Genomic DNA, 50283 nt, shown 5'->3' on the forward strand with positions numbered 1-50283 from the left:
CGCCAGACCCCGAAGGATCCGAGTGCGCGATACTGGGATTGAACCAGTGACCCCCACCGTGTCAAGGTGGTGCTCTCCCGCTGAGCTAATCGCGCCCGGTAAGGCGATGTTACGCCAGGCCCTGAAAAGGGAAACCGAAGGTGCGCGATACTGGGATTGAACCAGTGACCCCCACCGTGTCAAGGTGGTGCTCTCCCGCTGAGCTAATCGCGCGGGGAGGTCCCCCGGCGAACCAGGGGTACCTCTTGGAGGTGGAGACGGGATTTGAACCCGTGTACACGGCTTTGCAGGCCGTTGCCTCGCCTCTCGGCCACTCCACCAGGCAACTGAGGAGAACGATCCTACCTGTTCTCCATCGAGCGGACGACGAGATTCGAACTCGCGACCCTCACCTTGGCAAGGTGATGCTCTACCAACTGAGCCACGTCCGCCTGTCTCCCGGGCCCTTCACCGCTTTCCTGCGGCTCCGTGTCCCGGCGACGTGTTGAACTTTAGCGGAAACCTCGGCCAGCTCAAATTCCGTGTCCGGAAGCGCGCCGTCGGGGCGGAGGCAGATGGTGTCCCGTCAGCCCGGCGAGGCCCCGCCGGGGCGGAGCGTGCCGCGCTCGCCGGCCACCTCCCGGATGACCTGCGGCGGAACGGAGGCCGGCGGTCGGCCGCGCCTCCCGCGGACCGCGCCGACCGCCCCCGCGGACCTACACTTCAGCCACCGACCCCAAACCCGCCCCCGCGCCCGCACCCGGGCAGCACAGCATCCGATCCGCGCAGGAGAACCGTGTCCGGCCGCACCAGCTCCCTCGATCCAGCCGCCCCGATGGCCCGCTTCGGCGGCCGCCTGGCGACGGGACTGCGCGATGTCACCTCGGACCCGGCCGCGCTCGACTCCAGCGGGTTCTGGGCCGTCGCGTACGACTTCGAGGGCCGACTGACCTGCGCCCGCTTCGACGACGTCCGCCCCGATCCGGCACCACCGCGCACCGAGGGCTGGGTCGGCCCGGGGGCCGACGGCTGGCACAGCTCCCTCGACCGGGACGCCTACACGGCCGGGGTGCGCCGCATCCGCGAACACATCGCGGCGGGCGAGGTGTACCAGGCCAACCTCTGCCGTGTGCTGTCCGCGCCGTTGCCCGACCCGGCCCGCAGCGACATCGACGCCCTCACCGGCCTGCTCGCCCGCGGCAACCCCGCCCCGTACGCGGGGACGATCCGGCTCCCCGAACACGGCGTCGAGATCGCCACCGCCTCGCCGGAGCTCTATCTGCGCCGCACCGGCCGCACGGTCTCCTCCGGGCCGATCAAGGGCACCGGCCGCACCGAGCACGACCTGCTGGACAAGGACCACGCCGAGAACGTGATGATCGTGGACCTGGTCCGCAACGACCTCGGCCGGGTCTGCGCCACCGGCACGGTCACCGTCCCCGACCTCTGCGTGGTGGAGAAGCACCCGGGCCTGGTGCATCTGGTCTCCACCGTGGAAGGCACCCTCCGCGAGGACGCCGGCTGGCCCGAGCTGTTCGCCGCCACCTTCCCGCCCGGCTCGGTCACCGGCGCACCCAAGTCCAGCGCACTGCGGATCATCGACGCCCTGGAGACCGCCCCCCGCGGCCCGTACTGCGGTGCGGTCGGCTGGGTCGACGCGGACCGGGGCGAAGCCGAACTCGCCGTCGGAATCCGGACGTTCTGGCTCGACCGGAGCAGCGGCCACCCCGTCCTCAAGTTCGGGACCGGCGCCGGGATCACCTGGGGCTCCGACCCCGAGCGTGAATGGGACGAGACCGAACTCAAGGCCGCCCGCCTGGTCGCGATAGCGTCGGGCACCGGTACCTGCTGACCCCGCCCGCCGGCCCCGAGGAGCTGCCGTCATGCCGAGTCCGACCAGAATCTGGGTGAACGGCTCCCTGACCGAGGGCGGCGACGCCGTGATCTCCGTCCTGGACCACGGATTCACCGTCGGCGACGGCGTGTTCGAGACCGTCAAGGCGGTGGACGGCAGCCCCGTCGCACTCACCCGCCACCTGGAACGGCTCACCCGTTCCGCCCGCGGCCTCGGCCTGCCCGACCCCGATCATGACCAGGTCCGCGAGGCCGTGGCACAGGTGCTGCACGCCGACCCCGTGCCGTTCGCCCGGATCCGGATCACCTACACCGGCGGGATCTCCCCGCTCGGCTCCGAACGCGGCACCGGCCCCACCAGCCTGGTCGTCGTCCTCGGTGGCGCCACCCGGCGGCCCGACACCACGGCGGTCCGGACCGTGCCGTGGCGCCGGAACGAACACAGCGCCGTAGCAGGCCTGAAGACCACCTCCTACGCCGAGAACGTGGTCGCCCTCGCCGCCGCCCACCGGGACGACGCCTCCGAGGCCGTCTTCGCCAACACCGCCGGAAACCTCTGCGAGGGCACCGGCTCCAACGTCTTCGTCGTCCTGGACGGCCGGCTGCTCACCCCCGCGCTGAGCTCCGGCTGTCTCGCGGGGATCACCCGCCGACTGGTCATCGACTGGACCGGCGCGGAAGAGGCCGAGCTCCCCTTCGACGTCCTTCGGCGGGCCGAGGAGGTCTTCCTCACCTCGACCACCCGTGACGTCCAGGCCGTCACCCGCGTCGATGACCGCCACCTCGCCCCCACCCCGGGCCCGATCACCCTCAAGGCCATGAAGCAGTTCGCCGAACGCAGTGCCGACGACCTCGACCCGTGACCGGGCAACGCCCCCGGTCAACGGCGACACGGCAGGACCGCCGGCACCGCACAACCCGGCGAACGACTATGCACTCCACATCGAGCCCGCCGCGCGGCTCCACTCGACCCTCGGCGATTTCACCGCACACCCGGGGCAGGCCGGGCCGGCGGACGCCCGGGTAGAGAGCGACGGCAACGGGGAAGGGAGCCCTCATGACCACCACGCTGCGCCCCGAGCGCCCCGAGGAGCCCGTACCGGGCGGCGGCCGCAGCCGCCGCTGGCAGATCTGCGTCAACGGCCGCCCCGTCGGCGGCCTCCGCACCACCGCGCTGCCCTGGGGCACGCAGTGGTGGGGCGAGATCTCCGAGCTCGAGGTGACCGACGGCCGCGGGCGCGGGCGGGGTACCGTCGGCGCGCTCGCCGCCGAGGAGGTACTGCGCGGCTGGGACTGCAGCAGGGTGGACGTGCGGATCCCCGCCGAGGCGACCACCGCGCTCCGCCTCGCCGAGGCCCTCGGCTACACCGAGCGGATGCGCAACATGGCCAAACACCTCGACCGGGCCCCGGACCTGCCGGCCGGCCTGACCACCCGTCCCATCGGCGAGGCCGAGTTCGGTGACTGGCTCGCCCGGGCCAAGGCCGGCTATCTGCACGACCTCGGCGCCTCGGGCCTCACCGAGCAGCAGGCGCGGGCCAAGTCGGACACCGACCACCAGCACCTGCTGCCGCAGGGACCGGCGACCCAGGACGTCGCCCTGCGCCGCCTGTACGACCCGGAGGGCACTCCGCTCGGCAGCCTCTGGGTGGCCCTGCGCCAGAGCGTCCTTGCGAACGGCGCCCCGCTGGCCTGGGTGATGACCGTCGAGGTGGACCGGGAGCAGCGCGGTCGGGGTTACGGCCGGGCCCTGATGCTGCTGGCCGAGCGCGAGTGCCTCGCCGCCGGAGTCCGCGATCTGGGCCTCAACGTCTTCAGCAGCAACACCGTCGCGACCGGTCTGTACGACTCGCTCGGTTACCGGGTGACCCACCGCGTCCTCGGCAAGTCACTGCTCTGACGGCCGGAGGGCTGCGAAAGCCGGGGGCCCGGTCACCGAAGACGTGACCGGGCCCGGGGCGACGACGAAGCGGCGGGACTCAGGCCCGGCCGCGCTGCTCCTCGATGATGGCGACGATCCGCTCGAGCAGCCCGTCCTGGCTCTTCCCGCCGTCCAGACGCTGCCCGGCGATCACATACGTCGGCGTGCCGGTGACACCGATCGCCTTCCCCTCCGCCTGGTCGGCGTCGACGACCAGGGTGTGCCGGCCGTCGACCAGGGCCGTGTCGACCTCCTCGGCATCCAGACCGACCTCGGCGGCGACCTGCACCAGCAGCTTCTCCCCGCCCTTGTCCAGTTCCTCGACCCGGGCCAGCAGCGCCGTCACGTACTGCCACCCCTTGCCCTGGGCGAACGCCTCCTCGGCCGCCTGAGCCGCCGCGTACGCGTGCTTGTGCTTCTCCAGCGGGAAGTGCCGCAGCTCGATGGGCAGCGCGTCGCCGTACCGGTCACGCAGTGCCCGTACGTCGTCCAGGGCGGTGCGGCAGTCCGGGCACTGGAGCTCGCACCAGAACTCGAGGCGGGGGAGAGAACCTTCGATCATGCCGCCAGTCTGTCATCCGGCCGACCGTCCGCCCGCTCCCCGGCAGACGCCACCCGACGGTGCTCAGCCGGTCGGTACGGTCTCCGCCGACCGCTGGCGCGCCCGGTACGCCGCCACGTGCAGCCGGTTGCCGCAGGTGCGGCTGTCGCAGTAGCGGCGGGAGCGGTTGCGCGAGAGGTCCACGAAGACCCGGGCGCAGTCGGGGGCCTCGCAGCGGCGCAGCCGCTCGCGCTCCCCGGCCATCACGATGAAGGCCAGCGCCATGCCGAGTTCGGCCGCCAGATGGTCACCGATCGCCGCGTGCGGGGCGAAGTAGTGGATGTGCCAGTCGTGCTGGTCGTGGTTGGTGAGCCGGGGCGTGGTCCCGGCGGCGGCCACCACCGCGTTCACCAGCTCGGCCGCCTCCTCGGTGGAACCGGCGGAGAACACCTCGCGCAGCCGCGACCGCAGTCGGTGCACGGCGGCTAGGTCGGCGGGCGAGAGCGAGTCGACCTCGCTGATGTCCTGGCGCACCACGAAGGCACTGAGCGCGGCGACATCCGGGAGCTGCTCGCTGCCACACGCCTCGGGCGAGGTGTTGAGCAGCTCCACCAGAACGCTCAGCGAGCACTCGGTGTCATGGGTGATCAGCACGTGAGGACTCCTCGCGCGGCGGGCGGCCCCGGCCTCCCGCGTCGGTCATCACCCGTGACTCTACCGGGCGGGGCCGTCCGAACGGCGTAGGTCCGCGGCTGCCGGAGCGCCGTGGCCGGGTGCGGTGCGCGCCGCCGACGAGGCTTTCGGAGCGGGTACGGGCGGTGCCGTACGGCCGGACCGGGACGGATGGTGTACGGACCGTGCGGGGCCATGACGAAAGCGCCCGGCCTGGTGAGCGGTCATCCGCGCATGGATGACCGGCACCGGTGGCCGGGCGCCTCCGTCGTCGCCGATACAGGTCGGGCCGGCCGCTCCGTGGAGTGACCGGGACGAGCCCCGAGGCCGCTTGGTGCGCGGCGAACAGTGCGACCGTGCCCCCGAGTAGGACGGACGCTGTCGATAACGGCCCCACCGCCGAGGCGGTCAGCTCTCGGCGAGGATGTGGGACAGCTCTCGATCGAGATCGAAATGGCGGTGTTCGGTGCCGGGCGGCACGGCGGCGTCGGTCCGCTTGAGGAAGGACTCAAGCGCCCGGGCCGGGGCCTCCAGCAGGGCCTCTCCCTCCGGAGAACTCAGGGCGATGCAGACCACACCCTGTCCATGGCTGCGCGAGGGCCACACCCGGACGTCGCCGGTCCCGGTGGGTCGATGGAGCCCCTCCGCGAGAAGATCACGGGCGAACACCCACTCCACGGTCTCGTCGGCACCGGTGTGGAAGGTCGCATGCACGGCATAGGGGTCGGCAGTGTCGTAGCGCAGGCCCGCGGGGACGGGCAGTGACGACTCGCTCGACACGATGAGGCGCAGGTGCAGCTCACAGCTGACCGTGGTGTTCATAAGCGCCAGGGCCTTTCGCTCAGTGTGCGCTCGGGGAATCGCACGTCGGCGAACGGACCATCCCACCTGAAAGCCCGGTGTAAACCCGTCTGTCCCGATTCAGCTGCGAGTCGTACCCCTTCCGGCGCATTGCGGAAACACGGTGGCTCTCCCGGCGGGCCCGGGCGCTTGGCAACCCCTGGTGGTTTTCGCCGGATGGCCGCCGCATGGTTGTGCGAAGCGACAATCCGGTCCGGCCGAGGGCTCGGCCCGGCAGGCCGGGCGGGGGCCGAGTGCGGGGGCGGATCCTGAGGTCGGGGGAGAGCGGATCCTGAGGTCGGGGGAGAGGGGTGGGGAGGCGGCCCGTCGGCTTGCCGCGGTGACCTGCTGGTGCCTGGGCTCCGGGGGCGACCCGGTCCGGGGCCGCCCCGGCCGGCTGGTCCGGCAGGGGCGGTGCGAGGGGGTGGTTCGGAGCACCCGTCCGGATGCGGTAATGTTCTTTCTGCACCCGGGCGATTAGCTCAGCGGGAGAGCACTTCGTTCACACCGAAGGGGTCACTGGTTCGATCCCAGTATCGCCCACCGGAATGCACCGCAGATGTCGGGCCCCGACCAGGAAATGGTCGGGGCCCGACATCTTTTTTGCATTCCCGTCGACCTGCTTCTTGTTCAAGGGTGAGCTGATTCTCAATCAGCATCCGCGTGGCCGGAGGGAACTGGGGGGCTGTCGGCGCGGGTCGTACTGGGCCGGATTGTGCAGTCGAAGCCAAGTAGTGCTAAAGTTCTTCTTGTTGCCACGGGCGATTAGCTCAGCGGGAGAGCACTTCGTTCACACCGAAGGGGTCACTGGTTCGATCCCAGTATCGCCCACCGTCAACACTCAGGCCCTGACCGGGAGTCCGGTCGGGGCCTGAGTCGTCTCCGGCGATTTCAGGCCGCGGCCTCGCAGCGGTGGTTCGACGAGAGGCGGCGGCCGCAGCCGCAGCGGGCCGGGCGCAGCGGCCAGTGGAAGTCCACGCGTTCGGTGCTGCCCGAGCGGTCGAACCAGTTCTGCAGTCCCCGGGCCTGGGCTGCGTACCAGCTCCGCTGGCGCAGATGCAGTTCCGCGGCGGAGAGCGTGCCCAGTGGGCTGGCGTACCGGGAGCCGAGGGCGCGGACGAGGTCGAGGGCGGCGGCCGCGTCGGCGGCGGCGTCGTGGGCGCCGGTCAGGGTGACGCCGTAGTGGGCGCAGAGATCGCTGAGGGTGCGGCGACCCTTGCGGTAGCGGTCCACGTAGCGGTCCAGCACTCGGGGGTCGAGCACCAGTAGCTCGGCGTCGCCCAGGGAGTCGGTCAGTGAGATCTCGCGGTGGCGGCGCAGTTCGCGGTCGAGCAGCGTCAGGTCGTACGGGGCGTTCATCACCACCAGGGGGACGCCGGCCCTGGCCTGTTCGCCGAGCGCGCGGGCGATCTCGGCGACGACCGTGCGCGGAGGCCGGCCGTGGGCGCGGACCTGTGCGTCGGTTATCCCGTGTACCGCGCGGGCGCCGTCGGGGATCGGTATGCCCGGATCGGCGAGCCAGGACACCGTCCGGGCGGTCGTGCCGGGGGAGGACTGGAGCACCAGGGCGGCCGAGACGATGCGGTCGGTCTCGACGTCCACGCCGGTGGTCTCGGTGTCGAAAGAGGCCAGCGGCCCCTCGTACCAGCGCTGAGAATGCTGCATGACTGCCCCTCAGGTGCCACTGGGCGTGGCCCGGCGCGCCACCGAGGACCGGTGGCGCGCCGGGCGCGGCGGCGTTTCTTCCCTGCTGATACCGCAGTTGACGCACCCTCAACCGCCCGGCGGCAAGCCTGCGGGAAGGTTTCTCCGGATCCGTGGCCGAACGGACACGGAACGTGGTCGACCGTCGGCGGGTGGACGGGTACGCGGTTGGGTGGCCGGGCTCGGTACCATCGACACGCGCAGCAGAGTGCTGCGGCACAGGGATGTCAGGAGAGACCGGTGACGGAAGTCCGGGTAATCATCAACCGCGAACCCGATCGGGAAGAGCGCGTGGTGACCACGGGCACTACGGCCGCCGATCTGTTCGCCGACGACCGCTCGATCATCGCCGCCCGGGTCGCGGGCCAGCTCAAGGACCTCGCGTACGTCGTCCAGGACGGCGACGAGGTCGAGCCGGTCGCGATCTCCAGCAAGGACGGCCTCGACATCCTGCGGCACTCCACCGCGCACGTGATGGCGCAGGCCGTGCAGGAGATCTTCCCCGAGGCCAAGCTGGGCATCGGCCCGCCGATCAAGGACGGCTTCTACTACGACTTCGACGTCGAGAAGCCGTTCCACCCCGATGACCTCAAGGTCATCGAGAAGAAGATGCAGGAGATCATCAAGCGCGGGCAGAAGTTCTCCCGCCGCGTGGTCACCGACGAGGCGGCCCGCGAGGAGCTGGCCGGTGAGCCGTACAAGCTGGAGCTGATCGGGCTCAAGGGCTCCGCCGCCACCGCCGGCGAGGGTGCCAGCGTCGAGGTCGGCGCCGGCGAGCTGAGCATCTACGACAACCTGGACGCCAAGACCGGTGATCGGTGCTGGGGCGACCTCTGCCGTGGCCCGCACCTGCCCACCACCCGGAACATCCCGGCGTTCAAGCTGATGCGCTCGGCCGCCGCGTACTGGCGCGGCAGCGAGAAGAACCCGCAGCTGCAGCGCATCTACGGCACCGCGTGGCCGTCCAAGGACGAGCTGAAGGCGCACCTCGACTTCCTCGAGGAGGCCGCCAAGCGCGACCACCGCAAGCTCGGTACCGAGCTCGACCTCTTCTCCATCCCGGAGGAGATCGGTTCGGGTCTGGCCGTCTTCCACCCCAAGGGCGGCATCATGCGCCGGGTCATGGAGGACTACTCGCGCAAGCGGCACGAGGAGGCGGGCTACGAGTTCGTCTACACCCCGCACGCCACCAAGGGCACCCTGTTCGAGCTCTCCGGCCACCTGGACTGGTACGCCGACGGCATGTACCCGCCCATGCAGCTCGACGGCGAGCACGACTACTACCTCAAGCCGATGAACTGCCCGATGCACAACCTGATCTACCGCTCGCGCGGTCGGTCGTACCGCGAACTGCCGCTGCGGCTCTTCGAGTTCGGTACGGTCTACCGGTACGAGAAGTCGGGTGTGGTGCACGGTCTGACCCGCGCCCGGGGTTTCACCCAGGACGACGCGCACATCTACTGCACCCACGAGCAGATGCACGACGAGCTGGACTCGCTGCTCACCTTCGTGCTGGACCTGCTGCGCGACTACGGTCTGACCGACTTCTACCTGGAGCTGTCCACCAAGGACCCGGAGAAGTACATCGGTTCGGACGAGGACTGGGAGATCGCCACCGAGACCCTGCGGGCCGCGGCCGAGAAGCAGGGCCTCGAGCTGGTGCTCGACCCGGCCGGTGCAGCCTTCTACGGACCGAAGATCTCGGTCCAGGCCCGCGACGCCATCGGCCGTACCTGGCAGATGTCGACCATCCAGGTCGACTTCCAGCTGCCGAACCGCTTCGACCTCGAGTTCCAGGGCGCGGACGGCAACCGCCAGCGTCCGGTCATGATCCACCGTGCGCTGTTCGGCTCGATCGAGCGGTTCTTCGCGGTGTTGCTGGAGCACTACGCGGGTGCCATGCCGCCGTGGCTGGCCCCGGTCACCGTGGTCGGCATCCCGATCACCGACGAGCACGTGCCGTACCTGCGGGAGGTCGCGGCCGAGCTGAAGAAGCACGGCATCCGGGTCGAGGTCGACGCCTCGGACGACCGCATGCAGAAGAAGATCCGCAACGCCCAGAAGGCCAAGATCCCGTTCATGCTGATCGCGGGCAACGACGACGTCGAGGCCGGTGCCGTCTCCTTCCGCTACCGCAACGGTGAGCAGAAGAACGGAGTGCCGGTTGCCGAGGCCGTCGCCGAGATCGTCGACGCCGTGGAGCGCCGTATCCAGGTGTGACGTGGTCCCCGCGTGAGCGGGGGTGAGTACGGGGCGGGCTCTGATGAGTCTGCCCCGTACGGCTTTGCGGGGTTGCCTGGGAGAATATGCTGATCAGCATGACGAGTGAGCCGGAACTGCAGCAGGGCGTGGGTGAGCCGGACGGCTTCCGGCGCCTTTGGACCCCCCATCGGATGGCGTACATCCAGGGCGAGAACAAGCCCACCGGACCGGCTCCCGATGACGGTTGCCCGTTCTGCTCGATCCCGTCGCTGAGCGACGAGGACGGGCTGATCATCGCCCGGGGCAGCGCTGTGTTCGCGGTGCTCAACCTCTACCCGTACAACGGCGGGCACCTGATGGTCGTCCCGTACCGGCACGTGGCCGACTACACGGACCTGGACGAGGCGGAGACGGTGGAGCTCGCCGAGTTCACCAAGCGGGCGATGACCGCGCTGCGCGCGGCCTCCGGGGCCCACGGCTTCAACATCGGGATGAACCAGGGCGCCGCGGCCGGTGCCGGGATCGCCGCGCACCTGCACCAGCACGTGGTGCCGCGCTGGGGCGGGGACACCAACTTCATGCCCGTGGTGGGGCACACCAAGGTGCTGCCGCAGCTGCTGGCGGACACCCGCAAGATGCTCGCCGAGGTCTGGCCGCAGGGCTGAGCGGACCGGAGGACGAGGCCGAGGGGCTCGTACCGGGAAGTTCCGGTACGAGCCCCTCGGTGTGCGGCCGTGGTCAGCCGGCGTCGTAGACGTCGGCCTTGAAGGGGCGGACGCCCTGCATCTCGGACTTGAGGATGCCCGTCCGGTTGGTGAAGCGGTCGACGTTGACGTCGTGCTCCTCCAGGAAGTCGACGGTGGCGGCGAGTACCGCGTTGACCACCGGGGTGGCACCGTAGATCACGTCGTCGGACTTGAAGCGGCTGGTCCAGGTCCGGTCGGCCCAGGAGGCCCGGAGCGAGAACGGCTCCGGCAGGGCGATCTTGCCGCCCAGCCAGGTGAGCAGGGTGGGCAGCTTCATGAACGGCGCCCGGACGGCCTGCCGGACCACCTCGTCGTTGTCCACCAGGGGCAGGACGACCGTCTTCTCCTCCCAGAACTTGCCGGTCTTGGCAACCGAGATCTCCTTGGGCTTGGGCTTGGCGCCGAAGAGCCCGTTGAGCGGGCCGAGGGCGTAGCCGGCCACCGAGACCCGCAGGGTGTTGCTGAGCACGGTGACGCCGATCACCGTGGTGGTCACCAACTGGCCGTTGTGCAGCACGAGCTGGGTGGCCAGCCGGTGCCGGGTGTCGGTGCCGAGGGTCTGCCGGTTGGCGATGGACTGGATGCCGAAGTCGCGCATCCGGTAGCCGTCCATCTCGGGGCCGCCCGGGCGGCCGATCTCGTCGGCGCCCTCCGGGATGTCCACCACGACCCACTGCTGGATGGCGACGTGCTTCATCCCGCCGTCGGAGATCTCGCTGCGGCCGAGGCCGCCGAGTCGGTCGGCGATCCGGCGGGTGAGATCCCACGGGTGGAAGGTCCGGAAATCGACCTGGCCCTCGGCCGGGCGCAGGTCCTCGACCATCTCCCAGACGCCCCAGCGCATCCCGGCGCCGAGGATGCCCTTGGAGCCGGCGTAGTGCTGAATGTTGGTGTCCTGCTCGGCGGTCAGCCGCTCCAGCTGGGCGCGGAGCGTGCTGGCCTTCTTGTCCAGGTCGTCGCGCGGGACGGCCTTGGGGACGGTCGCGGCTATCGCGCTGCCCTCGACCAGGGCTCCCCAGCGGGAGCGCAGGTCCTCGGTGCTACGCAGGACGATCCGCTTGGCGACGAACCAGCCGACGACGGGCACCACCATCATCAGTCGGAAGTAGAGGGCGAGCAGCCCGCTCATCGGCGGCCGCAGCACGAAGAGCAGGGCCAGTCCGCCGGCGACCAGCAGCGCGACGGTGCCGTAGAAGCCCTCACGGGCCGGGTTCTGCTTCTTCAGCCAGGCCCGGCTCTGGAAGGCGAGCAGCCAGATCAGCGCGCCCGGCAGGAAGAGCAGTCCGCTGACCAGGGTGACCAGGGTGAGCTTGCGGTCCCTGGCGCCTCGGAGGTCTTCGGCGGCGAGGCAGTGCTCGACCACCATGCGGGTGTCGGTGCCGAAGGACGGGACCAGCGGGTTGCGCTTGGCGGCCAGGGTCCGGTCGATCAGGGCGCGGCTGTAGGCCTCGCCGAGACTTGGCCGGAAAAGGGCGAACTTGCCCTCCTTGATCGTCGCCCCGAGCTTCTCCCCGAGGTCGCGGAAGTCGCTGTCGCGATAGGCAGCCGAGGAGAGCAGCTGGGTGACTGCGGTCTGTGGTCCGACGTCCGTGCGGGGTATCTGCGCGCCCGGTGTCATGTCCAGCTTGGTCACGGTGGTGCCCCCTCCTCCCCTTGTCAGCCGCAGGGTACCGTGCCGCCGCCATGCTGCGCGGATGATCGTCTGAACCGCTGTCACATCTCGCCAGGCGTGGCTCCTCTCGCTATGGTGCCCACTTCAGGCCCGCTTTGACCCCGCAGGTCCCGCTGGTCCCGGTGATGGGAGGATCGGGGCATGGCCGATGCTGAGGTGGTTGCGGTGGATCCGGTGCTCGTCTTCGACGGGGACTGCGCGTTCTGCACGACCTGCAAGAATGCCGCCGAGCGTTATCTGCGGGCGAGCCTGGCCGCCGGGGGGTGGGAGGCGGTGCCGTTCCAGTTCGCGGATCTGGCGGCGCTGGACGCGCGGGCCGGCGGCCGGGGGCTGGTGACCTGGGAGCGGGCTGAGCGGGAGATCCTCTGGGTGACGCCCGGCGGGGAGGTCTACGGCGGGGCGCAGGCGGCCGCGCGGCTGCTGATGCGGTCGGGCGGGGCGTGGGCGTACCTGGGCGGGGTGTTGGCGCTGCCGCCGGTCCGTCCGCTGGCGGCGGTGGTCTACCGGCTGGTCGCGCGGAACCGGCACCGGATGCCCGGTGGGACGCCGGCCTGCGCGCTTCCGCAGCGCGGGTGAGCCTTTCGGGGGCGGGAGGTTGACGGACGGGGGCGCGAGGGCGGAGACGGGCGCCGTTCGGCCGGGGCGGCTGCGCCGTGGTGCCCCCGCGGATCGGTGGGCTCCTGTGCCATCAGGTCCGCACGCCTTCCTGCGCCCCCGTCCGTCGACCCCCGCCGCCGGGTACGGGCTTCAGGACCCGTTCTCGTACTGGGCAGCGAGGGCGGCGGGCATCGGGGCGTGCCGGACGTAGCTGCGCGAGAACTGACCGGTGCCGTGCGATAGGGACCTCAACTCGACCGGGTAGCGCGCGAGTTCGAGCTCGGGGACTTCGGCGCGGACCAGGCTGAGGCCGGGGCCGCCGGGTTCGGTGCCGAGCACGTGGCCGCGGCGGGAGGAGAGGTCGGTGAGGACGGCGCCCTGGTACTCGTCGGGCAGCAGGACCTGGATCTCGTCGACGGGTTCCAGCAGCCGGACGGTGGCGTGGGCGGCGGCCTCACGCAGCGCGAGGGCGCCGGCGGTCTGGAAGGCGGCGTCGGAGGAGTCGACCGAGTGCGCCTTGCCGTCGGTGAGGGTCACCCGGACGTCGACCATGGGGTAGCCGGCCTTGACGCCGTGGGCGAGTTGGGCGCGTACGCCCTTCTCCACCGAGGGGATGAAGTTGCGCGGCACGGCGCCGCCGACGACCTTGTCGACGAACTCGAAGCCGCTGCCGGGCGCCAGGGGTTCGACGGTGAGGTCGCAGATGGCGAACTGGCCGTGGCCGCCTGACTGTTTGACGTGCCGTCCGTGGCCGCTGGCGGTGGTGGCGAAGGTCTCGCGCAGGGCGACCTGGTACCCGACGGTGTCGAGGTTGACGCCGTAGCGGGTGCGCAGGCGGTCCAGGACGACGGCCTGGTGGGCCTCGCCGGTGCACCAGAGCACGAGTTGGTGGGTTTCGGCGTTCTGCTCCACCCGCAGGGCCGGGTCCTGGGTGGTGAGCCGGGCGAGGCTCTGGGCGAGCCGGTCCTCGTCGCCCTTGCTGTGGGCCTGGATCGCGACGGGGAGCAGCGGTTCGGGCAACGGCCAGCGTTCGAGGACGAGTTGGCCGGCGGAGAGGGTGTCCCCGGTGCGCGCGGTGGCGAGTTTGGCGAGGCAGACCAGGTCGCCGGGGAGGGCGTAGGGGACCGGGCGCTGCTGCTTGCCGAAGGGGGAGGTCAGGGCGGTGACGCGTTCGTCGGGGTGGTCGGCCAGGTGCAGGGTGGTGTCGGGGCGCAGGGTGCCGGAGTAGACCCGGACCAGGCTGAGGCGGCCGACGTACGGGTCCTCGCCGGTGTGGATGACCTGGGCGGTGACGGGGGCGTCGGGATCCGAGGGCGGCAGGTCGTCCCGGCGCTCCTCGGGGGTGGGGAGGATCTCGGTGATCAGGTCGAGGAGTTCGGCGGCCCCGACGGCGGGGCCGGCCGGGTCGAGCGGGGGCGCGGCGGCGAGTACGGGGTGCACGGTGCCCTGGAGGACTTCGCGGCGCAGTGCCTCGGTGAGCGAGGCGGGGTCGAGGTCCTCGCCGGCCACGTAGCGCTCCAGCAGGGTGTCGTCCTCGCCGGCGATGGCCTCGACCAGGCGGCCGCGGGCCTCGTCGGCGCCGGGCACCTCGCCGCTCTCGCCGTAGCGGCGACCGGTGAGGAGTTCGAGTGAGCCGTACGGGTGGCCGTCGCGCAGGATCGGCAGGTGGATGGGCAGGACGGTGTCGGGGTGGCCCTCGCCGAAGGCCTCCTGGCAGGCGGCCAGGGCCTCCTCGAAGCTGCCCCGGCCCGCGGTGAGGTGGGTGAGGACGATCACGGTTGGCAGTCCGGTGGCGCGGCACTCGCGCCAGAGGGTCAGGGCGGGCAGCGGGATCGGGTCGGCGGCGGAGAGGACCAGGACGGCGGACTCGGCGGCGCGCAGTCCGGCCCGCAGGTCGCCGGCGAAGTCGGCGTAGCCGGGGGTGTCCAGCAGGTTGATCTTGGTGTCGCGCCAGCCGAGCGGGAGCAGCGCGAGCTGGACCGAGCGCTGCTGCTGGTGCTCGATCTCCTCGTAGTCGGCGGCGGTGGTGCCGTCCGGGACGGTGCCCGCCCGGGTGAGGGCGCCCGCGGTGAGGGCGAGGGATTCGGCGAGGGTGGTCTTCCCGGTGCCGCTGGGGCCGATCAGGGCCACGTTGCGCAGCTGCGCGGACCGCTCGACGGTGGGTGCGGGCGCGTGCGGGGTTCCTCGGTCGGCCATGGCGTGCCTCCTTCGCGGGGGCGGCAGTTACGTCCCGTATGCGGGGAAGTGCCCTGAGTGGCGGCCGGTTCGGGCCGGGACCGGCTCGCGGGGTGTGGGGCGGCCAAGCGGTGCGAGCGGCCTGGATACCATTGTCGGGCCGGGCGGGTCGTTCCGCTCGGCCGCCGGTCGACCACTGGGGCCGAGGGCGGATAGGTGAGATCGGGGCGGTCCGGAAGGCCATGCTCAACAAGTACGCACGTGCCTTCTTCACACGTGTCCTCACGCCGTTCGCGGCGCTGCTGCTGCGCTGGGGGGTGAGCCCGGACGCGGTGACGCTGATCGGTACGGCCGGCTCGGTCGCCGGTGCGCTGGTGTTCTTCCCCCGGGGCGAGTTCTTCTGGGGCACCATCACGATCACCCTCTTCATCTTCTCCGACCTGGTGGACGGCAACATGGCCCGCCAGGCGGGCAGGTCGAGCAAGTGGGGTGCGTTCCTGGACTCGACGCTGGACCGGGTCGCCGATGCGGCGATCTTCGGCGGGCTGGCGCTCTGGTACGCGGGCAAGGGCGACAACGACCTGCTCTGCGCGATCTCGGTGCTCTGCCTGGCGAGCGGCCAGGTGGTCTCGTACACCAAGGCGCGGGCGGAGAGCCTGGGGCTGCCGTGCAACGTGTCGGGGCTGGTCGAGCGGGCCGAGCGGCTGGTGATAAGCCTGGTCGCGGCGGGTGTGGCCGGTCTGCACGCCTTCGGGGTGCCGTATGTGGAGCCGCTGCTGCCGCTGGCGCTGTGGCTGGTCGCGCTGGGCAGCCTGGTGACGGTGCTGCAGCGGATGCTGACCGTGCGCCGGGAGGCGCTGGAGGCCGTCGAGTCGCGGGAGGTGCTGTGAACGCCCCGGTGCCGAGCGCTCCGGCGCTCAGGGAACGGCTGGTGGACGGTGCCTACGCGCTGGGCTGGTCGGTGCTGAAGCACCTGCCGGAGCCGGTCGCGCGCGGCCTGTTCGGCCAGTTGGCGGACTTCACCTGGCGCAAGCGCGGCAAGGGCGTGCGCCAGCTGGAGCGCAACCTCTCCCGGGTGCACCCGGGGGCGAGCGAGGAGCGGCTGCGCGAGCTGTCCCGGGCTGGGATGCGCTCCTACCTGCGGTACTGGCTGGAGGCATTCCGGCTGCCCACCTGGAGCCGGGCGCGGGTCTCGGAAGCCGTGCAGGCCAAGGGGCTGGAGAACCTGACCGGTCCGATGGAGGCCGGGCGCGGTGTGGTGGCGGCGCTGCCGCACATGGCCAACTGGGACCTGGCCGGGGCGTGGATCGTCGGCCAGGGTCACCCGTTCACCACGGTCGCCGAGCGGCTCAAGCCGGAGTCGCTGTTCGACCGCTTCGTCGCGTACCGCGAGGGCCTGGGCATGGAGGTGCTGCCGCTGACCGGCGGCGGGGGCTCGGTGATCGGTACGCTGGCCCGCCGGCTGCGGGCGGGAAGGCTGGTCTGCCTGGTCGGTGACCGCGACCTGTCGGACGCCGGCATCCCGGTGGAGTTCTTCGGCGAGCGGACCAAGGTCCCGGCGGGCCCGGCCGCGCTGGCCGTGCGGACGGGAGCCGCGCTGGTCCCGGCCACGCTCTGGTACGACGGTCCGGTGATGCGGGTCGAGATCCACCCCGAGCTGCCGGTGCCCGAGGAGGGCGACCAGCACTCCAAGGTCCTGGCGATGACCCAGGCACTCGCCGACGTGTGGGCGGACGGGATCCGCGAGCACTCGGAGGACTGGCACATGCTGCAGAAGTTCTGGCTGGCCGACCTGGGGCCACGCCGTACCGCCTGAGGGGGCCGCGATGAAGATCGGAATCGTCTGCCCGTACGACTGGGACGTCCCCGGTGGGGTGCAGTTCCACATCCGCGACCTCGCGGAGCACCTGATCGGCCTCGGCCACCGGGTCTCCGTGCTCGCGCCGGCCGAGGACGAGTCGGCGCTGCCGCCGTACGTGCTCTCGGCCGGGCGGGCCGTCGCGGTGCCCTACAACGGCTCGGTGGCCCGGCTCAGCTTCGGCATCCTCTCCGCCGCCCGGGTGAGGCGCTGGCTGAACGAGGGCCGGTTCGACATCCTGCACGTCCACGAGCCCTCCTCGCCCAGCCTGTCGATGCTGGCCGCCTGGTCCGCCTCGGGGCCGATGGTGGGCACCTTCCACACCTCCAACCCGCGGTCCCGCGCGATGATCGCGGCCTCGCCGATCCTCCAGCCGGGCCTGGAGAAGATGAGCGCCCGGATCGCGGTCAGCGAGTACGCCCGGCGCACCCTGGTGGAACACCTCGGCGGCGACGCGGTGGTGATCCCCAACGGCGTGGACGTGCGGTTCTTCGCCGAGGCCGAGCCCGACCCGCGCTGGCAGGGCGGGGCGGCCGACGGCAAGCCCGGCACGATCGGCTTCATCGGCCGGATCAACGAGCCCCGCAAGGGCCTGCCGAGCCTGCTCGCCGCACTGCCCAAGATCCTCGCCGAGCGCCCGGGCGTCCGGCTGCTGGTCGCCGGCAAGGGCGACGAGGAGGAGGCGGTGGCCGGCCTGGCGCCCGAGGTGCGGCGGCAGGTGGAGTTCCTCGGCATGGTCAGCGACCGGGAGAAGGCCCGGCTGCTGCGCAGCGTCGACCTGTACGTGGCGCCGAACACCGGCGGCGAGAGCTTCGGCATCATCCTGGTCGAGGCGATGTCGGCGGGCGCCCCAGTGCTTGCCAGCGACCTGGACGCGTTCCGGCAGGTGCTGGACGGCGGTGACGCCGGCGAGCTGTTCCCGGTCGAGGACCCGGCGGCCCTCGCCGACGCCGCGCTGCGGCTGCTGGGCGACCCGGACCGGCTGGCCCGGCTGCGACGGGCGGCCTCCCGGCACGTGCGGCGGTTCGACTGGTCGACCGTCGGCGCGGAGATCCTCTCGGTGTACGAGACGGTCACCGACGGCATGCCGCCGGTGGCCGAGGACGAGCGGAACGGGTGGCGCGGCCGGCTGAAGCTGACCAGGGACTGACCGGCCGGCCGGGGGAACCGGGATTGACGGGCCGGCTAGGGTTGGCCTGACGATTCGTCAACCGACCCCGGGGGCCCGAGATGCCGCAGATATCCATCGACTACTCCGAGGGCGTCGCCTTCGACCGGCCGGCGTTCGTCCGCGATCTGCACTCGCGGGTCGCCGCGCTGATCTCCTCGCCCGTGGACGACTGCAAGACGGTCTTCCGCAAGGCCGAGGACTTCCACGTCGGCCACGGCGGGCTGCCGCGGGCCGCGACGGTGTACCTGGAGATCAAGGTCCTCTCGGGTCGCAGCGGTGAGCTGAGGACCAAGCTGGCCGAGGAGCTGTTGAGCCTGCTGGAGCGTTCGGTACGGCCGGCCTCCGGGGTGCGGGCGCACCTCGCGGTGAACGTGCTGGAGCTGGACCGGGACTTCTACCGGAAGAGTGCCCTGTAGCGTTCTGCTCCGTGACTACGTGGATCTGGGCCGCTGCGGCTCTCGTGCTGTTCGCCGTCTACCTGAGCTGGACGGCGGGCCGGCTCGACCGCCTGCACGCCCGGATCGACGCGGCCCGGGCCTCGCTGGACGCGCAGCTCGTCCGGCGGGCCTCCGTCACGCTGGAGCTGGCCACCTCCTCGCTGCTCGACCCGGCCGCCTCGATCCTGCTCTACGAGGCCTCGCACGCCGCCCGGCAGGCCGAGGACGAGCACCGGGAGGTGGCGGAGAGCGAGCTGAGCCTGGCGCTGCGCGCGGTGTTCGCAGACCCGGAGCAGGTGGCGGCGCTGCTGGCGGTTCCGGGTGGTGAAGAAGTTGTGAGAGACCTCACAGCGGCGGTGCGCCGGGTGCCGATGGCGCGGCGGTTCCACAACGACGCGGTCCGGGCGGCACGGGCGGTGCGCGAGCACCGTCTGGTGCGCTATTTCCGGCTGGCCGGTCGGGCGCCCTTCCCGCTCGCCTTCGAGATGGACGACGAACCCCCCGCGGCGCTCACGCCCCAGGGTGCTCCCGCGTGAGCGCGTTACAGCCTGTTTGTCGTATCCCGACTTGCGGGCTTGGACTAGGTGGCGCATGGGCAAGCGGTGGTTCGGGCCTACGATAGGGCGATAGCACTGGTTCATCTTCGAGTGAGGTCTCACGTGTCCACCACCCCCATCACCGCAGACCAGCCGCAGATCGGCACCGCCCGCGTGAAGCGCGGCATGGCCGAGCAGCTCAAGGGCGGTGTGATCATGGATGTGGTCAACGCCGAGCAGGCGAAGATCGCCGAGGACGCCGGTGCGGTCGCCGTCATGGCGCTGGAGCGCGTTCCCGCCGACATCCGCAAGGACGGCGGCGTGGCCCGGATGTCCGACCCGAACATGATCGAGGAGATCATCAACGCGGTCTCCATCCCGGTCATGGCCAAGTCCCGGATCGGCCACTTCGTCGAGGCCCAGGTGCTGCAGTCGCTCGGTGTCGACTACATCGACGAGTCCGAGGTGCTGACCCCGGCCGACGAGGTCAACCACTCCGACAAGTGGGCCTTCACCACCCCCTTCGTCTGCGGCGCCACCAACCTGGGCGAGGCCCTGCGCCGCATCGCCGAGGGTGCGGCCATGATCCGCTCCAAGGGTGAGGCCGGCACCGGCAACGTGGTCGAGGCCGTCCGCCACCTGCGCCAGATCAAGAACGAGATCGGCCACCTGCGCGCCCTGGACCACAACGAGCTGTACGCCGCCGCCAAGGAGCTGCGTGCCCCGTACGAGCTGGTCAAGGAGGTCGCCGAGCTCGGCAAGCTCCCGGTCGTGCTGTTCTCCGCCGGTGGCGTGGCCACCCCGGCCGACGCGGCGCTGATGCGCCAGCTGGGCGCCGAGGGCGTCTTCGTCGGCTCGGGCATCTTCAAGTCGGGCGACCCGGCCAAGCGTGCCGCCGCCATCGTCAAGGCCACCACCTTCTTCGACGACCCGAAGATCATCGCCGACGCCTCCCGCAACCTGGGCGAGGCCATGGTCGGCATCAACTGCGACACCCTGCCGGAGACCGAGCGCTACGCCAACCGCGGCTGGTGATTCGGTAGCGCTTCCCGGCCCGCCGCGCAGCAGTGGGGCGCGGCGGGCCACCGCGCGTGCCCGCAGCACAGACTTCAGCGAACACGATCCAAGAGGTAGCAACCGTGTCCAGCACTCCCGTCATCGGCGTTCTCGCGCTGCAGGGCGACGTCCGTGAGCACCTGGTGGCACTGGCCGCCGCCGACGCGATAGCCCGCCCGGTGCGGCGCGCCGAGGAACTGGCCGAGGTGGACGCGCTGGTGATCCCCGGCGGCGAGTCCACCACCATGTCCAAGCTGGCCCTGCAGTTCGACGTGATGGGCCCGCTGCGCGAGCGGGTGGCCGCCGGGATGCCGGTCTACGGCACCTGCGCGGGCATGATCATGCTCGCCGACAAGATCCTGGACGGCCGGGAGGACCAGGAGACCGTCGGCGGCATCGACATGACCGTCCGCCGCAATGCCTTCGGCCGGCAGAACGAGTCCTTCGAGTCCGGGATCGATTTCGAGGGGCTGGACGGCGGACCGGTGCACGGCGTGTTCATCCGCGCCCCCTGGGTCGAGGCGGTCGGCACGGCCGTCGAGGTGCTGGCCGAGCTGCCGGCTGCCGACGGTCCCGAGAGCCGCATCGTGGCGGTCCGCCAGGGCAACCTGCTCGCCACGTCGTTCCACCCCGAGCTGACCGGCGACCACCGGGTGCACGAGTACTTCGTACGCATGGTCGAGGCCGTCTGAGCGAGTCTTCGGCGTAGTTCCGCGCTCGCCCCCGGGCACTCCGGCCCGGTGTCGACGCTCGCCCTCCTTGCCCGCCATCGGGCAGGAGGGTCCCCCCTCCGGCGCTCGCCCGCCTGCCCGCCATCGGGCGGGGGTCCCCGGCCGAAGGCTGGGGGCGAGGGGCCCTCGTCGCTCGTCGCTTTCGACACCGGCGCGCCCTTCGGCTCGCGAGGGAGACTGATGCGATGCCAGGTGTCGGTTCGGACACCGGTAAGATCTCCTGTGTTCATTTCCCTTTGGCGACGTAAAGGAGCTGGCGATGTCCGGCCACTCTAAGTGGGCTACCACCAAGCACAAGAAGGCCGTGATCGACGCCAAGCGCGGCAAGCTCTTCGCCAAGATGATCAAGAACATCGAGGTGGCGGCGCGCACTGGCGGTGGCGATCCGGCCGGCAACCCGACGCTGTACGACGCCATCCAGAAGGCGAAGAAGAGCTCGGTCCCGATCGACAACATCAACCGCGCCGTCAAGCGCGGCTCGGGCGCAGAGGCCGGCGGCGCCGACTACTCGACGATCATGTACGAGGGCTACGGCCCGAACGGTGTCGCGGTGCTCATCGAGTGCCTCACCGACAACCGCAACCGTGCCGCCTCGGACGTGCGCGTGGCCATGACCCGCAACGGCGGCTCGATGGCCGACCCGGGCTCGGTCTCGTACATGTTCTCCCGCAAGGGCGTCGTGATCGTCCCCAAGGCCGACGGCGTGGACGAGGACAAGCTCTTCGAGGTCGTCCTCGACCAGGACCCGGAGGAGATCAACGACCTCGGCGAGTCCTTCGAGATCATCTCCGAGGCCTCCAACATGGTCGCCGTCCGCACCGCGCTGGTCGACGCGGGCATCGACTACGACTCGGCCGAGGCCAACTTCGTCCCCAGCGTGCAGGTCCAGCTGGACGCCGACGGCGCCCGCAAGATCTTCAAGCTGATCGACGCCCTCGAGGACAGCGACGACGTGCAGAACGTCTTCGCCAACTTCGACGTCTCCGACGAGGTCATGGCCGAGGTCGACGCCTGATCCCGGATCCGTCCGCTCCGCCCGGCAGCCCGCACGGCTGCCGGGCGGAGGTGTGTTCGGGACCGGGGTTGTCACAGCCGACCGGTAACCTTCGCAGGTCGGAACGGAAGGTGGGGCTCGGTGAAGGTACTGGGCGTGGACCCTGGGCTGACCAGGTGCGGTGTCGGCGTGGTCGACGGTGCGCCCGGCCGCCCGCTGCGGATGCTCGGGGTCGGCGTGGTGCGGACCCCGGCCGAGGCGGAGATCGGGCAGCGGCTGCTGCAGATAGAGCAGGGCCTGGAGCGGTGGCTGGACGAGCACCGCCCCGACCTGGTCGCCGTCGAGCGGGTCTTCGCCCAGCACAACGTCCGCACCGTGATGGGCACCGCCCAGGCCAGCGCCGTCGCGATGCTCTGCGCCACCCGGCGCGGCATACCCGTCACCCTGCACACCCCCAGCGAGGTCAAGGCCGCCGTCACCGGCTCGGGCCGGGCCGACAAGGCCCAGGTCACCGCCATGGTCACCCGCCTGCTTCGGCTCGACGCCCCGCCCAAGCCCGCGGACGCCGCCGACGCGCTGGCCCTCGCCATCTGCCACATCTGGCGCGGCGGCGCCATCGACCGGATCGCCGCCGCCCTCGCCAAAGCACCGACCGCCCGTAGGGAGCACCTCCGATGATCGCCTTCGTCCAGGGCCCGGTCGCCGCCATCGCGGCCGGCACCGCCGTCGTCGAGGTGGGCGGCGTCGGCATGGCCGTCCAGTGCACCCCCGGTACCCTGGCCGGCCTGCGGCCGGGCGAGCACACCAGGCTCGCCACCTCGCTGGTCGTCCGGGAGGACTCGCTCACCCTCTACGGCTTCGCGGACGACGACGAGCGGGCCACCTTCGAGATCCTGCAGGCGGCCCCGGGCGTCGGGCCGCGCCTGGCCCAGGCCATGCTCGGGGTGCACACCCCCGACGCGCTGCGCCTCGCGGTCGCGAACGGGGACGAGAAGGCCCTGATCGCCGTCCCCGGTATCGGCAAGGCCAAGGCCGCCAAGCTGCTGTTGGAGTACAAGGACAAGCTGGGTGCCCCGCACGGCAGCGTCCCGGCGCAGAAGCCGATCGCCGCCGGTCCCGCTCCGTGGAGCCAGCAGCTGCACGCCGCCCTGGTCGGCCTCGGCTACGCCCCGCGCGAGGCGGACGACGCGGTCGCGGCCGTCACCCCCGAGGCTGAGGCGCAGGCCACCACCGATGTGGGCGCCCTGCTCAAGGCCGCCCTGCGCACCCTCAACCGCACCCGATGAACGACCACCCGACCAACCGTCACCAGGCGAACCACCACCCGACGAGCCGGCAGGAGCCCGCCGCGATGAGTCCGTACGACTTCGACCACGCCGACCGCATCGTCACAGCGGCCGCCGACGGCGAGGACCAGGCGGTCGAGGCGGCGCTGCGCCCCAAACAGCTGGACGAGTTCATCGGACAGGAGCGGGTGCGCGAGCAGCTCTCGCTGGTGCTGCAGGCCGCCCGCAAGCGCGGCACCGCGCCGGACCACGTGCTGCTGAGCGGCCCGCCCGGGCTGGGCAAGACCACCCTGTCCATGATCATCGCGGCCGAGCTGAACGCCCCGATCCGGATCACCTCGGGTCCGGCCATCCAGCACGCCGGCGACCTGGCCGCCATCCTCTCCTCGCTCACCGAGGGCGAGGTGCTCTTCCTCGACGAGATCCACCGGATGTCCCGGCCCGCGGAGGAGATGCTCTACATGGCGATGGAGGACTTCCGGGTCGACGTCATCGTCGGCAAGGGCCCGGGCGCCACCGCCATCCCGCTGGAGCTGCCCCCCTTCACCCTGGTCGGCGCCACCACCCGGGCCGGACTGCTGCCGCCGCCGCTGCGCGACCGCTTCGGCTTCACCGGCCACATGGAGTTCTACGCCCCCGCCGAGCTGCAGCGCGTGGTGCACCGCTCCGCGACCCTGCTGGACGTGGAGATAGACCCGGAGGGTGCGGCCGAGATCGCCGGCCGTTCCCGCGGCACCCCGCGCATCGCCAACCGGCTGCTGCGCCGGGTCCGCGACTACGCCCAGGTCAGGCATGACGGAGTGATCACCCAGGAGATCGCCGCGCAGGCCCTCCAGGTGTACGAGGTCGACGCCCGTGGCCTGGACCGGCTCGACCGCGCGGTGCTGGACGCCCTGCTCCGCCTGTTCGGCGGCGGCCCGGTCGGCCTGTCCACCCTGGCGGTCGCGGTGGGGGAGGAGGCCGAGACGGTCGAGGAGGTCGCCGAGCCGTTCCTGGTCCGCGAGGGCCTGCTGGCCCGCACCCCGCGCGGTCGGATCGCCACCGCCGCCGCCTGGACCCACCTCGGGCTCACCCCGCCGCAGACGCAGCCGCAGTCGCGCGGCCCGGTGCCCGCGCAGGGCGAGCTGTTCGACGGTGCGAGGGACACGGCGTGAGTGACGGCCGCGTGGAGGGAGCGCGGACGGCGACAGGCGCCGGATGCCGCCCGGGGAGCGGGCCCTGGCGGCCGCTCGGTGCGGTGCCCGCGCGAGGCGAACCGTTCGGGGGCACGAACGACGCGTGATGAGAACGGCCGGTCGGAGGGTCGCCACTTTCGGCGGCACTCTGCGATGCTTGGCGTTGTCCGATCAGTGCGGGTCGCCTAGACTCCGCCGGACCGCCCCTCTCACCTGACGGGCCGACGACCACCACTGGCCGCCCAGGCGGGCGGCCCGTAAGGATTCTGGCTGCTGTGTCTACTCTCCTTCTTCCCCTCGTCATGATCGCCGTGCTGTTCATGCTCTTCCGCTCGAACAAGAAGCGGCAGGAGCAGGCCTCGCAGATGCGTTCGGCGATGGAGCCCGGCTCGGGAGTCCGCACCATCGGTGGCATGTACGCCCTGGTGAAGTCGGTCAACGAGGAGACCGTCGAGCTGGAGATCGCGCCCGGTGTGGTGACCCACTTCATCAAGAGCGCCATCGCCGCCGTCCTCGAGCCGCAGGAGTACGACGCGATCATCAACGGTCGCCCCGCCGAGGACGAGCCGGCCGACGAGGTGGCCACCGAGGAGGAGGCCGCCGACGCGAAGCCGCTCAGCCTCGAGAAGGACGCGCCCGAGGACGTCAAGGACAAGGGCAGCGCCGACGGCGAGGCTCCCGCAGCCAAGTAACACGACCGGGCGACACCCCCGGCCGTAGCGGCACGAGCCGCGAGCCCACACCAGGACCTCAGGGCCGCCGCCTCCCCGTCCCGGTCCCGCCACGAGCCGGACCGGGCCGGTGGGGGCGGCGGCATGGACAGGGAGAAACGAGCAAGGTGGCAACACCAAAGTCGCGCCCGCGCGACGGCTACCCGGGACGGGCGCTGGCCCTGATCCTGGCGATCGCTGTCGGACTGGTCGCCGTCATGTTCTGGAAGGGTCACACGACCCCGCGACTGGGGATCGACCTCGCCGGTGGCACCAGCATCACGCTGACCGCCAAGTCCGATGACAAGGCCGCGATCAACAAGGCCAACATGGACACCGCGGTCACGATCATCAACAAGCGTGTCAACGGGATGGGCGTCTCCGAGGCGGAGGTGCAGACCCAGGGCAATGACACGATCATCGTCAACATCCCCAACGGCGGTGACCGGCAGGCCGCGATCGACCAGGTCGGCACCACGGCCAAGCTCTACTTCCGTCCGGTGCTGGCCTACGCCCCCACCGGTGTGAAGGCCCCGGCCCCCTCGTCCACCCCGAGCGCGAGCGGCAGCCCGTCGCCGTCCGCCAAGCCGTCCGCCGGCGCCTCGGCCGGCACCGGTTCCGCCTCGCCGTCCGCGAGCGCCAGCAAGGCGGGCCGAGCCCTCACCGACGCGCTGAAGGCCGACCCGTCGGCCTCGGCGGGCGCCACCCCGTCGGGCTCCGCGAGCGCCTCGGCGACGGCGAGCCAGAGTGCCGCGCCGTCCACCGCCCCGAACACCCCGTCCCCGGCGGACATGACCGCGGCCCTGACCCAGGGCACCGTGCCGCCCGAGCTGCAGCAGCAGTTCGCCGCGCTGGACTGCTCGGACCCGACCCAGCAGAAGGACTACCAGACCGACCCGGGCAAGTCCGCGGTCGCCTGCAGCTTCGACAAGGAGCAGGGCGTCTGGAACAAGTTCGCGCTCGGCCCGGTGTCGGTGAACGGCCAGGACGTCTCCAAGGCGGCTGCCACCTTCGACACCCAGCAGGGCGCCGGCTGGCAGGTCCAGCTCTCCTTCAACGACAAGGGCTCCAGCGCCTTCGCCGCCACCACCGGCAAGCTGGCCACCCAGCCCTCCCCGGCCAACCAGTTCGCCATCGTGCTGGACGGCAAGGTCGTCTCCCACCCGTACGTCAGCCAGTCGATCACCGGCGGCAACGCGGTGATCTCCGGCAGCTTCACCCAGGACCAGGCCAAGAGCCTGGCCAACGTGCTGAGCTACGGCGCTCTGCCGCTCACCTTCGACAAGAGCGACGTCACCACCGTCTCGCCGCAGCTCGGCGGTGACCAGCTGCAGGCCGGTCTGATCGCCGGTGCGATCGGCATGGCGCTGGTGGTCCTCTACTCGCTGGTCTACTACCGGGGTCTGGGCCTGGTCTCGATCGCCGGTCTGGTGGTCTCGGCGGCGCTCACCTACTCGATCATGTCGCTGCTCGGCGCCGGCATCGGCTTCGCGCTGAACCTGCCCGCCGTCTGCGGCGCCATCGTCGCGATCGGTATCACCGCGGACTCGTTCATCGTGTACTTCGAGCGCATCCGCGACGAGGTCCGCGAGGGCGCCCCGCTGCGCCCGGCCGTCCAGCGCGCCTGGCCGCGCGCCCGCCGCACCATCCTGGTCTCGGACTTCGTGTCCTTCCTGTGTGCCGCGGTGCTGTACGTCGTCTCGGTCGGCAAGGTGCAGGGCTTCGCCTTCACCCTCGGTCTGACCACCCTGCTCGACGTCGTGGTGATCTTCCTCTTCACCAAGCCGCTGATCACCCTCCTGGCCCGCCGCAAGTTCTTCGCGGACGGCCACCCGTGGTCCGGTCTGGACCCGAAGCGCCTGGGCGCCCGCCCGCCGATCCGGGGCAGCCGCCGCCGCTCCGCCGCCACCGCTGCCGTGAAGGAGGCCTGACGCGATGCCACGCTTCGGCAATCTCGGCCACCGTCTCTACCAGGGCGAGGTCAGCTTCGACTTCGTCGGCCGGCGCAAGCTCTGGTACAGCATCTCCGGCGTGATCGTGGTGCTCGCGGCGATCGGCCTGGCGATGGGTCTGCACCTGGGCATCGAGTTCAAGGGCGGGTCCGTCTACACGGTGACCAAGCCGGGACTGACGGTCGCCCAGGCGCAGGACGCCGCCAACAGGATCACCCATGACTCGACCGCGGTGGTCCAGCACACCGGCACCGGTGAGGTCAGGATCCAGGTGAGCTCCGCGGAGAAGGTGCCCGCGAGCACCTTCATCGAGGGCCTCTCCAAGGACCTGAACGTCCAGACCAAGGACATCAACGCCCAGGTGATCGGCCCGAGCTGGGGCCATGAGATCTCCCAGAAGGCCCTGCTGGGCCTGGTGATCTTCATGGTGCTGGTGACGGTCTACCTGGCCGTCGCCTTCGAGTGGCGGATGGCCGCGGCCGCCCTGGTCGCGCTGATCCACGACCTCCTGATCACCATCGGTGTCTACGCCCTGGTGGGCTTCGAGGTCACCCCGGGTACCGTGATCGGCTTCCTGACCATCCTCGGTTACTCGCTCTACGACACGGTCGTCGTCTTCGACACCGTGAAGGAGAACACCCGGGGCATCACCAAGCAGAACAAGCAGACCTTCAGCGAGGCCGCCAACCACGGCCTCAACCAGACCCTGGTGCGCTCCATCAACACCACCGTGGTCGCCCTGCTGCCGGTCTCCGCACTGCTGTTCATCGGCGGCGGCCTGCTCGGTGCCGGCACCCTGAACGACATCTCGCTCGCCCTGTTCATCGGTCTCGCGGCCGGTGCCTACTCCTCCATCTGCGTGGCCACCCCGCTGTACGCGCAGCTCAAGGAGCAGACCCCCCAGATGCAGGCGCTGGCCAAGAAGGTCCTCGGCCGCCGTGCCGCCGACGCCAAGCTGGCCGCCGAGGCCCCCGAGGACGCCGCGGGGGAGGCTGTCGAGGACGAGATCCCGGCAGGTATGGTCGGACAGCGCGGCGAGCCGGAGAGCCGGTCCCGCAGCAAGGGCCGCCCGTCCGGCAAGCGCTGAACCCACGCCGTACCTGTAGTAGAGGAACCCCCGTGACCGTTTCCGATCCCACCCTCGCCGAGCTGCTGAACAGCAGGATCCGGGACGTCCCCGACTACCCGAAGCCGGGTGTGCTGTTCAAGGACATCGCTCCGCTGCTCGCCGACGCGGAGGCCTTCGCGGCCCTCGTCGACGCGCTGGCGGGCCGGGCGAAGGCACTGGGCGCCACCAAGGTGGTCGGTCTGGAGGCACGGGGGTTCGTCCTGGCGGCCCCGGCGGCGTACGCGGCCGGGCTCGGCTTCGTGCCGATCCGCAAGAAGGGCAAGCTGCCGGGCGAGGTGTACGGCCGCTCCTACGAGCTGGAGTACGGCTCGGCGACCCTGGAGGTCCAGTGCGACGCCTTCGAGCCGGGCGAGAAGGTGCTGGTGGTGGACGACGTGCTGGCCACCGGCGGCACGTTGGGCGCCTCGCTGGACCTGGTCCGGCAGGCCGGTGCCGAGCCGGCCGGCGTGGTCGTGCTGATGGAACTGGGCTTCCTGCCCGGCCGTGACCGGCTCACCGAGCACCTGGGCGGCGCTCCGCTGGAGACGCTGGTCCTGGTCTGAGCAAGACCGCGCGGGGCGGTGACCACACACGTGGTCGCCGCCCCGCGCGTGTTCGCTCAGGCCGCTCGCACGCCGGGCGGTCGAACGCCGCAGTTCCAGGCTGGGTACCATGAAGATTCACCCCTTCCCGGTCGCGCGAAGGGGAAGGCAACGCGCCCCGAGGAGTGCCCTTGCCCGACGAGGCCCAGCCCACGGCCGAGGCCGCCGCCCCCGAGAACCGGCCCGCGCCTTCGGGGGCCACCCCGGTGCGTCCGGCGCCGCCCGCCACCTCGCGGCTCTCGTCCTCCGGTGGCATGCGAGCCCGCCTGGCCCGCCTCGGCGGCCAGCGCAGCACGATGCTGAACCCGGTGCTGGAGCCGCTGTTCCGCACCATCAGGGACAACGACCCGAAGGCTGACCCGGCCCTGCTGCGCGACATCGAGCGCGCGTACGTGGTCGCGGAGAAGTGGCACCGCGGACAGAAGCGCAAGAGCGGTGACCCGTACATCACCCACCCGCTCGCCGTCGCCACGATCCTGGCCGAGCTGGGCATGGACGCCCCGACCCTGATGGCCGGGCTGCTGCACGACACCGTCGAGGACACCGACTACGGCCTGGAGACGCTGCGCCGCGACTTCGGCGACTCGGTCGCACTGCTGGTGGACGGCGTCACCAAGCTGGACCGGGTCAAGTTCGGCGAGGCCGCGCAGGCCGAGACCGTGCGCAAGATGGTCGTGGCGATGGCCAAGGACCCGCGGGTCCTGGTGATCAAGCTGGCCGACCGCCTGCACAACATGCGCACCATGCGCTACCTCAAGCGGGAGAAGCAGGAGAAGAAGGCCCGCGAGACCCTGGAGATCTACGCCCCGCTGGCGCACCGGCTGGGCATGAACACCATCAAGTGGGAGCTGGAGGACCTCGCCTTCGCGATCCTCTACCCCAAGATGTACGACGAGATCGTGCGTCTGGTGGCCGAGCGCGCGCCCAAGCGGGACGAGTACCTGGCCACCGTGATCGACCAGGTCCAGGGCGACCTGAAGGGCGCCCGGATCACTGCCCAGGTGACCGGCCGGCCGAAGCACTACTACTCGGTCTACCAGAAGATGATCGTGCGGGGCCGCGACTTCGCCGAGATCTACGACCTGGTCGGCATCCGGGTCCTGGTCGACACCGTCCGCGACTGCTACGCGGCGCTGGGCACCATCCACGCGCGGTGGAACCCGGTGCCGGGGCGGTTCAAGGACTACATCGCCATGCCGAAGTTCAACATGTACCAGTCGCTGCACACCACGGTGATCGGTCCCGGCGGCAAGCCGGTCGAGCTTCAGATCCGCACCTTCGACATGCACCGTCGCGCCGAGTACGGCATCGCCGCGCACTGGAAGTACAAGCAGCGCGCGGTGGCCGGCGCCTCCAAGATCCGTACTGACACGCCGACCCAGGTCCGCAAGGAGGACAAGGCCGGAGCGGTCAACGAGATGGCCTGGCTGCGGCAGCTGCTGGACTGGCAGAAGGAGACGGAGGACCCGGGCGAGTTCCTGGAGTCGCTGCGCTTCGACCTCTCCAACAACGAGGTCTTCGTCTTCACCCCGAAGGGCGACGTCATAGCGCTGCCCGCGGGCGCCACCCCGGTGGACTTCGCCTTCGCGGTGCACACCGAGGTCGGCTGCCGCTGCATAGGGGCGAGGGTCAACGGCCGGCTGGTGCCGCTCGAGTCGACCCTGGAGAACGGCGACACCGTCGAGGTGTTCACCTCCAAGGCGGAGAACGCGGGCCCGTCCCGGGACTGGCTGAGCTTCGTCAAGTCCCCCCGCGCCCGGAACAAGATCAAGGCGTGGTTCTCCAAGGAGCGCCGCGAGGAGGCGATCGAGCAGGGCAAGGACGCCATCGCCCGGGCGATGCGCAAGCAGGGCCTGCCGATCCAGCGCATCCTCACAGGCGACTCGCTGGTCACCCTGGCGCACGAGATGCGCTACCCCGACATCTCCTCGCTCTACGCGGCGATCGGCGAGGGCCATGTCGCGGCGCAGAACATCGTGCAGAAGTTGGTGCAGGCGCTCGGCGGCGAGGAGGAGGCCACCGACGACCTGGCCGAGACCACCACCCCGACCCGTCAGGGCCGTGCGGCGCGGCGCCGGGCCAAGGGCGACCCTGGCGTGATCGTCAAGGGCGTCGACGACGTCTGGGTCAAGCTCTCCCGCTGCTGCACCCCCGTGCCGGGCGACCCGATCGTCGGCTTCGTCACCCGCGGCAACGGCGTCTCGGTGCACCGCTCGGACTGCGTCAACGTGGAGTCGCTGGCCCAGCAGCCGGAGCGGATGATCGAGGTCGAGTGGGCCGCCACCCAGTCCTCGGTGTTCCTGGTGGCGATCCAGGTCGAGGCGCTGGACCGCTCCCGGCTGCTCTCGGACGTCACCCGGGTCCTCTCGGACCAACACGTCAACATCCTCTCGGCGGCGGTGCAGACCTCCCGGGACCGGGTGGCGATGAGCCGCTTCACCTTCGAGATGGGCGACCCCAAGCACCTCGGGCACGTGCTCAAGGCGGTCCGCGGGGTCGAGGGCGTGTACGACGTGTACCGGGTCACCTCCGGACGGAAGTGATCCGACCGCCGAAGCCGCTCTGATGTGCGCGGGGCCTCCTGCCGGTACAGGCTGGGAAGAGTCAACCCAGTGGTGGGAGGCCCCATGAACCTCAAGCTGACGACTGTGACCGCACTTGCCTGTGCGGCGTTGACGGCAGGTGCGCTGGGAGGCGGCGGCACGGCCCTGGCGGCCGCTTCGCCCTCACCCTCGCCGTCCGCCGCCTTAGCGTCCAACGGTGTCGCGAAGCTGTCCGGGTCGAACGTCGTGCTGGCGGCGATCAAGGCGCTCAAGGACGGCCAATCGTCCCACGTCAACGGCCGGATCGACGACGGCGTCAACCTGGTCACCTTCGACCTGTCGATGGACGTCGGCGGCAACTGCAACGGTTCCGTGAGCGAGAGCTTCCTCGGCAACTTCCAGGTCATCAGGGTGGGCAATGACCTCTGGGTCAAGCCCGACCAGGCGTTCTGGCAGAACCACGGCGGACAGGCGGTGGCCCAGCTGGTGGGCGACCGCTACCTCAAGACCACCGCCGACAACGTGCAGTTCCTGGAACTCGCCTCGATCTGCGACCTGTCCCAGCTGGCCGACTCGCTGTCGCCCACCGGGGTCGACCTGACCACGGGCCCCCAGGGCTTCAGCAACGGCGTTCCGGCGGTGTCCGTACTGGGCACCAAGGGCGAGGAGCACGGCACCCTCTGGGTGGCCACCCAGGGCCGTCCCTACCCGCTCCACTTCCAGCGGACCGGCGGCATCGGCAGCGAGACGCTCAACTTCAAGGAGTTCTCCGTGCCGGTGAAGAACACCACCCCTGCGCCTTCGCAGAGCATCGACCTCAACCGGCTCACCCAGATCTTCGGGTCGACTCCCTCCGGGACGGCGACCACCTGATCCGGCCGGCGCCTACCCGGCTCGGCCCATCTCCCTGAGCAGCTCGACCTGCCTGGCGGCGAGTTCGGTGGTGCGGCGCATGTGACGGGTGAGGAAGGCGAGTTCGGCGTCGCTGTACCCGACCAGCAGCGTCTGCCAGCCCTCGCCCAGACGGGCCCAGAGCTCGCCGAGCCGCCTGGTCGCCTCGGGCACCGGTTCGACCAGTACCCGCCGCCGGTCGGAGCTGTCGCGGCGGCGGGTCACGTACCCCGCCTTCTCCAGGCGGTCGACCAGGCGGGTCGCCGAGCCACTGGTGAGTCCGGTGAGCTCGGCGACCCGCCCGGTGGTGAGCGGACCGCTCTCCAGCGTCAGCAGATTGAGGCACTGCACATCGGTGGGGTGCAGGCCGAGATGGTCCGCGATCGCCTGGTTGAACAGGGCGTACGCGGCCATGTAGCGGCGGGACTCCTGCTCCAGTTCGGTCGGCCGCACCGGTCACCTCCGAAAAAATATCTGCGCGACGCAGAGATTGCGTCGTACAGTTCCTGCATGACGAATGAATCCTATGTCGCCGTCGCGGGTGCGACCGGCGCCCAGGGCGGAGCGGCCGCCCTTGCCCTGCTGGAACGGGGCTTTCGCGTGCGGGCGTTCACCCGTCTGCCGCAGTCGTCCGTCGCCGCGCGGCTGCGCGCGGCCGGGGCCGAGGTGGTCTTCGCCGACTTCGACCGGCGGGAGTCGCTGGACGCGGCGCTGATCGGGGTGGACGCGCTCTTCGCGATGTCCACGCCCTTCGGTACCGACACCGGGACGGAGGTGCGGCAGGGGACGGCGCTGCTGGACGCCGCCGCGGCGGCGGGGGTCGGTCGGATCGTGTTCAGCTCGGCCGCCCACGCGGACCGGGGGACCGGCATCCCGCACTTCGACAGCAAGTACCGGATCGAGCGGCACCTGGCCGGGCTCGGCGTGCCCTGGACGGTGCTCGGGCCGGCGGCGTTCATGGAGAACTACACCGGGGAGTGGACGCTGAGCGGCCTGCGGGAGGGGAGGTTCGTGCTGCCGCTGCCCGCGGACCGTCCGCTCGCGCTGATCTCCGCGCGGGACATCGGGGCCTTCGCGGCCGAGGTCTTCGCCAGGCCCGAGGAGTTCGCCGAGCGGCGGATCGACATCGCCTCCGACCGGCTCACCTGTCCCGGGATGGCCGAGGTGCTCAGCGGGGCGTGCGGGCGGCCGATCGGCTTCGAGACCAAGCCGCTCGCCGAGATCGAGGCGTACTCGGCCGATCTGGCCGCGATGTTCCGCTACTTCACCGAGGTAGGCCTGGACGTCGACGTGGAAGGGCTGCGCCGGGACCATCCCGAGGTGGGCTGGCAGCGCTTCGCGGACTGGGCCGCCGAACAGCACTGGCGCCTGTAGGCAGGGCAAGGACAGGGGCGCCGGAGGCCGCGTGGACGGCCCCGCGCGGGCTACCGGACGAGGACCGGCGCCCCTGTCACAGCGGTACTCAGCCGCTGAACTCCTGCAGGCTCTTCTGGGCCTGGTCCAGCAGCGCCTGACGGCCCGCCAGTTCGGACTCCAGCTTGGCGACCTTGCCCGCGTTGCCGGCGGCACGGGCCTTGTCCAGGTCGGACTGGAGCTTGTCCACGGCGGCCTGGAGGAGACCGGTCATACCGGCGGCGCGGGCCTTGGCCTCCGGGTTGGAGCGCTTCCACTCGGCGTCCTCGGCCTCGCGGATGGCCCGCTCGACCGCGTTCAGGCGGCCGTCCAGCTTCGGCCGGGCGTCGCGCGGCACGTGGCCGATCGCCTCCCAGCGCTCGCTGATGTCGCGCAGCGCGGCCTTGGCGGCCTTGAGGTCGGTGACCGGCAGGATCGCCTCGGCCTCGACCAGCAGGGTCTCCTTCAGCTTCTGGTTCTCGACCTGCTCGGCGTCCCGCTCGCTGAAGGCGGCGGCACGGGCCTGGAAGAAGACGTCCTGCGCGCCCCGGAACCGGGCCCACAGCTCTTCCTCGGCGTCCCGCTGGGCCCGCCCGGCGGCCTTCCAGCGCGCCATCAGGTCGCGGTAGGCAGCGGCCGTGTCGCCCCAGTCGGTGGAGTCGGACAGCGCCTCGGCCTCGGCGACCAGCCGCTCCTTGGTCGCGCGGGCGCTCTCGCGCTCCGCGTCCAGGGTCGCGAAGTGCGCCTTGCGGTGCTTGGAGAACACCGAGCGGGCGTGCGAGAAGCGGTGCCACAGCTCGTCGTCGCTCTTGCGGTCCAGGCGGGGCAGGCTCTTCCAGGTGTCCACCAGGGCGCGCAGCCGGTCGCCGGCCTCCCGCCACTGGGTGGACCCGGCGAGCCGCTCGGCCTCGGCGACCAGGTTCTCCTTGGCCGTACGGGCGTCCTCCTGGGCCTTGGCGCGAGCCGCCTTGCGCTCCGCCTGCCGGGACTCGATCTCGCCGCTGAGCGTGTCGAGCCGCTGGGCGAGCGAGGCCAGGTCGCCGACCGCGTGCCCCTCGACGACCTGCTGGCGCAGGTGCTCCAGCGCGGTCTGGGCGTCCTTGGCGGCCAGGTCGGTCTTGCGGACGCGGTGCTCCAGCAGGCCGATCTCGGCTTCCAGGCCCTGGTACTTGCGCTCGAAGTAGGCGAGGGCCTCCTCGGGGGAGCCCGCCTGCCAGGAGCCGACGAGGTGTTCGCCCTCGGCCGTCCTGACGTAGACGTTCCCCTGCTCGTCGACACGGCCCCACGGGTCGCTGCTCACAGCGCCTCCTCCACATGACGTCGCGCCCACCCGAGTGTGGTGCGCGTACGTCGTCCACAGTTGATGTGCGGCGGACCGATGGAGTCCGCCGTCCGAGCCGTCGAGTTTGTTCGCGCCGAGGGTGACGGCCGACGGTCAGGGCACCCTATACAACAGCAACATAGGCGACCAGCGCCGGTGCTGTCCGCATCCGGGCCGGGCGATTTCTGGCGGCGCTGCCTCCCGGGCCGCCCGCGCGGCAGCGGGAGGCAGCGCCGCAGAGTATCAACTCTTGGCGGCGGTAACCGAGTTCAGTACCACGTTGGCGTTCGGGGCGCCGTCGCCCGGGCGGTTGGCGTCGTTCTCGCCGCCGCCTGCGATGTTGTTCAGCACGTCCAGGCCGTCGGTGATCTTGCCGAACGGGGTGTAGTTGGGCGGCAGCTTGGTGTCCTTGTAGACCAGGAAGAACTGGCTGCCGTTGGTGCCCGGACCGGCGTTGGCCATCGCCACGGTGCCCGCCGGGTAGGTCGCGCCGGTCAGGTTCTCGTCCGCGAACTGGTAGCCGGGGCCGCCGGATCCGGTGCCCGTCGGGTCGCCGCACTGCAGCACGTAGATGCCCGAGGTGGTGAGCCGGTGGCACTTGGTGTGGTCGAAGTACTGCTCGCCGGCGAGGAAGACGAAGGAGTTGACCGTGTGCGGCGCCTTCGCGGCGTCCAACTCCAAGGTCACCTTGCCGCAGCTGGTGCTCAGCGTGGCGGTGTACTTGGCGCCGGTGTCGACCGACATGGCCGGCTCGGTCTTCCACTGCTTGCCGTTCGGCTTGCCGGGCGCCGGGTCGGCGCAGCCCTTGACCGGGGTGGGGGCGGCGGTCGGGGTCGGAGCGGCCTGCGGCGCGGCGTTCTTGGACGTGTGCTTGTCGAACATGCCGCCCGCCCAGGCGCCGGCGCCGGCGATCACCACGACGGCCGCGACGGCTGCGCTCACGACGGCGTTGCGGCGCTTGGCCTTGCGCTGGGCCTCTACCCGGCGTTCCATCTGCCGCTCGTACTTCTCGCGGGCGAGCTGCCGCCGCCGCTGTTCGCTGCTGACCACCGGCCGTGTCTCCTGATGTCGTGCCTGCTTGTCGTGCGGGATCATCCCACCCGCTGGCGGCCAAGTGTAAAGACCTGGTGCGTAAGTGCGGGATCAACCGGAGGTTCCGGCAGCCGCGAGTCGGCGGGGCCCGGGGCGGACTCACCGCTATCTGGTTCGCAACCGGTGCCGTACCGCCGGTAGGCTGCGGTGAGACCAGCGGTGACGAATCAGGGAAGGCACCGCCACCCGAGAGCATGAGGACGTCACGTGTTCGTCGCCGGATTTCCAGCCGGAGCCTGGGGCACCAACTGCTACCTGGTCGCCCCGGCCGCCGGTGAGGAGTGCGTGATCGTCGATCCCGGCCACGAGGCGGCCCGGGGCGTCGAGGACCTGATCCGCGAGCACCGGCTGAAGCCGGTGGCCGTGCTGCTCACCCACGGGCACATCGACCACATCGCCTCGGTGGTGCCGGTCTGCGGCGCCCGGAACGTGCCGGCCTGGATCCACCCCGAGGACCGCTACATGATGGCCGACCCGGAGCGGGCGCTCGGCCGCTCGCTCGGGCAGCAGCTGATGGGCTCGATCACGGTCGGCGAGCCGGACGACGTACGGGAGTTGAAGGACGGCAGTGTCCTGGAACTGGCGGGCCTGGAGCTCACCGTCGACCACGCGCCCGGCCATACCGGGGGGTCGGTGACCTTCAGGACGCCCGCGGCCGGAGAGGTTCCTCCGGTGCTGTTCTCGGGCGATCTGCTCTTCGCCGGCTCCATCGGGCGCACGGACCTCCCGGGTGGTGACAGCAAGGCGATCATGGAATCGCTGGCCCGGGTCTGCCTGCCCCTCGACGACGCCACCGTGGTCCTCTCCGGCCACGGCTCCCAGACCACCATCGGCCGTGAGCGCGCCACCAACCCCTACCTCAGGCAGGTAGCCGGAGCGGGGGACGCTCCAGCTGTCCCGCGACGAGGAATGTGACGGAAGAGAAGTTGAGTACCTTCACCGCCCCCAAGGGCACCTACGACCTGCTGCCGCCCAGCTCCGCGACCTTCCTGGCGGTCCGCGAGCGCCTGTCCGCGCCGCTGCGCCGGGCCGGGTACGGCTACATCGAGACGCCGGTCTTCGAGGACGTCAAGCTCTTCTCGCGCGGTGTCGGCGAGTCCACCGACATCGTCACCAAGGAGATGTTCTCCCTTACCAAGCGCGGCAGCGAGGACCTCGCGCTGCGCCCCGAGGGCACCGCCTCCGTGCTGCGCGCCGCGCTCCAGGCCAACCTGCACAAGCTCGGCAACCTGCCGGTGAAGCTCTGGTACTCGGGCTCGTTCTACCGCTACGAGCGCCCGCAGAAGGGCCGCTACCGCCAATTCGCCCAGGTCGGCGCAGAGGCGCTCGGCGCCGAGGACCCGGCGCTGGACGCCGAGCTGATCATCCTGGCCGACGACGCGTTCCGCTCGCTGGGGCTGCGCGACTACAAGCTGCTGATCAACAGCCTGGGCGACAAGCAGTGCCGCCCGGTCTACCGCGCCGCGCTCCAGGAGTTCCTGCGCACCCTCGTCCTGGACGAGGAGACCCGCCGCCGCTGCGAGATCAACCCGCTGCGCGTGCTGGACGACAAGCGCGAGAACGTCCAGGTGCAGCTGGCCGACGCCCCGCGCCTGCGCGACTACCTGTGCGAGGACTGCAAGGCGTACGACGAGAAGGTCCGCGAGCTGCTGACCGCCGCCGGTGTCGCCTTCGAGGACGCCCCGAGGCTGGTCCGCGGCCTGGACTACTACACCCGGACCACCTTCGAGTTCGTGCACAACGGTCTCGGCGCCCAGTCCGCGATCGGCGGCGGCGGCCGCTACGACGGCCTGTCCGAGATGCTCGGCGGCCCCGCGCTGCCGTCGGTCGGCTGGGGCCTCGGGGTGGACCGCACCTACCTCGCGTTGGAGGCCGAGGGCATCACCCTCGACCTGCCCGGCGCCACCTCGGTCTACGCCGTGGCGCTCGGCGAGGAGGCCAAGAACGTGCTCTTCGCCAAGGTGATCGAGCTGCGCCGGGCCGGCGTCGCCACCGACCTCGCCTTCGGCGTCAAGGGGATCAAGAACGCCATGAAGTCCGCCGACCGTTCCGGCGCCCGCTTCGCCCTGGTCGCCGGGGACCGAGATCTCGCCGAAGGGGTCGTCCAGCTCAAGGACATGGCCACCGGCGAGCAGGCCCCCGTCGCCCTCGAAGCACTCGTATCCACCCTGAAGGAGAAGCAGCTGTGATCCGCACGCACGACGCGGGCACGCTCCGCGCGGAGCACGCCGGAGAGTCCGTCACCCTGGCCGGCTGGGTCGCCCGCCGCCGGGACCACGGCGGTGTCGCGTTCATCGACCTGCGCGACGCCTCCGGCACCGTGCAGATCGTGGTCCGCGACCTGGAGTCGGTGCACGGCCTGCGCGCCGAGTACTGCGTCAAGGTGGTCGGCGAGGTGCGCGTCCGCCCGGAGGGCAACGAGAACCCGGAGATCCCGACCGGCAAGGTCGAGGTCGTGGTCAGCGAGATCGAGGTGCTCTCCGAGGCGGCCCCGCTGCCGTTCCCGGTCGCCGAGTACGAGCCGGGCACGGTCAACGAGGAGGTCCGGCTGCGCTACCGCTACCTGGACCTGCGCCGGGAGGGCCCGGCCAAGGGCCTGCGGCTGCGCTCCAAGGTCAACAACATCATCCGCCGGGTGATGGAGGAGAACGACTTCCTCGACATCGAGACGCCGTACCTCACCCGCTCCACCCCCGAGGGCGCCCGCGACTTCCTGGTCCCGGTCCGCCTGCAGCCCGGTTCCTGGTACGCGCTGCCGCAGTCGCCCCAGCTGTTCAAGCAGCTGCTGATGGTGGCCGGCATGGAGCGCTACTACCAGATCGCGCGCTGCTTCCGCGACGAGGACTTCCGCGCCGACCGGCAGCCGGAGTTCACCCAGCTGGACATCGAGGCCTCCTTCGTCGACCAGGAGGACATCCTGGCCCTCGGCGAGAAGATCATCGCTGCCATCTGGCGCGAGGTGCACGGCTACGAGATCCCGAACCCGCTGCCCCGGATGAGCTACGCGGACGCCATGTCCCGCTACGGCTCCGACAAGCCGGACGTCCGCTTCGGCCAGGAACTCGCCGACCTCACCGAGTATTTCAAGGGCACCGGGTTCCGGGTGTTCCAGGCGCCGTACGTCGGTGCGGTGGTCATGCCCGGCGGTGCCTCGCAGCCGCGCAAGCAGCTGGACGCCTGGCAGGACTGGGCCAAGGCGCGCGGCGCCCGGGGCCTGGCGTACGTCCTGGTCGACGCCGAGACCGGTGAGCTGCGCGGCCCGGTCGCCAAGAACCTCTCCGAGGAGCACCTGGCCGGCCTCGCCGCCGCCGCGGGTGCCAAGCCGGGCGACGCGGTCTTCTTCGCGGCCGGCCGGAAGACCGCCTCGCAGGAGCTGCTCGGCGCCGCCCGACTGGAGATCGGCCGCCGCTGCAACCTGATCGACGAGTCGAAGTGGGCCTTCCTCTGGGTGGTCGACTTCCCGATGTTCGAGCCGATCGAGGACGACAAGGGCGAGTTCCAGGGCTGGCACGCGGTGCACCACCCGTTCACCGCGCCGACCGCCGAGTCGCTGGCCACCTTCGACACCGACCCGGGCAATGCGCTCTCCAACGCCTACGACCTGGTGCTCAACGGCTCGGAGCTGGGCGGCGGTTCGATCCGTATCCACCAGCGCGAGGTGCAGAAGCGGGCGTTCGACGCGATCGGGCTCTCCGAGGACGAGGCCACCTCACAGTTCGGCTTCCTGCTGGACGCCTTCAACTACGGCCCGCCGCCGCACGGTGGCGTCGCCTTCGGCCTGGACCGGATCGTCACCCTGCTCGGCGGGTACGACACCATCCGGGACGTGATCGCCTTCCCGAAGACCTCCACCGGTGGTGACCCGCTGACCGGCGCGCCGACCCCGATCACCGCGGCCCAGCGCCGGGAGGCCGGTGTCGACGCGCAGCCCAAGGCCGCGGCCGAGGCCAAGGCCAAGACCGAGGTCTCGAACGAGGCCTGAGGGACGGGTCCGGTCGGATCAGTAGCATCACCTTCACGGCCCCGGTCCGGTGTCCCCGACACCTGGCCGGGGCCGGTCCACAACGTCCCACAACGGGGTGTGACTAGCGGAGGACCGAGCATGAACGTACGTATCAGAGTTGAGCGCCCCTCGGACGCTCCGGCGACCAGACGCGTGCACATGGCCGCCTTCCCCGGGCCGGACGAGGCCGATCTGGTGGACGCGCTGCGCCAGGACCCGTCCTGGCTGGACCAACTCTCCGTGGTCGCCGTGACCGACCTGGCGGAGCGCGAACTGGTCGTCGCGCACGCGCTGTTGACCCGGCTCCGGATCGGCCAGGGCGAGGGGCTGGCGCTCGCCCCGGTGGCGGTCGCGCCCGAGTGGCAGGGCAAGGGCGTGGGCCGGATGGTGGTGCAGGCCGCCCTGGACGCGGCGGACGCGGCCGGGGAGCGGCTGGTGGTGGTACTCGGCGACCCCAACTACTACCGGCACTTCGGCTTCACCCCGGCCTCCCGGCACGAGGTCACCGGGCCGTTCCCGGTCCGCGACGAGTACTTCCAGGCACTGCCGCTCACTTCCTACGACGGGCGCCCGCGCGGCCTGTGCCGCTACCCGACGCCGTTCGAGGCGAGCTGAACCACCGCCTTGTGGGCGGGAGGTGCGTCCTCCTGCCGGGTGCGAGCTTCCCGTGCGCTACCGGTTCGCCCCGACCGCGATGGTCTGCCGGCAGCTGCGGATGAAGGCGTCCATCGCGGGGGTCGCCGACCGGTCGCGCAGCCAGTGCAGGCCGACCTGGCTGGGGCTCAGGCCTCGCACCGGGCGGAACGCCACGTCCGGGCGCGGGGCGAGGCGCCGCATCGACTCGGGGGTGAAACCGACGCCCTGCCCGCAGGCTATCGCCGCCAGCCACTCGTCGGCGTTGTGCGCCACGGCGCCGATCGTGACCGGTCTGCCGCCGCGCTCCTCAACACCGAGCCAGTAGTCCCGCCAGGCGCCCGACTCCTGCGGTATCGCCACGAAGGGCTCGTCCAGCAGATCGGCGAGGTCCACCGACTCGCGGGCGGTCAGCGGGTGTTCGACCGAGAGCGCCACCCAGCGCTCCTCGGTGCCCAGCACGGCGGTCGCGAACTCCCGTGCCAGCGACGCCGGACCGTGCCAGAGCACCAGATCCGTCTCGCCGGAGGCCAGCCCCGAGGTGGGGTCCACCCAGTTGTTCTGGCGCATCCGGACCTGCCAACCGGGCATCCGGCGGCCGAACTCCGCGATGGTGGGCAAGCCGACCAGGTTGATGGTGCTGCCCGAGAAGCCCACCCGCAGCGTGCCGCCGGCCGTGTCCGCCGCCTGCCGGGTGGCCCGCAGTGCGTCCTCCCAGCTCTCCAGCATCCGCGCCGCGTGGGTGGCCAGCGCGTGCCCGGCCGCGGTGGGCGTCACCCCCTCCCGGGAGCGCCGCAGCAGGGTGACCCCGAGCTCGCTCTCCAGCCTGCGGATCTGCTTGGTCAGGGTGGGTTGGGAGACGAACAACCGGCCCGCCGCGGCGGTGAGCTGGCCCTCTTCGCAGACCGTGGTGAAGTAGCGCAGCAGCCGGGTGTCTATGTCCATTCCCCAAGGTTATGGAAGGGGCTATTGGACCCGGGCGCCGGGGCAGGGCAGAGTTGATCAGCCGCGAGGCGGACCGGTACCGGCAGTGCAGGGGGCTGCCGGTGCCGTCGCCGATCGCGGCCCGCACCGACGAACCGTCGGCCCGCCCGGGAGCCCGGCCGCCGAGGCCGCCCGGACGTTCCGCGGGGCGCCGTCCGATCCGGCGCCGTCACCTGCAGCGGCGGGGGATCGCCCGTAGCGTGGATGCTCATCGGCATCCGGCGAGCGGAGGGCACAGTGGCGGCGGCACCCGGTCAACTTCCCCGGAAGGCGTACGAGCAGGAACTCCTGCGGCTTCAGGGTGAGTTGGTGAAGCTCCAGGAGTGGGTCAGGGTCGAGAGCGCCCGGCTGGTGGTGGTCTTCGAGGGCCGGGACGCGGCGGGCAAGGGCGGCGCGATCAAGCGGGTGACGGAGTACCTGAACCCGCGCGTGGCCCGGATCGTGGCCCTCCCGGTGCCGACCGAGCGCCAGCGCGGCCAGTGGTACTTCCAGCGGTACGTCGAACAGCTGCCCGCGGCCGGCGAGATCGTGCTGTTCGACCGCAGCTGGTACAACCGGGCAGGCGTGGAGCGAGTGATGGGCTTCTGCACCGACGAGGAGCACCGGCAGTTCCTGCACCAGTGCCCGACCTTCGAGCGGATGCTGATCGAGGCGGGCATCCTGCTCCGCAAGTACTGGTTCTCGGTCAGCCTGGAGGAGCAGGAGCGGCGCTTCCGCTCCCGCCTGGAGGACCCGATGCGGCGGTGGAAGCTCTCGCCGATGGACACCGAGTCGATCACCCGCTGGGAGGAGTACTCGCGGGCCAAGGACGAGATGTTCGCCCACACCGACCTGCCCGGTTCGCCGTGGAACGTGGTGGAGAGCGACGACAAGCGGCGGTCCAGGATCAACATGATCGCCCACCTGCTCTCCAGCGTCCCGTACCGGGAGATCGAGAAGCCGCCGGTCGAGCTGCCGCCCAGGCCGCCGTCCAAGGGCTACCGGCGCCCGCCGCGTGATCTGCAGAGGTACGTGCCGGACCACGCGGCACGGCTGGAGCAGACCGACGGGGCGGACGGGCGGACGGCGCGGTAGCCGTCAGGTGGACTGGCCGGCCGCGGCGCCGGTGGCCAGGTCCGGGCCCCAGCGCTCCAGCGCCCCGGCCAGGTCGAGCGGGCCCGAACGCAGCCCGGAGTCCTCGCTCGGCCAGTCCTCGCGCGGGACGCGCCACATCAGCTCGAACTCGTTGCCGTCCGGGTCCTTGGCGTAGAAGGACTTGGAGACCAGGTGGTCGGTCGCGCCGACCAGTGAGCCGAGCCCGTCCAGCCTGGCGCCGAGCTCGGCCAGCTCGCCGAGCGTGCCGACCTCCCAGGCCAGGTGGTAGAGCCCGATCCGACCCTGTTCGGGGCCGGGGGCGTTCGCACCGATCGCGAACAGGCCCAGGTCGTGGTCGTTGAGGCTGCCGGGGGCACTGAGGAAGGCGGCCCGGCCGGGGATCAGGTGGTCGAGCCGGAACCCGAAGACGTCGGTGTAGAACGCGACCGAGCGGTCGACGTCGCGGATCCAGAGCACCGCGTGGTTGAGGCGGCGGACGGGCATGGTGGGCTCCCGGGGGTGCTGAGGTCTGGCACAGCCAGCGTACGCCCGATCCGGTTCAAATTCGAACCAAATGCCGCGGTCGGAACGGTCACCCCGGTCTAAGCTTCACGCGTGGACGAACCGGACCTCTTCACCGCAGCCGCCGAGGAACGCCAGGCCAAGGAGCCCGGCCGGGCCCCGCTCGCCGTCCGGATGCGCCCGCGCACCCTCGACGAGGTCGCGGGCCAGCGCCAGCTGCTCAAGCCCGGATCGCCGCTGCGCCGCCTGGTCTCCGGCGCCAAGGGCCCCGCCGCCACCAGCTCGGTGATCCTCTGGGGCCCGCCCGGCACCGGCAAGACCACCCTCGCCCATGTCATCAGCCAGGCAGTCGAGGGCCGCTTCGTCGAGCTCTCCGCGATCACCGCCGGGGTCAAGGAGGTCCGCGCGGTCATCGACGGTGCCCGCCGGGCCGTCGGCATGACCGGCCGGGAGACCGTGCTCTTCCTGGACGAGATCCACCGTTTCTCCAAGGCCCAGCAGGACTCCCTGCTGCCCGCCGTGGAGAACCGCTGGGTCACCCTGATCGCCGCCACCACCGAGAACCCGTACTTCTCGGTGATCTCCCCGCTGCTCTCGCGCTCCCTGCTGCTCACCCTGGAGTCGCTCACGGACGAGGACGTCCGGGCCCTGCTGCGCCGCGCGGTGGTGGACGAGCGGGGGCTGGCGGGCAGCGTGGAGCTGAGCGCCGAGGCCGAGGACCACCTGGTCCGGCTGGCCCAGGGAGACGCCCGCCGGGCGCTGACCACGCTGGAGGCGGCGGCCGGTGCGGCGTTGGAGAAGGGCGAGGCCACGCTCACCCTCGCCACCACCGAGACCGCGGTCAACCAGGCCGCCGTCCGCTACGACAAGGACGGCGACCAGCACTACGACGTCGCCAGCGCCCTGATCAAGTCGATCCGGGGCAGCGACGTGGACGCCACCCTGCACTACCTGGCCCGGATGATCGAGGCCGGTGAGGACCCGCGCTTCATCGCCCGCCGCCTGATGATCTCCGCCAGTGAGGACATCGGCCTGGCCGACCCGACCGCGCTGCCCACCGCCGTCGCGGCCGCCCAGGCGGTCGCGCTGATCGGCTTCCCCGAGGCGCGGATCATCCTCTCCCAGGCCGCCATCGCGCTCGCGCTGGCGCCCAAGTCCAACGCCGCGTACCTGGCGATCGACGCCGCGCTGGCCGACGTGCGGCAGGGGCTGGCCGGTGCCGTGCCGCCGCACCTGCGGGACGCGCACTACGGCGGCGCCAGCAAGCTCGGCCACGGCCAGGGCTACCAGTACCCGCACGACCTGCCCGGCGGAATCGCGGCGCAGCAGTACGCGCCGGACTCCGTTCACGGCAAGGAGTACTACCACCCGACCAGGCACGGCGGGGAGGCCCGCTACGCGGACATCGTCGAGTGGACCAGGGCCAGGCTCAAAGGCGAGTGACGCCGCCCGGCCGCCTCCCGCGGCGCCCTTTCCGGGGGCGCCGCGCTCCGGCGGTCCGGCCCTGCCCTCCCGGGGGCGCCGGGAGTGGTCCGTGGGCGTGAGTGATCGACGGTATACTCGCTCTGAGTGCCATGTCCCGGGCCCGGCGGTGGGGTGTAGACCCGACCGACCGGCCGCACCAGCGGGGCGACGGCCGATTACCCCTTCGGGGGTAGTGCAAGGAGCGTTGCGCACCGGTTTCGGTGTCGCGGGCAGCCCACCACCCCATGGGCGGTGGGCCGTACGTGTGCAAGCACAGATGTGCCCGGCCTCGGAGAGCGGCTGACCATCCCCGGATGGTTTTCTCCGGGTCGCGAGGAGCAACCTCCGTCAACACCTGGTGAAGCCGTATTCGAAAAGCAAGAGAGGTAATGGTTCATGGCGAACCAGAAGCGCCCCAAGGTCAAGATTGCCCGTGCGCTGGGCGTTCCGCTGACCCCGAAGTCCGTCAAGTACTTCGAGGCCCGCCCGTACCCGCCCGGCCAGCACGGCCGTGGCCGCAAGCAGAACTCTGACTACAAGGTCCGTCTGACCGAGAAGCAGCGTCTGCGCGCGCAGTACGACCTCAGCGAGAAGCAGCTGGCCCGCGCCTTCGAGCGTGCCAAGAAGGTCCAGGGCAAGACCGGTGAGGCGCTCATCGCCGAGCTGGAGACCCGTCTGGACGCCCTGGTCCTGCGTTCGGGCATCGCCCGCACCATCTACCAGGCCCGCCAGATGGTCGTGCACGGCCACATCGAGGTCAACGGCAGCAAGGTCAACAAGCCGTCGTTCCAGATGAAGCCGGGCTACGTCGTCACCGTCCGCGAGCGCAGCAAGGCCAAGACCCCGTTCGAGATCGCCCGTGAGGGTGGCAACGCGGGCGAGGGCCAGACCCCGAAGTACCTCGAGGTCAACCTGAAGGCCCTGGCCTTCCGCCTGGACCGTCTCCCGCAGCGTCGTGAGGTCCCGGTCGTCTGCGACGAGCAGCTGGTCGTCGAGTACTACTCGCGCTGACCCGCGAGCAGTGCCCCTGCGGCACCGAACCCCCGCAGCCTTCGGGCTGCGGGGGTTCACCCCTTTCCGGAGCCTCTCCATGTCTTCCTCGGTCGCTTCCTCACTCGTCGTTGGGTCCCGCAGCCCCGAGAGCTCGACCAGCCGGGCACCGTCCGCGAAGCCGCCCGCCACCTCGCCGGAGGCGCGCAGCGCCAGCCTGCTCTTCCCGACGCCGCCGCGGCCGGTGACGGCGACCAGCCGGGAGAGCCGCAGCAGACCGGCCACTGCGCCGAGCTCGCCGCCGCGGCCGACGAAGCTGGTCAGCTCGGCGGGGAGCCGCTGGAGGGCCTCGGGACGGCCGGGCGCGGCCTGCCGGTTCGGTGTTCTCGGTTGGTTCTCCATGCGCTGCCCCCGGTCCTGGACGATCGTCGAAGGCGACGACGACGCGGCCGACACCCAGGTCACGGCGGACTCACCGGTAGGGCGGGCGGCGCTTTCGGGTGGAAGCCGCGCGCGGGCCAGCCCCGGCCGTGAGGGACGGGGCGCGCAGCTGCCGTGTCCCCGGAGCGGCACCCCTGTGCGCAAGATCGGTTGCGGAGGGGAATCCGGTCGGGAAACCGCACGTGGTCACGGTAGGGTTCCCCTCTGAGGAAGTTGCAAGGCGAGGGAGCGCGCAAGGTGTCCGTGGGAGAGCTGGCCGGCCTGCTGGTGGCCGTGTTCTGGGCGGTCCTGGTCACCCTGCTCGCGGTGGTGCTGGTCCGGCTCTCCCGGGTGCTGAAGGAGGCCACCGTCCTGGTCTCCGCGGTGACCGAACAGGCCGTACCGCTGCTGGTGGACGCGGGCGCGGCCGTCCGCAGCGCCAACGAGCAGTTGGAGCGGGTGGACGAGATCACCGCCAACGTGCAGGACGCCGCCGCCAACGCGAACGCGCTTTCCTCCACCGTCGCCGCCACCATCGGGGGCCCGCTGGTCAAGGTCGCCGCGTTCAGCTACGGCGTCCGCAAGGCGGTGAACCGCCGGCAGGCCGGACTGACTGTCCCGCAGCAGCCGAGTGAGCGCGAGGAACTGGCCCGGCTGATCCGGGCGGAGGTCCGGGCGGCCACCGCGCCGCGGGGCGGCCTGCTCTCCCGTGTCCGGCGAGCCGTGAGGGGCTGACGATGGTCCGACGAATCTTCTGGATGGCCGTCGGCGCCGGTGCCACCGTGTGGGCCATGAAGAAGGCCGACGAGGCCACCCGCAGGCTCACCCCGGACAGCCTGCAGGGCACCGCGGTCCGCGGTGCCCTGCACCTGGGCGACCTGGCCAAGGGCTTCGCCGCCGAGGTCCGCAGCGGGATGACCGAGCGCGAGGAGCAGCTCAAGGCCGACCTGGGCCTGGACGGCACCGCCGTGGTCGAGCCGCAGCGCCGCCGCCTCGCGGGCGGCCGGGCACTTCGGGCCGAGCCCCAGTACCGAGCTATCTCGGCGGCGCCGGGCTCCCCGGCCGCCGCCCTGCCCCCGTCCCGCGGTCTTCGTACCACCGCCCAAGGCACCACCCCCCAAGCCATAGCTGCAACGCCCCGTCGGCTCGACGAGCTGCCGGGCGGAACACCCAACCGGAAGGACCACTGATGGAGTCGGCAGAGATCCGCCGCCGCTGGCTGCGATTCTTCGAGGAGCGCGGGCACACTGTCGTTCCATCGGCGTCCCTGGTCGCCGACGACCCCACCCTGCTGCTGGTCAACGCCGGCATGGTGCCCTTCAAGCCGTACTTCCTGGGCGAGGTCAAGCCCAGCTTCACCCGTGCCACCAGCGTGCAGAAGTGCGTCCGCACCCTGGACATCGAGGAGGTCGGCAAGACCACCCGGCACGGCTCCTTCTTCCAGATGTGCGGCAACTTCTCCTTCGGTGACTACTTCAAGGAAGGAGCCATCAAGTTCGCCTGGGAGCTGCTCACCGCTCCCGTCGCGGACGGCGGCTACGGCCTGGAGGAGGAGAAGCTCTGGATCACCGTCTACCAGGACGACGACGAGGCCGAGCAGATCTGGCGCGAGGTGATCGGTGTCCCGGCCGAGCGCATCCAGCGCCTGGGCATGAAGGACAACTTCTGGTCGATGGGCGTCCCCGGCCCGTGCGGCCCGTGCTCGGAGATCAACTACGACCGCGGCCCCGCCTACGGCGAGGAGGGCGGCCCGGCCGTCAACGGCGAGCGCTACCTGGAGATCTGGAACCTGGTCTTCATGCAGTACGAGCGCGGCCACGGCGACGGCAAGGACGGCTTCGAGATCCTCGGCGACCTGCCGAGCAAGAACATCGACACCGGCCTCGGCCTGGAGCGCCTCGCCGCCATCCTGCAGGGCGTCGACAACCTCTTCGAGATCGACACCAGCCGGATGATCCTCGACCGCGCAGCCGAGCTCACCGGCCACACCTACGGCGCCGACCACAAGTCGGACGTCTCGCTGCGCGTGGTCACCGACCACATCCGCACCGCGCTGATGCTGGTCGGCGACGGCGTCACCCCCGGCAACGAGGGCCGCGGCTACGTGCTGCGCCGCATCCTGCGCCGCGCCATCCGCAACATGCGCCTGCTGGGCGCCACCGAGCCGGTGGCCAAGGAGCTCATCGACATCGCGATCAAGGCGATGGCCCCGCAGTACCCGGAGCTGGAGACCGACCGCAAGCGCATCGAGACGGTCGTCATCGGCGAGGAGGCGGCCTTCCTGCAGACCCTGAAGGCCGGCACCAACCTGCTGGACGCCGCGGTCACCGAGACCAAGCAGGCCGGCGGCGTGGTCCTCTCGGGTGATCAGGCGTTCAAGCTGCACGACACCTACGGCTTCCCGATCGACCTCACCCTGGAGATGGCCGAGGAGCAGGGCCTCCAGGTGGACGAGGCCGGCTTCCGCCGCCTGATGCAGGAGCAGCGCGACCGCGCCAAGGCGGACGCCAAGGCCAAGAAGATGGGCCACGCCGACGTCGCCGCGTACCGCGAGGTCGCCGACAAGTCCGGCGCGAGCGTCTTCACCGGCTACACCCTCACCGAGGGCGAGGCCACCGTGGTCGGCCTGCTGGTGGACGGCGTTCCCTCGCCGGCCGCCTCCGAGGGCGACGAGGTCGAGATCATCCTCGACCGCACCCCGTTCTACGCCGAGGGCGGTGGCCAGCTCGCCGACCACGGCCGGATCCGGCTGGAGTCCGGCGCGGTGGTCGAGATCCGCGACGTGCAGCAGCCCGTCCCGGGCGTCATGGTGCACTCCGGCGGGGTGCTGTTCGGCGAGGTGGTGCTCGGTGCGTCCGCGTACGCCACCATCGACGTGGAGCGCCGCCGGGCGATCGCCCGCGCGCACTCGGCGACCCACCTGACCCACCAGGCGCTGCGCGACGCGCTCGGCCCGACGGCCGCCCAGGCCGGCTCCGAGAACGCCCCCGGCCGCTTCCGCTTCGACTTCGGCTCGCCCGCCGCCGTCCCGGGCAGCGTGCTGGTCGACGTCGAGCAGAAGATCAACGACGTGCTGGGCCGTGAACTCGAGGTCACCGCCGAGGTCATGACGATGGACCAGGCCCGCAAGGCCGGCGCCATCGCCATGTTCGGCGAGAAGTACGGCGACGAGGTCCGGGTCGTCACCATCGGCGACTTCTCCAAGGAGCTGTGCGGTGGCACCCACGTCGGCAACACCGCCCAGCTGGGCCTGGTGAAGCTGCTCGGCGAGTCCTCGATCGGCTCCGGCGTGCGCCGCGTCGAGGCGCTGGTCGGCGTGGACGCGTACAAGTTCCTGGCCCGCGAGCACACCGTGGTCTCCCAGCTGACCGAGCTGGTCAAGGGCCGCCCGGAGGAGCTGCCGGAGAAGATCTCGGGCATGCTCGCCAAGCTCAAGGACGCCGAGAAGGAGATCGAGCGCTTCCGCGCCGAGAAGGTCCTCGCGGCCGCCGCCGGTCTCGCCGACTCGGCCGAGGACGTCCGGGGCGTCGCTCTGGTCGCGGCCAGGGTCGCCGACGGTACCGGCGCGGACGAGCTGCGCAAGCTGGTCCTGGACGTCCGGGGCCGGCTGGGCTCCCGCCCGGCCGTGGTCGCCGCCTTCACCGTGGCGAACGACCGCCCGCTCACCGTGATCGCCACCAACGAGGACGCCCGCTCGCGCGGCATCAAGGCCGGCGAGCTGGTCCGCACCGCCGCCAAGACCCTCGGCGGCGGCGGTGGCGGCAAGGACGACGTCGCCCAGGGCGGTGGCAGCAACCCGGCCGCCGTGGACGAGGCGATCGCCGCCGTCCGCGCCCTGGTCGCGGAGCGCGCGAGCTGATGTTCGGCGAGGAGAAGGTCTTCCGTCGGGGTCGCCGGATCGCGGTGGACGTCGGCGACGCCCGGATCGGGGTCGCGTCCTGCGATCCCGACGGGCTGCTCGCCACGCCCGTGGAGACGGTCCCCGCCGGGGGCCGCTCCCAGGCGCGGCTCAAGGAGATCGTCGAGGAGTACGACGCGATCGAGGTCGTGGTCGGCCTGCCCCGCTCACTGAGCGGCAAGGAGGGCCCGGCCGCGGCCAAGGTCCGGGCGTACGCCGGACGGCTGGCCGCGCTGATCGCCCCGGTGACGGTCCGTCTGGTGGACGAGCGGATGACCACGGTCACCGCCGCCCAGGGCCTGCGGGCCTCCGGGCGGAGCTCCAAGAAGGGCCGCTCGGTGATCGACCAGGCGGCGGCCGTGGTGATCCTGCAGAGCGCCCTGGAGACCGAACGGGTGAGTGGCCGCGCTCCCGGCGAGTGCGTCGGGCCGATGAACTGACCGGTCTGGTCTAGCTTCCCTGTGGGGGGCCGGGGGGGGGGGGGGGGGGGGGGGAAACCCCGATGGTGGTTGTCCAAACGAAAAAAACAAAACACAA

The 50283-nt window shown here is 71.3% G+C and carries 46 protein-coding genes and 6 tRNA genes; 37 read left to right on the top strand and 15 right to left on the bottom strand.

What is annotated here, in order from left to right; genetic code table 11:
- Positions 1–23: 23 nt before the first annotated feature.
- The 4 genes from ACZ5ON_RS03870 to ACZ5ON_RS03885 form a co-directional block, all read right to left on the bottom strand.
- Positions 24–95: transfer RNA gene (locus tag ACZ5ON_RS03870), tRNA-Val, on the bottom strand.
- 46 nt (positions 96–141) lie between these two features.
- Positions 142–213 (bottom strand) — tRNA-Val (locus ACZ5ON_RS03875).
- A 33-nt stretch (positions 214–246) separates the two neighbouring features.
- Positions 247–320 (bottom strand) — tRNA-Cys (locus tag ACZ5ON_RS03880).
- A 38-nt stretch (positions 321–358) separates the two neighbouring features.
- A tRNA-Gly gene (locus ACZ5ON_RS03885) sits at positions 359–431 on the bottom strand.
- A gap of 344 nt (positions 432–775) precedes the next feature.
- Here ACZ5ON_RS03885 and ACZ5ON_RS03890 point away from each other — a divergent pair.
- The 3 genes from ACZ5ON_RS03890 to ACZ5ON_RS03900 all read left to right on the top strand — a co-directional run bounded on the left by ACZ5ON_RS03890 (position 776) and on the right by ACZ5ON_RS03900 (position 3733).
- Positions 776–1831 (top strand): chorismate-binding protein, encoded by a 1056-nt coding sequence (locus tag ACZ5ON_RS03890; protein WP_465585055.1) that lies wholly within the window; start codon positions 776–778, stop codon positions 1829–1831.
- Positions 1832–1862: 31 nt separating this feature from the next.
- A complete protein-coding gene (locus tag ACZ5ON_RS03895) occupies positions 1863–2696 on the top strand; it encodes an aminotransferase class IV (RefSeq protein ID WP_465585058.1) in 834 nt (277 codons plus the stop codon).
- A 194-nt stretch (positions 2697–2890) separates the two neighbouring features.
- Complete coding sequence (locus tag ACZ5ON_RS03900) at positions 2891–3733, top strand: GNAT family N-acetyltransferase (RefSeq protein WP_465585065.1); 843 nt, start codon at positions 2891–2893, stop codon at positions 3731–3733.
- A gap of 79 nt (positions 3734–3812) precedes the next feature.
- On the opposite strand, the gene ACZ5ON_RS03905 is transcribed toward ACZ5ON_RS03900, so the two are convergent.
- The 3 genes from ACZ5ON_RS03905 to ACZ5ON_RS03915 form a co-directional block, all read right to left on the bottom strand.
- On the bottom strand, positions 3813–4316 hold the full coding sequence (locus ACZ5ON_RS03905) for a DsbA family protein (RefSeq protein ID WP_465585070.1): 504 nt from the start codon (positions 4314–4316) through the stop codon (positions 3813–3815).
- Between the two features lie 63 nt (positions 4317–4379).
- Positions 4380–4949, bottom strand: a complete 570-nt coding sequence (locus ACZ5ON_RS03910; RefSeq protein WP_465585072.1) for a CGNR zinc finger domain-containing protein — start codon at positions 4947–4949, stop codon at positions 4380–4382.
- Positions 4950–5375: 426 nt separating this feature from the next.
- A complete protein-coding gene (locus ACZ5ON_RS03915) occupies positions 5376–5789 on the bottom strand; it encodes an SsgA family sporulation/cell division regulator (RefSeq protein WP_030056266.1) in 414 nt (137 codons plus the stop codon).
- Positions 5790–6278: 489 nt separating this feature from the next.
- Here ACZ5ON_RS03915 and ACZ5ON_RS03920 point away from each other — a divergent pair.
- Together ACZ5ON_RS03920 and ACZ5ON_RS03925 are read left to right on the top strand one after the other, a co-directional pair.
- Positions 6279–6350 (top strand) — tRNA-Val (locus ACZ5ON_RS03920).
- A gap of 216 nt (positions 6351–6566) precedes the next feature.
- Positions 6567–6638 (top strand) — tRNA-Val (locus ACZ5ON_RS03925).
- Between the two features lie 60 nt (positions 6639–6698).
- On the opposite strand, the gene ACZ5ON_RS03930 is transcribed toward ACZ5ON_RS03925, so the two are convergent.
- Complete coding sequence (locus ACZ5ON_RS03930) at positions 6699–7472, bottom strand: exonuclease domain-containing protein (protein WP_465585075.1); 774 nt, start codon at positions 7470–7472, stop codon at positions 6699–6701.
- Between the two features lie 279 nt (positions 7473–7751).
- Here ACZ5ON_RS03930 and thrS point away from each other — a divergent pair, with 279 nt between their 5' ends.
- A complete protein-coding gene (gene thrS / locus ACZ5ON_RS03935; protein ID WP_465585077.1) occupies positions 7752–9731 on the top strand; it encodes a threonine--tRNA ligase in 1980 nt (659 codons plus the stop codon).
- An 86-nt stretch (positions 9732–9817) separates the two neighbouring features.
- Positions 9818–10378 (top strand): HIT family protein, encoded by a 561-nt coding sequence (locus tag ACZ5ON_RS03940; protein WP_344637154.1) that lies wholly within the window; start codon positions 9818–9820, stop codon positions 10376–10378.
- Positions 10379–10451: 73 nt separating this feature from the next.
- Here the strand turns inward: ACZ5ON_RS03940 and ACZ5ON_RS03945 are convergent, their stop codons facing one another.
- Positions 10452–12092 carry a hypothetical protein gene (locus ACZ5ON_RS03945; RefSeq protein WP_465585080.1) on the bottom strand — a complete coding sequence of 547 codons (1641 nt, stop codon included), beginning with the start codon at positions 12090–12092 and terminating at the stop codon, positions 10452–10454.
- A gap of 180 nt (positions 12093–12272) precedes the next feature.
- On the opposite strand from ACZ5ON_RS03945, the gene ACZ5ON_RS03950 reads away from it, so the two are divergent.
- A complete protein-coding gene (locus tag ACZ5ON_RS03950; RefSeq protein WP_465585082.1) occupies positions 12273–12707 on the top strand; it encodes a thiol-disulfide oxidoreductase DCC family protein in 435 nt (144 codons plus the stop codon).
- Positions 12708–12878: 171 nt separating this feature from the next.
- Here ACZ5ON_RS03950 and ACZ5ON_RS03955 read toward each other — a convergent pair whose 3' ends face one another.
- Positions 12879–14924, bottom strand: a complete 2046-nt coding sequence (locus tag ACZ5ON_RS03955) for an elongation factor G-like protein EF-G2 (protein WP_465585084.1) — start codon at positions 14922–14924, stop codon at positions 12879–12881.
- Between the two features lie 221 nt (positions 14925–15145).
- Here ACZ5ON_RS03955 and pgsA point away from each other — a divergent pair, with 221 nt between their 5' ends.
- From pgsA to ACZ5ON_RS04040, 17 genes are all read left to right on the top strand, one after another.
- Complete coding sequence (gene pgsA, locus ACZ5ON_RS03960) at positions 15146–15793, top strand: phosphatidylinositol phosphate synthase (protein ID WP_465585086.1); 648 nt, start codon at positions 15146–15148, stop codon at positions 15791–15793.
- Positions 15790–16719: a phosphatidylinositol mannoside acyltransferase gene (locus ACZ5ON_RS03965; protein ID WP_465585088.1), complete on the top strand. Its 930-nt coding sequence runs from the start codon at positions 15790–15792 to the stop codon at positions 16717–16719. Before pgsA ends, ACZ5ON_RS03965 begins: the two co-directional genes overlap by 4 nt.
- A 10-nt stretch (positions 16720–16729) precedes the next feature.
- A complete protein-coding gene (locus ACZ5ON_RS03970; protein WP_465585091.1) occupies positions 16730–17911 on the top strand; it encodes a glycosyltransferase family 4 protein in 1182 nt (393 codons plus the stop codon).
- 80 nt (positions 17912–17991) lie between these two features.
- A complete protein-coding gene (locus ACZ5ON_RS03975) occupies positions 17992–18348 on the top strand; it encodes an isomerase (protein WP_465585093.1) in 357 nt (118 codons plus the stop codon).
- A gap of 11 nt (positions 18349–18359) precedes the next feature.
- The gene (locus tag ACZ5ON_RS03980) at positions 18360–18905 is read left to right on the top strand and encodes a hypothetical protein (RefSeq protein WP_465585096.1); all 546 of its coding nucleotides are present in this window, start codon (positions 18360–18362) and stop codon (positions 18903–18905) included.
- A gap of 123 nt (positions 18906–19028) precedes the next feature.
- Complete coding sequence (gene pdxS, locus ACZ5ON_RS03985; protein ID WP_344637163.1) at positions 19029–19940, top strand: pyridoxal 5'-phosphate synthase lyase subunit PdxS; 912 nt, start codon at positions 19029–19031, stop codon at positions 19938–19940.
- 104 nt (positions 19941–20044) lie between these two features.
- Positions 20045–20653: a pyridoxal 5'-phosphate synthase glutaminase subunit PdxT gene (gene pdxT, locus ACZ5ON_RS03990; RefSeq protein WP_465585099.1), complete on the top strand. Its 609-nt coding sequence runs from the start codon at positions 20045–20047 to the stop codon at positions 20651–20653.
- Between the two features lie 298 nt (positions 20654–20951).
- Complete coding sequence (locus tag ACZ5ON_RS03995) at positions 20952–21707, top strand: YebC/PmpR family DNA-binding transcriptional regulator (RefSeq protein WP_465585101.1); 756 nt, start codon at positions 20952–20954, stop codon at positions 21705–21707.
- A gap of 120 nt (positions 21708–21827) precedes the next feature.
- Complete coding sequence (gene ruvC / locus ACZ5ON_RS04000) at positions 21828–22364, top strand: crossover junction endodeoxyribonuclease RuvC (protein ID WP_465585105.1); 537 nt, start codon at positions 21828–21830, stop codon at positions 22362–22364.
- Entirely contained in the window at positions 22361–22972 is a 612-nt protein-coding gene (gene ruvA / locus ACZ5ON_RS04005; protein ID WP_465585107.1) for a Holliday junction branch migration protein RuvA, read from the top strand. The genes ruvC and ruvA overlap by 4 nt, the downstream gene beginning before the upstream one ends.
- 65 nt (positions 22973–23037) lie before the next feature.
- Entirely contained in the window at positions 23038–24126 is a 1089-nt protein-coding gene (gene ruvB / locus ACZ5ON_RS04010; RefSeq protein ID WP_465585109.1) for a Holliday junction branch migration DNA helicase RuvB, read from the top strand.
- Positions 24127–24422: 296 nt separating this feature from the next.
- On the top strand, positions 24423–24839 hold the full coding sequence (gene yajC, locus ACZ5ON_RS04015; RefSeq protein ID WP_465585113.1) for a preprotein translocase subunit YajC: 417 nt from the start codon (positions 24423–24425) through the stop codon (positions 24837–24839).
- Between the two features lie 146 nt (positions 24840–24985).
- The gene (gene secD, locus ACZ5ON_RS04020) at positions 24986–26788 is read left to right on the top strand and encodes a protein translocase subunit SecD (RefSeq protein ID WP_465585116.1); all 1803 of its coding nucleotides are present in this window, start codon (positions 24986–24988) and stop codon (positions 26786–26788) included.
- Between the two features lie 4 nt (positions 26789–26792).
- Entirely contained in the window at positions 26793–27896 is a 1104-nt protein-coding gene (gene secF, locus ACZ5ON_RS04025) for a protein translocase subunit SecF (RefSeq protein ID WP_465585118.1), read from the top strand.
- A gap of 32 nt (positions 27897–27928) precedes the next feature.
- Positions 27929–28480, top strand: coding sequence for an adenine phosphoribosyltransferase (locus tag ACZ5ON_RS04030; RefSeq protein WP_465585121.1), 552 nt, complete (start codon positions 27929–27931; stop codon positions 28478–28480).
- A gap of 170 nt (positions 28481–28650) precedes the next feature.
- A complete protein-coding gene (locus ACZ5ON_RS04035) occupies positions 28651–31062 on the top strand; it encodes a RelA/SpoT family protein (RefSeq protein WP_465585124.1) in 2412 nt (803 codons plus the stop codon).
- Positions 31063–31146: 84 nt separating this feature from the next.
- Entirely contained in the window at positions 31147–31935 is a 789-nt protein-coding gene (locus tag ACZ5ON_RS04040) for a hypothetical protein (RefSeq protein WP_465585127.1), read from the top strand.
- 12 nt (positions 31936–31947) lie between these two features.
- On the opposite strand, the gene ACZ5ON_RS04045 is transcribed toward ACZ5ON_RS04040, so the two are convergent.
- Positions 31948–32367 carry a MarR family winged helix-turn-helix transcriptional regulator gene (locus ACZ5ON_RS04045; protein ID WP_465585343.1) on the bottom strand — a complete coding sequence of 140 codons (420 nt, stop codon included), beginning with the start codon at positions 32365–32367 and terminating at the stop codon, positions 31948–31950.
- 96 nt (positions 32368–32463) lie between these two features.
- Between ACZ5ON_RS04045 and ACZ5ON_RS04050 the strand changes: the two genes are divergently transcribed.
- Positions 32464–33327 (top strand): NmrA/HSCARG family protein, encoded by an 864-nt coding sequence (locus tag ACZ5ON_RS04050; RefSeq protein ID WP_465585129.1) that lies wholly within the window; start codon positions 32464–32466, stop codon positions 33325–33327.
- Between the two features lie 88 nt (positions 33328–33415).
- Here the strand turns inward: ACZ5ON_RS04050 and ACZ5ON_RS04055 are convergent, their stop codons facing one another.
- Positions 33416–34645, bottom strand: coding sequence for a DUF349 domain-containing protein (locus tag ACZ5ON_RS04055; RefSeq protein WP_465585131.1), 1230 nt, complete (start codon positions 34643–34645; stop codon positions 33416–33418).
- A 264-nt stretch (positions 34646–34909) separates the two neighbouring features.
- Entirely contained in the window at positions 34910–35716 is an 807-nt protein-coding gene (locus ACZ5ON_RS04060) for a peptidylprolyl isomerase (protein ID WP_465585133.1), read from the bottom strand.
- 249 nt (positions 35717–35965) lie between these two features.
- On the opposite strand from ACZ5ON_RS04060, the gene ACZ5ON_RS04065 reads away from it, so the two are divergent.
- From ACZ5ON_RS04065 to ACZ5ON_RS04080, 4 genes are all read left to right on the top strand, one after another.
- A complete protein-coding gene (locus ACZ5ON_RS04065; RefSeq protein ID WP_465585135.1) occupies positions 35966–36673 on the top strand; it encodes an MBL fold metallo-hydrolase in 708 nt (235 codons plus the stop codon).
- Positions 36674–36684: 11 nt separating this feature from the next.
- Complete coding sequence (gene hisS / locus ACZ5ON_RS04070; protein ID WP_465585137.1) at positions 36685–37947, top strand: histidine--tRNA ligase; 1263 nt, start codon at positions 36685–36687, stop codon at positions 37945–37947.
- The gene (aspS, locus tag ACZ5ON_RS04075; protein ID WP_465585140.1) at positions 37944–39740 is read left to right on the top strand and encodes an aspartate--tRNA ligase; all 1797 of its coding nucleotides are present in this window, start codon (positions 37944–37946) and stop codon (positions 39738–39740) included. Before hisS ends, aspS begins: the two co-directional genes overlap by 4 nt.
- Positions 39741–39860: 120 nt before the next feature.
- On the top strand, positions 39861–40376 hold the full coding sequence (locus ACZ5ON_RS04080) for a GNAT family N-acetyltransferase (protein ID WP_465585142.1): 516 nt from the start codon (positions 39861–39863) through the stop codon (positions 40374–40376).
- A 57-nt stretch (positions 40377–40433) separates the two neighbouring features.
- Here the strand turns inward: ACZ5ON_RS04080 and ACZ5ON_RS04085 are convergent, their stop codons facing one another.
- The gene (locus tag ACZ5ON_RS04085) at positions 40434–41339 is read right to left on the bottom strand and encodes a LysR family transcriptional regulator (protein ID WP_465585144.1); all 906 of its coding nucleotides are present in this window, start codon (positions 41337–41339) and stop codon (positions 40434–40436) included.
- 243 nt (positions 41340–41582) lie between these two features.
- Here ACZ5ON_RS04085 and ppk2 point away from each other — a divergent pair, with 243 nt between their 5' ends.
- Positions 41583–42452 carry a polyphosphate kinase 2 gene (gene ppk2 / locus ACZ5ON_RS04090; protein WP_465585146.1) on the top strand — a complete coding sequence of 290 codons (870 nt, stop codon included), beginning with the start codon at positions 41583–41585 and terminating at the stop codon, positions 42450–42452.
- Positions 42453–42455: 3 nt separating this feature from the next.
- Here the strand turns inward: ppk2 and ACZ5ON_RS04095 are convergent, their stop codons facing one another.
- On the bottom strand, positions 42456–42956 hold the full coding sequence (locus tag ACZ5ON_RS04095; protein WP_465585148.1) for a VOC family protein: 501 nt from the start codon (positions 42954–42956) through the stop codon (positions 42456–42458).
- A 111-nt stretch (positions 42957–43067) separates the two neighbouring features.
- Between ACZ5ON_RS04095 and ACZ5ON_RS04100 the strand changes: the two genes are divergently transcribed.
- The 6 genes from ACZ5ON_RS04100 (at position 43068) to ruvX (ending at position 50186) form a co-directional block, all read left to right on the top strand.
- Entirely contained in the window at positions 43068–44417 is a 1350-nt protein-coding gene (locus ACZ5ON_RS04100) for a replication-associated recombination protein A (protein WP_465585150.1), read from the top strand.
- Between the two features lie 417 nt (positions 44418–44834).
- Positions 44835–45449: a 30S ribosomal protein S4 gene (gene rpsD, locus ACZ5ON_RS04105; RefSeq protein ID WP_344637185.1), complete on the top strand. Its 615-nt coding sequence runs from the start codon at positions 44835–44837 to the stop codon at positions 45447–45449.
- Between the two features lie 657 nt (positions 45450–46106).
- The gene (locus ACZ5ON_RS04110) at positions 46107–46583 is read left to right on the top strand and encodes a DUF948 domain-containing protein (RefSeq protein WP_465585154.1); all 477 of its coding nucleotides are present in this window, start codon (positions 46107–46109) and stop codon (positions 46581–46583) included.
- A 2-nt stretch (positions 46584–46585) separates the two neighbouring features.
- Positions 46586–47038 (top strand): DUF6167 family protein, encoded by a 453-nt coding sequence (locus tag ACZ5ON_RS04115; protein WP_465585156.1) that lies wholly within the window; start codon positions 46586–46588, stop codon positions 47036–47038.
- On the top strand, positions 47038–49707 hold the full coding sequence (gene alaS / locus ACZ5ON_RS04120) for an alanine--tRNA ligase (RefSeq protein ID WP_465585159.1): 2670 nt from the start codon (positions 47038–47040) through the stop codon (positions 49705–49707). Before ACZ5ON_RS04115 ends, alaS begins: the two co-directional genes overlap by 1 nt.
- Positions 49707–50186, top strand: coding sequence for a Holliday junction resolvase RuvX (ruvX, locus tag ACZ5ON_RS04125; RefSeq protein WP_465585162.1), 480 nt, complete (start codon positions 49707–49709; stop codon positions 50184–50186). Before alaS ends, ruvX begins: the two co-directional genes overlap by 1 nt.
- Positions 50187–50283: the final 97 nt, after the last annotated feature.

It is taken from the genome of Kitasatospora sp. NPDC032150, assembly GCF_055579945.1.

Bases quoted from the DNA above. Each gene is read 5' to 3' on its own strand.
- ACZ5ON_RS03975 (WP_465585093.1), top strand. From the start codon at position 17,992: ATGCCGCAGATATCCATCGACTACTCCGAGGGCGTCGCCTTCGACCGG.
- ACZ5ON_RS04040 (WP_465585127.1), top strand. From the start codon at position 31,147: ATGAACCTCAAGCTGACGACTGTGACCGCACTTGCCTGTGCGGCGTTG.
- ACZ5ON_RS04115 (WP_465585156.1), top strand. From the start codon at position 46,586: ATGGTCCGACGAATCTTCTGGATGGCCGTCGGCGCCGGTGCCACCGTG.
- ruvB (WP_465585109.1), top strand. From the start codon at position 23,038: ATGAGTCCGTACGACTTCGACCACGCCGACCGCATCGTCACAGCGGCC.
- ACZ5ON_RS04080 (WP_465585142.1), top strand. From the start codon at position 39,861: ATGAACGTACGTATCAGAGTTGAGCGCCCCTCGGACGCTCCGGCGACC.
- ACZ5ON_RS04045 (WP_465585343.1), bottom strand. From the start codon at position 32,367: ATGGCCGCGTACGCCCTGTTCAACCAGGCGATCGCGGACCATCTCGGC.
- ACZ5ON_RS03900 (WP_465585065.1), top strand. From the start codon at position 2,891: ATGACCACCACGCTGCGCCCCGAGCGCCCCGAGGAGCCCGTACCGGGC.
- ACZ5ON_RS03930 (WP_465585075.1), bottom strand. From the start codon at position 7,472: ATGCAGCATTCTCAGCGCTGGTACGAGGGGCCGCTGGCCTCTTTCGAC.
- secF (WP_465585118.1), top strand. From the start codon at position 26,793: ATGCCACGCTTCGGCAATCTCGGCCACCGTCTCTACCAGGGCGAGGTC.
- ACZ5ON_RS03905 (WP_465585070.1), bottom strand. From the start codon at position 4,316: ATGATCGAAGGTTCTCTCCCCCGCCTCGAGTTCTGGTGCGAGCTCCAG.
- pgsA (WP_465585086.1), top strand. From the start codon at position 15,146: ATGCTCAACAAGTACGCACGTGCCTTCTTCACACGTGTCCTCACGCCG.
- ruvA (WP_465585107.1), top strand. From the start codon at position 22,361: ATGATCGCCTTCGTCCAGGGCCCGGTCGCCGCCATCGCGGCCGGCACC.
- ACZ5ON_RS03895 (WP_465585058.1), top strand. From the start codon at position 1,863: ATGCCGAGTCCGACCAGAATCTGGGTGAACGGCTCCCTGACCGAGGGC.
- ACZ5ON_RS03955 (WP_465585084.1), bottom strand. From the start codon at position 14,924: ATGGCCGACCGAGGAACCCCGCACGCGCCCGCACCCACCGTCGAGCGG.
- ACZ5ON_RS03950 (WP_465585082.1), top strand. From the start codon at position 12,273: ATGGCCGATGCTGAGGTGGTTGCGGTGGATCCGGTGCTCGTCTTCGAC.
- ACZ5ON_RS03940 (WP_344637154.1), top strand. From the start codon at position 9,818: ATGCTGATCAGCATGACGAGTGAGCCGGAACTGCAGCAGGGCGTGGGT.
- ACZ5ON_RS03995 (WP_465585101.1), top strand. From the start codon at position 20,952: ATGTCCGGCCACTCTAAGTGGGCTACCACCAAGCACAAGAAGGCCGTG.
- ACZ5ON_RS03915 (WP_030056266.1), bottom strand. From the start codon at position 5,789: ATGAACACCACGGTCAGCTGTGAGCTGCACCTGCGCCTCATCGTGTCG.
- ACZ5ON_RS04050 (WP_465585129.1), top strand. From the start codon at position 32,464: ATGACGAATGAATCCTATGTCGCCGTCGCGGGTGCGACCGGCGCCCAG.
- ACZ5ON_RS04085 (WP_465585144.1), bottom strand. From the start codon at position 41,339: ATGGACATAGACACCCGGCTGCTGCGCTACTTCACCACGGTCTGCGAA.
- ruvX (WP_465585162.1), top strand. From the start codon at position 49,707: ATGTTCGGCGAGGAGAAGGTCTTCCGTCGGGGTCGCCGGATCGCGGTG.
- rpsD (WP_344637185.1), top strand. From the start codon at position 44,835: ATGGCGAACCAGAAGCGCCCCAAGGTCAAGATTGCCCGTGCGCTGGGC.
- ppk2 (WP_465585146.1), top strand. From the start codon at position 41,583: ATGCTCATCGGCATCCGGCGAGCGGAGGGCACAGTGGCGGCGGCACCC.
- ACZ5ON_RS04095 (WP_465585148.1), bottom strand. From the start codon at position 42,956: ATGCCCGTCCGCCGCCTCAACCACGCGGTGCTCTGGATCCGCGACGTC.
- alaS (WP_465585159.1), top strand. From the start codon at position 47,038: ATGGAGTCGGCAGAGATCCGCCGCCGCTGGCTGCGATTCTTCGAGGAG.
- ACZ5ON_RS03970 (WP_465585091.1), top strand. From the start codon at position 16,730: ATGAAGATCGGAATCGTCTGCCCGTACGACTGGGACGTCCCCGGTGGG.